This is a genomic window from Devosia sp. A449 (assembly GCF_054489375.1).
Map to the genome: position 1 here is coordinate 1 of NZ_JBTMWU010000009.1, position 56,037 is coordinate 56,037.

The 56,037-nt window shown below is 63.2% G+C and carries 54 protein-coding genes and 2 tRNA genes (1 of these 56 only partly in view); 31 read left to right on the forward strand and 25 right to left on the reverse strand.

From position 1 onward, the window contains the following. Positions 1 to 424: 424 nt before the first annotated feature. Complete coding sequence (uvrA, locus tag ACX3OW_RS19095) at positions 425 to 3,319, reverse strand: excinuclease ABC subunit UvrA (protein WP_459097522.1); 2,895 nt, start codon at positions 3,317 to 3,319, stop codon at positions 425 to 427. 399 nt (positions 3,320 to 3,718) lie between these two features. Here uvrA and ACX3OW_RS19100 point away from each other — a divergent pair, with 399 nt between their 5' ends. Together ACX3OW_RS19100 and ssb are read left to right on the forward strand one after the other, a co-directional pair. Next, the gene (locus tag ACX3OW_RS19100; RefSeq protein ID WP_459097384.1) at positions 3,719 to 4,066 is read left to right on the forward strand and encodes a hypothetical protein; all 348 of its coding nucleotides are present in this window, start codon (positions 3,719 to 3,721) and stop codon (positions 4,064 to 4,066) included. Between the two features lie 241 nt (positions 4,067 to 4,307). Next, a complete protein-coding gene (gene ssb, locus ACX3OW_RS19105; RefSeq protein ID WP_459097385.1) occupies positions 4,308 to 4,823 on the forward strand; it encodes a single-stranded DNA-binding protein in 516 nt (171 codons plus the stop codon). Positions 4,824 to 4,945: 122 nt separating this feature from the next. Here the strand turns inward: ssb and ACX3OW_RS19110 are convergent, their stop codons facing one another. The 4 genes from ACX3OW_RS19110 to ACX3OW_RS19125 all read right to left on the reverse strand — a co-directional run bounded on the left by ACX3OW_RS19110 (position 4,946) and on the right by ACX3OW_RS19125 (position 9,842). Beyond that, a complete protein-coding gene (locus ACX3OW_RS19110) occupies positions 4,946 to 6,283 on the reverse strand; it encodes a diguanylate cyclase domain-containing protein (protein WP_459097386.1) in 1,338 nt (445 codons plus the stop codon). Between the two features lie 113 nt (positions 6,284 to 6,396). Then, complete coding sequence (locus ACX3OW_RS19115) at positions 6,397 to 6,918, reverse strand: hypothetical protein (protein ID WP_459097387.1); 522 nt, start codon at positions 6,916 to 6,918, stop codon at positions 6,397 to 6,399. 126 nt (positions 6,919 to 7,044) lie between these two features. Next, a complete protein-coding gene (locus ACX3OW_RS19120) occupies positions 7,045 to 9,414 on the reverse strand; it encodes an efflux RND transporter permease subunit (RefSeq protein ID WP_459097388.1) in 2,370 nt (789 codons plus the stop codon). 143 nt (positions 9,415 to 9,557) lie between these two features. Beyond that, positions 9,558 to 9,842, reverse strand: coding sequence for a hypothetical protein (locus ACX3OW_RS19125; RefSeq protein ID WP_459097389.1), 285 nt, complete (start codon positions 9,840 to 9,842; stop codon positions 9,558 to 9,560). Positions 9,843 to 10,040: 198 nt separating this feature from the next. On the opposite strand from ACX3OW_RS19125, the gene gyrA reads away from it, so the two are divergent. From gyrA to queA, 8 genes are all read left to right on the forward strand, one after another. Next, on the forward strand, positions 10,041 to 12,839 hold the full coding sequence (gyrA, locus tag ACX3OW_RS19130; protein WP_459097390.1) for a DNA gyrase subunit A: 2,799 nt from the start codon (positions 10,041 to 10,043) through the stop codon (positions 12,837 to 12,839). 120 nt (positions 12,840 to 12,959) lie between these two features. Continuing rightward, positions 12,960 to 13,577, forward strand: coding sequence for a LysE family translocator (locus ACX3OW_RS19135; protein ID WP_459097391.1), 618 nt, complete (start codon positions 12,960 to 12,962; stop codon positions 13,575 to 13,577). A gap of 2 nt (positions 13,578 to 13,579) precedes the next feature. Then, positions 13,580 to 14,803 carry an MFS transporter gene (locus ACX3OW_RS19140; protein WP_459097392.1) on the forward strand — a complete coding sequence of 408 codons (1,224 nt, stop codon included), beginning with the start codon at positions 13,580 to 13,582 and terminating at the stop codon, positions 14,801 to 14,803. Between the two features lie 64 nt (positions 14,804 to 14,867). After that, on the forward strand, positions 14,868 to 15,362 hold the full coding sequence (gene coaD, locus ACX3OW_RS19145; protein WP_459097393.1) for a pantetheine-phosphate adenylyltransferase: 495 nt from the start codon (positions 14,868 to 14,870) through the stop codon (positions 15,360 to 15,362). Beyond that, on the forward strand, positions 15,359 to 15,946 hold the full coding sequence (locus tag ACX3OW_RS19150; RefSeq protein WP_459097394.1) for a peptidylprolyl isomerase: 588 nt from the start codon (positions 15,359 to 15,361) through the stop codon (positions 15,944 to 15,946). Before coaD ends, ACX3OW_RS19150 begins: the two co-directional genes overlap by 4 nt. A gap of 265 nt (positions 15,947 to 16,211) precedes the next feature. Further along, a complete protein-coding gene (locus ACX3OW_RS19155) occupies positions 16,212 to 16,691 on the forward strand; it encodes a peptidylprolyl isomerase (protein WP_459097395.1) in 480 nt (159 codons plus the stop codon). A 60-nt stretch (positions 16,692 to 16,751) separates the two neighbouring features. Beyond that, positions 16,752 to 17,201, forward strand: a complete 450-nt coding sequence (locus tag ACX3OW_RS19160) for a DMT family transporter (RefSeq protein ID WP_459097396.1) — start codon at positions 16,752 to 16,754, stop codon at positions 17,199 to 17,201. Positions 17,202 to 17,248: 47 nt separating this feature from the next. After that, positions 17,249 to 18,322 (forward strand): tRNA preQ1(34) S-adenosylmethionine ribosyltransferase-isomerase QueA, encoded by a 1,074-nt coding sequence (gene queA / locus ACX3OW_RS19165; protein ID WP_459097397.1) that lies wholly within the window; start codon positions 17,249 to 17,251, stop codon positions 18,320 to 18,322. A 43-nt stretch (positions 18,323 to 18,365) separates the two neighbouring features. On the opposite strand, the gene ACX3OW_RS19170 is transcribed toward queA, so the two are convergent. After that, positions 18,366 to 18,812: a hypothetical protein gene (locus ACX3OW_RS19170; protein ID WP_459097398.1), complete on the reverse strand. Its 447-nt coding sequence runs from the start codon at positions 18,810 to 18,812 to the stop codon at positions 18,366 to 18,368. Positions 18,813 to 18,933: 121 nt separating this feature from the next. Between ACX3OW_RS19170 and tgt the strand changes: the two genes are divergently transcribed. Genes tgt through map form a run of 3 tightly spaced genes read left to right on the forward strand, consistent with a single transcriptional unit; the run spans position 18,934 to position 22,482 of the window. Beyond that, on the forward strand, positions 18,934 to 20,061 hold the full coding sequence (gene tgt / locus ACX3OW_RS19175; RefSeq protein WP_459097399.1) for a tRNA guanosine(34) transglycosylase Tgt: 1,128 nt from the start codon (positions 18,934 to 18,936) through the stop codon (positions 20,059 to 20,061). Between the two features lie 21 nt (positions 20,062 to 20,082). Further along, positions 20,083 to 21,723, forward strand: a complete 1,641-nt coding sequence (pgi, locus tag ACX3OW_RS19180; RefSeq protein ID WP_459097400.1) for a glucose-6-phosphate isomerase — start codon at positions 20,083 to 20,085, stop codon at positions 21,721 to 21,723. A 3-nt stretch (positions 21,724 to 21,726) separates the two neighbouring features. After that, positions 21,727 to 22,482, forward strand: a complete 756-nt coding sequence (gene map / locus ACX3OW_RS19185; protein ID WP_459097401.1) for a type I methionyl aminopeptidase — start codon at positions 21,727 to 21,729, stop codon at positions 22,480 to 22,482. A 3-nt stretch (positions 22,483 to 22,485) separates the two neighbouring features. On the opposite strand, the gene ACX3OW_RS19190 is transcribed toward map, so the two are convergent. From ACX3OW_RS19190 to ACX3OW_RS19200, 3 genes are all read right to left on the reverse strand, one after another. After that, a complete protein-coding gene (locus ACX3OW_RS19190) occupies positions 22,486 to 23,013 on the reverse strand; it encodes a hypothetical protein (protein WP_459097402.1) in 528 nt (175 codons plus the stop codon). 27 nt (positions 23,014 to 23,040) lie between these two features. Further along, positions 23,041 to 23,115, reverse strand: a tRNA-Lys gene (locus ACX3OW_RS19195). A 77-nt stretch (positions 23,116 to 23,192) separates the two neighbouring features. Continuing rightward, the gene (locus ACX3OW_RS19200) at positions 23,193 to 23,975 is read right to left on the reverse strand and encodes a hypothetical protein (RefSeq protein ID WP_459097403.1); all 783 of its coding nucleotides are present in this window, start codon (positions 23,973 to 23,975) and stop codon (positions 23,193 to 23,195) included. Positions 23,976 to 24,116: 141 nt separating this feature from the next. On the opposite strand from ACX3OW_RS19200, the gene glmU reads away from it, so the two are divergent. Both glmU and glmS read left to right on the forward strand, forming a co-directional pair. Beyond that, entirely contained in the window at positions 24,117 to 25,472 is a 1,356-nt protein-coding gene (glmU, locus tag ACX3OW_RS19205) for a bifunctional UDP-N-acetylglucosamine diphosphorylase/glucosamine-1-phosphate N-acetyltransferase GlmU (RefSeq protein WP_459097404.1), read from the forward strand. A gap of 1 nt (position 25,473) precedes the next feature. Then, entirely contained in the window at positions 25,474 to 27,300 is a 1,827-nt protein-coding gene (gene glmS, locus ACX3OW_RS19210) for a glutamine--fructose-6-phosphate transaminase (isomerizing) (RefSeq protein WP_459097405.1), read from the forward strand. Positions 27,301 to 27,338: 38 nt separating this feature from the next. Here glmS and recG read toward each other — a convergent pair whose 3' ends face one another. Then, entirely contained in the window at positions 27,339 to 29,447 is a 2,109-nt protein-coding gene (gene recG, locus ACX3OW_RS19215) for an ATP-dependent DNA helicase RecG (RefSeq protein WP_459097523.1), read from the reverse strand. 145 nt (positions 29,448 to 29,592) lie between these two features. Between recG and ACX3OW_RS19220 the strand changes: the two genes are divergently transcribed. The 4 genes from ACX3OW_RS19220 (at position 29,593) to ACX3OW_RS19235 (ending at position 34,461) form a co-directional block, all read left to right on the forward strand. Next, complete coding sequence (locus tag ACX3OW_RS19220; protein WP_459097406.1) at positions 29,593 to 29,751, forward strand: hypothetical protein; 159 nt, start codon at positions 29,593 to 29,595, stop codon at positions 29,749 to 29,751. Between the two features lie 97 nt (positions 29,752 to 29,848). Continuing rightward, positions 29,849 to 30,127 (forward strand): FAD assembly factor SdhE, encoded by a 279-nt coding sequence (locus ACX3OW_RS19225; protein WP_459097407.1) that lies wholly within the window; start codon positions 29,849 to 29,851, stop codon positions 30,125 to 30,127. Continuing rightward, a complete protein-coding gene (mfd, locus tag ACX3OW_RS19230) occupies positions 30,124 to 33,609 on the forward strand; it encodes a transcription-repair coupling factor (RefSeq protein WP_459097408.1) in 3,486 nt (1,161 codons plus the stop codon). The genes ACX3OW_RS19225 and mfd overlap by 4 nt, the downstream gene beginning before the upstream one ends. 144 nt (positions 33,610 to 33,753) lie before the next feature. Further along, the gene (locus tag ACX3OW_RS19235; protein ID WP_459097409.1) at positions 33,754 to 34,461 is read left to right on the forward strand and encodes an invasion associated locus B family protein; all 708 of its coding nucleotides are present in this window, start codon (positions 33,754 to 33,756) and stop codon (positions 34,459 to 34,461) included. Between the two features lie 66 nt (positions 34,462 to 34,527). Here ACX3OW_RS19235 and ACX3OW_RS19240 read toward each other — a convergent pair whose 3' ends face one another. Genes ACX3OW_RS19240 through ACX3OW_RS19250 form a run of 3 tightly spaced genes read right to left on the reverse strand, consistent with a single transcriptional unit; the run spans position 34,528 to position 36,598 of the window. After that, a complete protein-coding gene (locus tag ACX3OW_RS19240) occupies positions 34,528 to 35,679 on the reverse strand; it encodes an FAD-dependent monooxygenase (RefSeq protein WP_459097410.1) in 1,152 nt (383 codons plus the stop codon). After that, complete coding sequence (locus tag ACX3OW_RS19245; protein WP_459097411.1) at positions 35,676 to 36,146, reverse strand: DUF6691 family protein; 471 nt, start codon at positions 36,144 to 36,146, stop codon at positions 35,676 to 35,678. The genes ACX3OW_RS19240 and ACX3OW_RS19245 overlap by 4 nt, the downstream gene beginning before the upstream one ends. Continuing rightward, positions 36,146 to 36,598, reverse strand: coding sequence for a YeeE/YedE family protein (locus tag ACX3OW_RS19250; protein WP_459097412.1), 453 nt, complete (start codon positions 36,596 to 36,598; stop codon positions 36,146 to 36,148). The genes ACX3OW_RS19245 and ACX3OW_RS19250 overlap by 1 nt, the downstream gene beginning before the upstream one ends. Positions 36,599 to 36,776: 178 nt before the next feature. On the opposite strand from ACX3OW_RS19250, the gene ACX3OW_RS19255 reads away from it, so the two are divergent. The 3 genes from ACX3OW_RS19255 (at position 36,777) to ACX3OW_RS19265 (ending at position 38,786) form a co-directional block, all read left to right on the forward strand. After that, the gene (locus tag ACX3OW_RS19255; protein WP_459097413.1) at positions 36,777 to 37,661 is read left to right on the forward strand and encodes a TerC family protein; all 885 of its coding nucleotides are present in this window, start codon (positions 36,777 to 36,779) and stop codon (positions 37,659 to 37,661) included. Beyond that, positions 37,658 to 38,629: a quinone oxidoreductase family protein gene (locus ACX3OW_RS19260; RefSeq protein WP_459097414.1), complete on the forward strand. Its 972-nt coding sequence runs from the start codon at positions 37,658 to 37,660 to the stop codon at positions 38,627 to 38,629. Before ACX3OW_RS19255 ends, ACX3OW_RS19260 begins: the two co-directional genes overlap by 4 nt. 67 nt (positions 38,630 to 38,696) lie before the next feature. Further along, a tRNA-Ser gene (locus tag ACX3OW_RS19265) sits at positions 38,697 to 38,786 on the forward strand. A 94-nt stretch (positions 38,787 to 38,880) separates the two neighbouring features. Here ACX3OW_RS19265 and ACX3OW_RS19270 read toward each other — a convergent pair. The 3 genes from ACX3OW_RS19270 to ACX3OW_RS19280 form a co-directional block, all read right to left on the reverse strand. Beyond that, a complete protein-coding gene (locus ACX3OW_RS19270) occupies positions 38,881 to 39,975 on the reverse strand; it encodes a helix-turn-helix transcriptional regulator (protein WP_459097415.1) in 1,095 nt (364 codons plus the stop codon). A 147-nt stretch (positions 39,976 to 40,122) separates the two neighbouring features. Next, positions 40,123 to 40,347 (reverse strand): hypothetical protein, encoded by a 225-nt coding sequence (locus ACX3OW_RS19275; protein ID WP_459097416.1) that lies wholly within the window; start codon positions 40,345 to 40,347, stop codon positions 40,123 to 40,125. Between the two features lie 32 nt (positions 40,348 to 40,379). After that, positions 40,380 to 41,456 (reverse strand): sensor histidine kinase, encoded by a 1,077-nt coding sequence (locus ACX3OW_RS19280; RefSeq protein WP_459097417.1) that lies wholly within the window; start codon positions 41,454 to 41,456, stop codon positions 40,380 to 40,382. A 243-nt stretch (positions 41,457 to 41,699) separates the two neighbouring features. Between ACX3OW_RS19280 and ACX3OW_RS19285 the strand changes: the two genes are divergently transcribed. Then, the gene (locus tag ACX3OW_RS19285) at positions 41,700 to 42,023 is read left to right on the forward strand and encodes a DUF4287 domain-containing protein (protein WP_459097418.1); all 324 of its coding nucleotides are present in this window, start codon (positions 41,700 to 41,702) and stop codon (positions 42,021 to 42,023) included. 28 nt (positions 42,024 to 42,051) lie between these two features. Here the strand turns inward: ACX3OW_RS19285 and ACX3OW_RS19290 are convergent, their stop codons facing one another. From ACX3OW_RS19290 to ACX3OW_RS19305, 4 genes are all read right to left on the reverse strand, one after another. Continuing rightward, a complete protein-coding gene (locus tag ACX3OW_RS19290) occupies positions 42,052 to 42,384 on the reverse strand; it encodes a GYD domain-containing protein (RefSeq protein ID WP_459097419.1) in 333 nt (110 codons plus the stop codon). Positions 42,385 to 42,464: 80 nt separating this feature from the next. Beyond that, complete coding sequence (locus tag ACX3OW_RS19295; protein ID WP_459097420.1) at positions 42,465 to 42,848, reverse strand: hypothetical protein; 384 nt, start codon at positions 42,846 to 42,848, stop codon at positions 42,465 to 42,467. A 141-nt stretch (positions 42,849 to 42,989) separates the two neighbouring features. After that, positions 42,990 to 43,328, reverse strand: a complete 339-nt coding sequence (locus ACX3OW_RS19300; protein WP_459097421.1) for a YciI family protein — start codon at positions 43,326 to 43,328, stop codon at positions 42,990 to 42,992. 61 nt (positions 43,329 to 43,389) lie between these two features. Next, the gene (locus ACX3OW_RS19305; RefSeq protein WP_459097422.1) at positions 43,390 to 43,881 is read right to left on the reverse strand and encodes a MarR family winged helix-turn-helix transcriptional regulator; all 492 of its coding nucleotides are present in this window, start codon (positions 43,879 to 43,881) and stop codon (positions 43,390 to 43,392) included. Between the two features lie 150 nt (positions 43,882 to 44,031). Here ACX3OW_RS19305 and ACX3OW_RS19310 point away from each other — a divergent pair, with 150 nt between their 5' ends. From ACX3OW_RS19310 to ACX3OW_RS19340, 7 genes are all read left to right on the forward strand, one after another. After that, positions 44,032 to 45,186 carry an HlyD family secretion protein gene (locus tag ACX3OW_RS19310; protein ID WP_459097423.1) on the forward strand — a complete coding sequence of 385 codons (1,155 nt, stop codon included), beginning with the start codon at positions 44,032 to 44,034 and terminating at the stop codon, positions 45,184 to 45,186. Positions 45,187 to 45,193: 7 nt separating this feature from the next. Next, a complete protein-coding gene (locus ACX3OW_RS19315) occupies positions 45,194 to 46,258 on the forward strand; it encodes a hypothetical protein (protein WP_459097424.1) in 1,065 nt (354 codons plus the stop codon). A 123-nt stretch (positions 46,259 to 46,381) separates the two neighbouring features. After that, positions 46,382 to 46,615, forward strand: coding sequence for a hypothetical protein (locus ACX3OW_RS19320; protein WP_459097425.1), 234 nt, complete (start codon positions 46,382 to 46,384; stop codon positions 46,613 to 46,615). Between the two features lie 120 nt (positions 46,616 to 46,735). Then, positions 46,736 to 46,912, forward strand: coding sequence for a hypothetical protein (locus ACX3OW_RS19325; protein WP_459097426.1), 177 nt, complete (start codon positions 46,736 to 46,738; stop codon positions 46,910 to 46,912). Between the two features lie 174 nt (positions 46,913 to 47,086). After that, positions 47,087 to 47,755 carry a 5-oxoprolinase subunit B family protein gene (locus ACX3OW_RS19330; protein ID WP_459097427.1) on the forward strand — a complete coding sequence of 223 codons (669 nt, stop codon included), beginning with the start codon at positions 47,087 to 47,089 and terminating at the stop codon, positions 47,753 to 47,755. After that, complete coding sequence (locus ACX3OW_RS19335; RefSeq protein ID WP_459097428.1) at positions 47,752 to 48,639, forward strand: 5-oxoprolinase subunit C family protein; 888 nt, start codon at positions 47,752 to 47,754, stop codon at positions 48,637 to 48,639. Before ACX3OW_RS19330 ends, ACX3OW_RS19335 begins: the two co-directional genes overlap by 4 nt. Further along, positions 48,636 to 49,397: a LamB/YcsF family protein gene (locus ACX3OW_RS19340; RefSeq protein ID WP_459097429.1), complete on the forward strand. Its 762-nt coding sequence runs from the start codon at positions 48,636 to 48,638 to the stop codon at positions 49,395 to 49,397. Before ACX3OW_RS19335 ends, ACX3OW_RS19340 begins: the two co-directional genes overlap by 4 nt. A gap of 172 nt (positions 49,398 to 49,569) precedes the next feature. On the opposite strand, the gene ACX3OW_RS19345 is transcribed toward ACX3OW_RS19340, so the two are convergent. The 5 genes from ACX3OW_RS19345 to ACX3OW_RS19365 form a co-directional block, all read right to left on the reverse strand. Then, complete coding sequence (locus ACX3OW_RS19345) at positions 49,570 to 50,310, reverse strand: ABC transporter ATP-binding protein (protein ID WP_459097524.1); 741 nt, start codon at positions 50,308 to 50,310, stop codon at positions 49,570 to 49,572. A 26-nt stretch (positions 50,311 to 50,336) separates the two neighbouring features. Continuing rightward, positions 50,337 to 51,104, reverse strand: a complete 768-nt coding sequence (locus ACX3OW_RS19350) for an ABC transporter ATP-binding protein (protein WP_459097430.1) — start codon at positions 51,102 to 51,104, stop codon at positions 50,337 to 50,339. A gap of 12 nt (positions 51,105 to 51,116) precedes the next feature. Next, a complete protein-coding gene (locus tag ACX3OW_RS19355) occupies positions 51,117 to 52,274 on the reverse strand; it encodes a branched-chain amino acid ABC transporter permease (RefSeq protein WP_459097431.1) in 1,158 nt (385 codons plus the stop codon). 6 nt (positions 52,275 to 52,280) lie between these two features. Beyond that, complete coding sequence (locus ACX3OW_RS19360; protein ID WP_459097432.1) at positions 52,281 to 53,309, reverse strand: branched-chain amino acid ABC transporter permease; 1,029 nt, start codon at positions 53,307 to 53,309, stop codon at positions 52,281 to 52,283. A 103-nt stretch (positions 53,310 to 53,412) separates the two neighbouring features. Continuing rightward, complete coding sequence (locus ACX3OW_RS19365) at positions 53,413 to 54,762, reverse strand: substrate-binding protein (protein ID WP_459097433.1); 1,350 nt, start codon at positions 54,760 to 54,762, stop codon at positions 53,413 to 53,415. A gap of 189 nt (positions 54,763 to 54,951) precedes the next feature. Here ACX3OW_RS19365 and ACX3OW_RS19370 point away from each other — a divergent pair, with 189 nt between their 5' ends. Then, positions 54,952 to 56,037: the 5' portion of a helix-turn-helix domain-containing protein gene (locus ACX3OW_RS19370; RefSeq protein WP_459097434.1), read on the forward strand. 537 nt of this gene lie beyond the right edge of the window; only the first 1,086 of its 1,623 coding nucleotides appear in the window; the start codon lies at positions 54,952 to 54,954; its stop codon lies beyond the right edge, outside the window.

Below are 56,037 nucleotides of genomic sequence, written 5' to 3' on the forward strand. Positions count from 1 at the left end.
AAGTTTTCCAAAAACTGGATCGTCACCCTCGGGCTTGACCCGAGGGGATTGAACTTGCTGCGGCCGGGGAAGTGCAGAGCCCTCGGGTCAAGCCCGAGGGTGACGGCCGGGAAGGAGCACAGATGTCGCAGTCGACACCCTCCCCCCTGCGGGGAGGGATCAAGGGTGGGGGGGGGGTGGCCACGCTCATCGGGGCTCTCGCACCCCTCCCGGCTCGACGACGGAGTTAGCAAGGGCTAACTCCTATCTCGCTCTCCCTCCCCGCAAGGGGGAGGGTGAAGCCGGTGGGTGGGCAAAATCTTGCCCCAGCCACGGTGCTCATCGCCAGATCACGCCGGCTGAACCATCTCAGGATGGGTCCCGGCTCAAGGCCGGGATGACATCGAGGCTGTGGGGGGCGCGTTGCGGGCGCCGCAAATGGGGCTTATTCCGCCGCCTTGGTGGCGAAATGCGGGCGGCGGGCCATGACTTCCTTGAGGAAGTGGCCGGTATAGGAGCGGGCGTTGGCGGCCACGTCTTCGGGGGTGCCGATGGCCACGATCTCGCCGCCGCCATCACCGCCCTCGGGGCCGAGGTCGATGACCCAGTCGGCGGTTTTGATGACTTCGAGATTGTGCTCGATGACGATCACTGTATTGCCGCCATCGACCAGCTCATGCAGCACATCGAGCAGCTTGGCCACGTCGTGGAAATGCAGGCCCGTGGTCGGCTCGTCCAGCATATAGAGCGTGCGGCCGGTGGCGCGCTTGGATAGCTCCTTGGAGAGCTTGACGCGCTGCGCCTCGCCGCCCGACAGTGTATTGGCCGGCTGGCCGATTTTGACATAGCCCAGACCCACCCGTTGCAGGGTAGAGAATTTGTCACGGATGACGGGGACGGCCGAGAAGAAGTCGACACCCTCATCAATGGTCATGTCGAGAATGTCGGAAATCGACTTACCCTTGAACTGGACCTCCAGCGTCTCCCGATTGTAGCGCTTGCCCTTGCAGACATCGCAGGTGACGTACACGTCGGGCAGGAAGTGCATTTCGATCTTGAGCACGCCATCGCCCTGGCACTTCTCGCATCGGCCGCCCTTGACGTTGAAGCTGAAGCGGCCGGGGCCATAGCCACGGGTCTTGGCTTCCGGCAGGCCAGCAAACCATTCGCGCAGCGGGGTGAAAGCTCCGGTATAGGTGGCCGGATTGGACCGCGGGGTGCGGCCGATCGGCGACTGGTCGATATCGATGACCTTGTCGAGGAATTCGAGGCCGGTGAGGCTTTCATGCGGGGCCGGAACCACGCGCGCGCCATTCAAACGTCGAGCAATGGCCTGATACATGGTGTCGATCATCAGCGTCGACTTGCCGCCGCCGGAAACGCCGGTGATGGCGACGAACAGGCCGAGCGGAATATCCACCGAGACATTCTTGAGGTTGTTGCCGGTGGCGCCCTTGACGCTGAGCTGCTTGCCCGGCCGGGCTTCGCGGCGCTCGGCCGGCATGGGGATGCCCATGCGGCCGGAGAGATATTTGCCGGTCAGGGAATCGGGATGATTGAGAATGTCCTGCGGCGTGCCTTCGGCGACGATATGGCCGCCATGGACGCCGGCGCCGGGGCCGATATCGACCACATAATCGGCGGTCATGATGGCGTCTTCGTCATGCTCGACGACGATGACGGTATTGCCGATGTCGCGCAGCCGCTGCAGGGTTTCGAGCAGGCGGGCGTTGTCGCGCTGATGCAAGCCGATGGAGGGCTCGTCGAGCACATAGAGCACGCCGGTGAGGCCTGAGCCGATCTGGCTGGCCAGCCGGATGCGCTGGCTTTCGCCGCCCGACAGCGTGCCCGAATTGCGCGCCATGGTCAGATAATCGAGGCCGACATCGATGAGGAAATTCAGCCGCTCGCGGATTTCCTTGAGGATACGCTCGCCGATCAACTGCTGATTGGGGGTGAAGGCCTCGGGCAGCGCAGCGAACCACTCGACGGCATTGCGAATGGATTTCTCGGTGACCTGGCCGATATGCAGGCCGTTGATTTTGACTGCCAGCGTCTCCGGCTTCAGCCGATAGCCGCCGCAGGCAAAGCAGGGCTTGGCCGACATGTATTTTTCGATTTCTTCGCGCATACCGGCGCTTTCGGTTTCCTTGTAGCGACGCTCAAGGTTGCCGATGACGCCTTCGAAGGCCTTGGTGGTCTTGTATTGGCGCAACCCGTCATCATAGACGAAATCGACCTTGTCCTTGCCGGTGCCATAGAGCACGGCATGCTGGACCTCGAAGGGCAGCTCGTTCCAGGCGGTGCCGGTCGAGGCGCCATACATCTTCACCACGGCCTGCAGGGTCTGCAGATAATAGGGCGCACTGGTCTTGGACCAGGGCAGGATGGCGCCGTCCTTGATCGACAGGGTCGGGTCCGGCACGATCTGGTCGGGATCGATCTTCTGTTCCGTGCCGAGGCCATCGCAGGCCGGGCAGGCGCCGAAGGGATTGTTGAACGAAAACAGACGCGGCTCGATTTCGGCAATGGTGAAGCCGGACACCGGGCAGGCGAATTTTTCCGAGAAGGTGGTCTGCTTGAGCGTACCGTCCTCGGTCTTCTCATCGGCGAATTCGATCAGCGCGATGCCATCGGCCAGCTTCAGCGTCGTCTCAAAGCTCTCGGACAGGCGGCCGGAAATGTCGGGGCCGACGACGACGCGGTCGACCACCACTTCGATGTCGTGCTTGAACTTCTTGTCGAGGGCAGGGGCGTCCTCGATCTCGTGATATTCGCCATCGATCTTGACGCGCTGGAAGCCCTTGCGCATCAGATCGGCCAGTTCCTTCTTGTATTCGCCCTTGCGACCACGGGCGATCGGCGCGAGCAGGAACAGGCGGGTGCCCTCGGGCAGCTCCAGCACCTTGTCGACCATCTGGCTGACGGTCTGGCTTTCGATGGGCAGGCCGGTGGCCGGCGAATAGGGCACGCCGACGCGGGCAAACAGCAGGCGCAGATAGTCGTATATCTCGGTGACCGTGCCAACGGTAGAGCGCGGGTTACGCGACGTGGTCTTCTGCTCGATGGAAATTGCGGGCGACAGGCCCTCGATATGTTCCACATCGGGCTTCTGCATCATTTCGAGGAACTGGCGGGCATAGGCCGACAGCGACTCGACATAACGCCGCTGGCCTTCGGCATAGATGGTGTCGAATGCCAGGGAGGATTTTCCGGACCCCGACAGGCCCGTCATCACGATGAGGCTGTCACGCGGCAGCCGGAGGTCGATGCCCTTGAGATTGTGCTCGCGGGCGCCGCGGACGACGATCTCTCGGTTCTGGCTGGGCTTTAGCGTCATCATTTCAGTCCATGGCTCGGTGCGCCGAGATAGCGGCACGGCGGCAGAAGGCTTGGGGTCGGGAAGACCAGACAGATAGGCGCGGCCTGCTCCTGCTGCAAGCGGCTCGCGCGCATGGCCGTCCGGCGGTCCGCTCACCTTAGCGTGTCCCCCAAGCTTGCCAAAGCGTCATTCGCGACAAGAACATAAACAGAACGAACAGGATTCGGTCAAGGGAGAACATGCTGGCCCCCAAAGTGGTTGCGCCCCGATGTCGGCCAAGCCTGCTGACAGGATGTGTCAGCAGCGCCGCGCTGCCGCAGAAATGCCGCAATCGGTTCCCGCAGGCCGGTTTCGCTGTGCTACCATTCCAGTCTGGCCGACAATCCTGCGGCCTGTCCCGACACTGATCGGATTTTCATGAACATTCCCGCATGGACGAAACCCGCGCTGTACGGCGCGGCGACTGGCGCCGTTGCCCTGGCCATCATCGGCTTTACCTGGGGCGGCTGGGTGACCGGCGGTAGCGCCCAGGAGGCAGCAGCGAAGTTGTCGGCCAGCAATCTGGCGACGGCGCTGACGCCGTATTGCGTGGAGCGTTCGAAGTCCGATCCGCAGGCTGGCGTCGTGCTGGCCGAATTCACCGCGGCATCGGCCTTCTCGCGCCGCGGCATCATCGAAAAGTCAGGCTGGGCGACTCCGCTCGGAGCCGAGGCACCCAACAAGGTTCTGGCCGAGGCCTGTGCGCTGGCGCTGACGCCAGCCTGATCTGTCGCCGGTCCCGCCCTGATGGGGAGGGGCCGGCTTGACAGGTCAGTTTGAATTGGAACATAAAGGGAACGAACAGTGTTGTTTAAAACAATCGGTTCCCGCGCGCTTTCCGCTGTCGGAAGCGGTAAAGTCGCGGCCGCACATCTGCTGGACCGCCGTTGAGGCGGCAGGGCTGTGCAACCGGTAAGTAAGCGTCCCAGGCCACGACAGGGCGGGACTGAATAAAAAGGAATTCGCCATGGCAGGCAGCGTGAACAAGGTCATTCTGGTCGGCAATCTCGGCGCCGATCCCGAAGTGCGTAACCTTCCCAGCGGCGGCAAGGTGGTCAATCTGAGCGTTGCCACTTCGGAGTCCTGGAAGGACAAGAATACCGGCGAGCGCCGCGAAAAGACCGAGTGGCACCGCGTGGTGATCTTCTCGGAAGGGCTGGCGCGCGTGGCGGAAAGCTATCTGCGCAAGGGCAGCAAGGTCTATCTCGAAGGCCAGTTGCAGACCCGCAAGTGGCAGGACCAGTCCGGCGCCGACAAATATTCCACCGAAGTGGTGCTGCAGGGCTTCAACTCGAACCTGACGCTGCTCGATGGTCGCGGCGAAGGCGAAGGCGCCGGCGCGCCGCGCGGCAATGAGGGTGGCTATGGCAATGAAGGCGGCGGTTTCCGCGGCGTTCAGGGTGGTGGCGGCGGTGCCCGTCGGCCCCAAGCCAACGCCCCGGCCTTCGAGCCCGGCGGCATGGATGACGACATCCCGTTCTAGGAACGGCAGCAAAGGGGGGCAGCGGCTCCCCTTTTTTGTATGTGGGCAATGACGGTGGGAGGGGGCGGGCCGGCAGCCAGTCAGTCAGTCAGGCAGTCAGGCAGGCAGCCTACCAGCATCGGTCAGGTGGCGAACACGCAAAACGTGTTGCGACCGGCGGCCTTGGCCGCATAAAGCGCGGTGTCGGCCTGGCGGAACAGGTCCTCCGGCGCGCCGCCGCGATATGACGCGACGCCGACCGAGGCGCTGAGCGTGAGGGTCTGGCCCAACCGGGTGAGCGGGCGGCCCATGGTGCCGACAATGCTCGCGGCCTGCGCTTTGACCGCGTCGGGCGCGATGTCGGGGCCGAGCAGCGCGGCAAATTCGTCGCCGCCGATCCGCGCCACCAGATCGGCGCCGACGCAGCTTTCGCTCAGCCGCAGCGCCGCCTCCTTGAGGCATTCGTCGCCCACGGCATGGCCGTAGGTGTCGTTGACCTGCTTGAAGCCGTCGAGGTCGACCAGCAGCAGGGTGCCGACGGTGTGATACCCGGCGTCGAGCTGGATCAGCCGGGCCTGGAACAGGCTGCGATTGGCGAGGCCGGTCATAACGTCGAATTCGGCCAGATAGCGCGTGCGGTCGGCCATCAGCTTTTCGTCGGTGATGTCCTGCTTCATGCCGAAAATGCGTTTGGCCACGCCATCCTGGCTATCCACCGCACCGGTCAGCCGCATCCAGCGATGCTTGCCGGTGGTGGTGATGATTTCCACGTCGAGCCCGAAATCCGTGCAGGTCCGGATCGCCTCGGCGCGCGCCGCTTCCATCTTCAGGCGGGAGGCATCGGTATAGAGGGTGAGCGTCTGCTCCCTGGTAATGGGCGCACCGTGCGGGACCTCGAAAATGTCATAGACGCTGTCGGTCCAGGCGATGGCATTGTCGGCCAGATCGCATTGCCAGACCCCGATCCGCGCCGTGGCCGAGGCCCGGTCGAATAGCTGGCGCCGCAACTGGTCCTCGGCCTCCAGCGCGGCGATACGCCCGGCCTGGGATTGGATGGTGCGGTTTTGTCGGCTGATGGTGGCGCGGGCAAAAATATCCTGCGCCAGCGCCACGATGCGCTCGGCCATCTGGCGACTGCGCGGGCGCGCGTCGAACAGGCTGAGCAGCAGCGGCGGGCGATCAGAGGCGGCGGGCAGCTGCAGGCCGGCATAAAAGCGGGCGCCGACAATGGCGGTATCGGCCATGACCAAGGGGTATTCCGCCGCCAGCGCACGCGCCTCCAGCCCGGCCAGATTCTGCGTGATATTACCCACCGACGCGATGGTCATCACATTGTCAGCGGCAAGGCTGGTCAACCGCGCGCTGCCCACGCCAAGCAGCTTGGCAAGACGGCGCAGGCGGCCGTCAAAGGCATGGTCGTGTGGGAAGTCACCGGCGAAGGCCGGTTCTGCAGAGGGGGCGGTGGCAGCAAGGCTACGCAATTGGGCGATCCTACGAACTACCGAACGCTAGCGTGTCGTGGTTAAGATTTCTTCAGTGCCAAGGCCATGGATTTAAAAAGAAATTGGGCGACCGGCGGGTCGCCCGACCGGGGTCAGCGGGAGAACGGCACTTCGGCGCGCAGGCTATCGCCATTTTCGACATAGACCACCTCAAAGGTCACCTTAATGGCGTCGGCATTGAGGGTGATCTGGGCGCTGATATTGAGCGGCTTGCCGGTTTCGTCCTTCTCGCGCTCGCGCAGGTTGAAGATGAGGCTGCTACCGCGCTTCTGGCCCACGGCCACGCCGGTAAAGGTGGCGTTGGAGCTCATCGCCGCTTCAAAGCGCTTATTGGCTTCGACATAGACCATGGTGCCGGCTACCGACAATTGCGTGCCGGCCAGGGTGCAGCGACCATTATAGTTCACCTTGTCCTGATTGCCCTGCGTCAGGGACATGCGGCAGACCACGGTTTCGGTATTGGCGCCGATCAGCACGCCGCGCCCGCGCCAGTCCCCGATATAGGACTTCAGCAGGGCAGCATCAGCGGGGCCGGCCAGGGCAGGGACGCTGCCAGCAGAAGCCAGCAGACCAGCGAGGGCGACAGCGCGCCACAGGGGTCTGAAATAGGTCATTTAAGCAAAGCCTCCAGTGAAATCGCGCCCCCCGGCAATTCGACACCGAGGCCCGGACCAAACCGTCGCAGAATCAGCGTCACCAGCATTTTGGCGGGCGCTCGATGAGCCCGCAAGCGGCAGTATTCAGGGCGCGCCTTCCGTGCCACCTTCGCCGGTGACGGTGTCCCCCATCGGGTCGTCGGGCGTCGGCTCGTGGTCGGCGGTGCGCACGCGGATCTTGCCCAGCGGGTGAAAGAATTTGCCGCCGGCGGCCAGCAGCGCCGGCAGGATGAACAGGTCGCCCACGAGGGCGAAGGCAAGCGTCGAAACGAACAGCGTGCCGAACAGCGCCACCTGCGGCAGCTCGGAGAAGGTGACAATCACCACGCCCGAACACAGGATGATCGTGGTGGCGACGATGGCACCGCCGATGCGATCCAGCGTGTGCTTGACCGCTTCGAGATGCGGCCGGCCTTCCTCGCGCCGCGCATGCAGATAATGCGACAGGAAATGCACCGTATCGTCGACGGCGATGCCGAAGGCGATGGTCAGGGCAATGACCGTGGTCAGCTGCAACCCCTGACCGGTGAAATATAGCCAGGCAATGGTGCCCAGCACCGGGAACAGATTGGGGATGGCCGAGGCCAGCGCCACCCGGGAGGATTGGAAGGCAAAGCCGATCAGCCCGATATTGACGATGACCGACAGCGTCAGATCCAGTTGCAACCCGGTGACGATATTATCCGTGGCGAAGGTGGTGAGGATGCGGAAGCCGCCGATTTCGGCGCCGGTGACGCCGGCAGCGTCCATCTCCGCATTCACATCGGCGACCAACTGCTTGAGATCGTCGGAATCGATGATGGTCGGCATGAAGCCGGTGACCAGCGCCTGGCTGCCATCATCGGTAACGAAGCGCTTACGCATGAAGGGGCCAACAGCGTCGAACACGTCCTCGCGGGTAAAGCCGTTATCGGTGTAGTTGGTCAGCGCGGCGGCCGAAATGACCTTGTTCTCGCCGAGATGGGCTTCGAGAATATCGTGCACGATGCGGATGGTGTCGAAGTCGCGCGGCGTTACATTGGGGTCATGATCCTGCAGCGGCACGCGGATATAGAGCGGCGCCACGCCACCGACGCCCTCATCGATCTCGGCAGCGGCGGTCAGCGCGCTGGAATCGGTGGCGACGAAATCCTCGAAGGAGAAATGCGGCTTGATCAGCGCGTAGGGGATCAGCAGCACCAGCGTGACCACGATGGCGGCGATGGATAGCGGGCGGCCGAACCGGCTGGCCAGGAACCAGCTCAGCGGCAGCGGCGCGGTCAGCACCAGACTGCTGCGCTTGGGGGCCTTGAAGCCCATGCGGATCGCCGCCTTGAGCATCAGCGGCATGAAGGTCATCAGGCAGACAAACAGCAGGAAGGTGCCGATGGCACCGGCGAAGGAGAATTCGCGAATGCCCTGGCCCGGGGTCAGCGCCAGCGAGGCAAAGCTGATCAGCGTGGTGAGCATGGTCAGCCCGGCGGCCGGGCCGACCAACTTAACCGTGGCATCAACCGCCTTGTTGGGCTCCATGCCGTCGCGCCAATAGGCGAGCCAGTTGAAGATGAAGAACATCGACTCGGCAAAACTGATCACCAGGACCAGCGTGGTGACGATGATGGTGAGAAAGGAGAACGAGCCGAAGAACAGCAGGATCATGCCCATCGACCACATCACCGACAGGAACGGCGTGGCCGCCACCAGCAAGGCGGCGGGCAGCGAGCGCAGCGCCAACAGGGCGATCAGCGCGCCGAGGCCAAAGCCCCAGACGGTGAATTTGACCTGGTCGTCCACCGCGGCATTGAGCATTTCCGAGGTCCAGATTGGCGGACCGGTCAGCTCGATGGTGATGTTTTCGTCCTGATAGGGGGCCACGGTGGCGCGCAGGCTGGCGATCATCGCCCTGGTGCCGTCGCCCTTGGTCATGGATTGGTCGGGGAAGACGATCAGCACCACCCCGTCCAGATCGGGGGTGATGAGGTTGCGCATCATCGGATCGTTCTGCTGCAAATCGCCCAGCGCCCGGGCGACTTCGGCAAAATCGTCCATGCCCTCGGGCACGGCCGGAACCGAACCGCCCCTGCCATCAGGCTTGCGCAGGGAGAAGGGCGACATGGTGCCCACGGCGAATTCATTGAGCTCGAGGTCGAAGGCCAGTTCGCGCACGCGTTCCAGCGTTTCCGGCTCGGTCAGGCGCGGCGTGCTGACCAGCACATAGATGTCGTTTTCGAAGGTACCGAAGGTTTCCGACAGCTGCGCATAGGCGTCGTATTCGGCCCCGGAATGGGCATAGACGCGCAGCAGATCGCCATCGACATTGGCGCGCGGAATCTGGGTGAAGCAGAGGATGGAAAAAGCCAGTACCGCCAGCGCCACGGCGCGGGGATAGCGCAGGGTGGTCAGGCCGATATATTCGAGGCCGAAGCCGATGGAGCGATCATAGGCGAAGCGCGCCCACAGACGTTTGAAAAACAAACCCACTGACACCGGCACCCGACTCCGCCCTGACGCGACGATTTGGCGCAATTGGTACGGCTTTGTCGTGAAGGCGTCCAGCGGGGCGGACAGGGGGCGAATAATTGCCTGTGGGCAGTGTGTTCAGCCGCCGAGCGGTATTGTTATGCCGGTGGGCGGGGCGGGCGGACGCGCTGCTCGGCAGGCCGGCGACGCCGCTCTTCGGCCTTGCAGGTCCGGATGATGCCACGCGTGCGCCGCACCACGCCGACGCCGATGCCATCAAGCTTCAGCAGGGCCGGGCCTTCCATCTCGTCAATCTCGCCCAGCGTCTTCAGCCCAGCCATTTGCAGCCGCTTGCCAACCCCATCGAGGGAGCGCAGGTCGATCACTGCAATATTCTGCCATTTCAGGACGCCGCGAAGCCATGCTCGATAGGTATCTGCCATGATTGCTTCATAGCCTAGGCCGCGCGCCGAGAATAGCGTCGATCCAGCGACGGCTGTCGGACGCGGCCAAAGCGAAGGCCGGTATCTGCCCGGTAAATGGTGTGGGTGGCCTCTCCACAGGCTTGCCAAGGGGAAATTAGCAATTTCGCCCGGAATCGCCTAGATTAATCCCAGTTCGAACAACCAAGAATCACCCCAGTGACCGATACGCCTCAGAACGGAACCGGCGCACCGCCGCCCTCCGACATTTCGCTGATTTCCATCACCGACGAGATGCGCAAGTCGTATCTCGATTATGCGATGAGCGTGATCGTCAGTCGCGCGCTGCCTGACGTGCGTGATGGCCTCAAGCCGGTACACCGGCGCATCCTGTTCTCGATGAGCGAGAACGGCTACGAATACAACAAGCCGTATCGCAAGTCGGCCCGTGTGGTCGGCGACGTGATCGGCAAGTATCACCCGCATGGCGATAGCGCGGTCTATATGGCCTTGGTGCGCATGGCGCAGGACTTCTCCATGGGCGAGCTGCTCGTGGAAGGTCAGGGTAACTTTGGTTCGGTCGACGGCGATATGCCGGCTGCCATGCGTTACACCGAAGTGCGCATGCAGAAGATCACCAATGCCATGCTCGATGACCTCGACAAGGACACGGTGGATTTCCGCCCCAACTATGACGGCTCGGAACACGAGCCCGTCGTGATGCCGGCGCGCTTCCCCAATATGCTGGTCAATGGCGGCAGCGGCATCGCTGTGGGCATGGCCACCAATATCCCGACCCATAATCTGGGCGAAACCATCGACGCGGCGCTGCTGATGCTCGACAATCCCTCGGTGCTCACCGAGGAATTGCTCCAGGTGTTGCCGGGTCCCGATTTCCCTACCGGCGGCATTATCCTTGGCCGTGCCGGCATCCGCTCTGCCTATGAAACCGGACGCGGCTCGGTGATGGTACGCGGTCGCGTCTCCATCGAGGAAGTCCGCAAGGAACGCGAAGCGATCATCATCACCGAATTGCCCTACCAGGTGAACAAGGCGACGCTGGTCGAAAAGATTGCCGAGCTGGTGCGCGAAAAGCGTATCGAAGGCATTGCCGATATGCGCGATGAATCCTCGCGCGAAGGCATGCGCGTCTATATCGAGATCAAGCGCGATGCGCTGGCCGATGTGGTGCTCAACCAGCTCTATCGCTTTACCCAGCTGCAATCCTCGTTCGGCTGCAACTTCGTTGCGCTGAATGGCGGCAAGCCGCAGCTGATGAATCTGCGCGAAATCCTGCAGGCTTTCATCGACTTCCGTCACGACGTGGTGACGCGTCGCGCCCGGTTCCTGCTCAACAAGGCCCGTGACCGCGCCCATATCCTGGTTGGTCTGGCCGTGGCCGTCGCCAATATCGACGAGGTCATCGCCCTGATCCGGACCGCGCCCGATCCGGCGACGGCGCGCGAGCAGCTGATGACCCGCCACTGGCCGGCCCAGGACGTGGCGCCGCTGATCGCGCTGATCGATGATCCGCGCCACCGTATCAACGAGGACGGCACCTTCAATCTCAGCGAGGAACAGGCCCGCGCCATCCTCGAACTGCGTCTGGCCCGTTTGACGGCGCTGGGTCGTGATGAAATTGGCGACGAACTCAATGGGCTGGGCGTGGAAATCGCCGACTATCTGGACATCCTGCGCAGCCGTGAGCGGGTGGTCGAAATCATCCGCAGCGAGCTGACCGAGATCAAGGCCCAGTTCGCTACCCCGCGTCGCACCGAGATTTCCGACGTGGTCGGCGATTTCGATGACGAGGATCTGATTGCCCGCGAGGACATGGTGGTGACCGTGTCGCATGAGGGCTACATCAAGCGCGTGCCGCTCTCGACCTATCGCTCGCAGAACCGCGGCGGCAAGGGCCGCTCGGGCATGGCGACGCGCGACGAGGATTTCGTCACCCGCCTCTTCGTGGCCAATACCCATACGCCGGTGCTGTTCTTCACCGACCGGGGCATTGCCTACAAGCTCAAGGTGTGGCGCCTGCCGCTGGCCGCGCCGAATGCGCGCGGCAAGGCACTGATCAATATCCTGCCGCTGGAGCAGGGCGAACGGCTGACCACCATCATGCCGTTGCCCGAGGACGAAAGCAGCTGGGCCAATCTCGACATCATGTTCGCCACCACGCGCGGCACGGTGCGCCGTAACTCGCTGGCCGACTTCGTCGAAGTGCGCCAGAACGGCAAGATCGCCATGAAGCTGGATGAGGGCGACCAGATCGTCGGCGTCGAGACGGCATCGATCAATAATGACGTGCTGCTGACCACCGCCATGGGCCAGGCCATCCGCTTCCGCATGGACGATGTGCGCCTGTTCAAGGGCCGTGACTCGATGGGCGTGCGCGGCATTCAGCTGGCCAAGGACGACGTGGTCATCTCGATGGCCGTGATCAACCACTCCGACGCTTCGGCCGAAGAGCGGGCCGCTTACCTCAAGATGAGCCGCGCGGTGCGGGGCGAGGGCGAGGCCGAAGAGAATAGTTCGGACGAGGCCGATGTGGTGGCTGGCGATTTGCCGCAGGAGCGCTATGCCCAGCTGGGCGCCACCGAGCAGTTCATCCTGACCATCTCCGAAAACGGCTATGGCAAGCGCACCTCGAGCCACGAATACCGGATCACCGGGCGCGGCGGTAAGGGTATCGTCGCCATGGCGGTCAACAAGCGCAACGGCAATCTGGTGTCGAGCTTCCCGGTGGAAGACGAAGACCAGATCATGCTGATCACCGATGGCGGGCAGACCATTCGCCTGCCGGTGGGCGGCGACAAGCCGATCCGCATGGTGTCGCGCGGTAGCCAGGGCGTCATCGTCTTCGATACCGCCGAGGGCGAGAAGGTGATGTCGGTCGAGCATATCAGCGAGCCGGAAGCCGAGGAGGAGCCGGACGCGCCGGAGACCGGCGGCGAGGGCACGCCGCCCGATGCACCGGACGCTCCCGAAGCGCCTGAGGCGCCGACTGAGGAATAAGAAAAAGGGGCGCTTCGGCGCCCCTTGGTTTTTTGGGGCGGGCCGGCGATCGGCTCTTGCCAAGCGCGGGGCGTGGTGGCCTGTTATCGCACCATCTCCTGCTGCAATGAGCCCCGCGCCATGATCGATCCGGCCATCATCCTGCCCTATGCGCTCGCCTGCCTGCTGTTCTCGATTATTCCCGGTCCCTCCGTTTCGGTGGTGATCGCTAATGCGCTGGCCGGCGGCACAAGGGCAGGGCTGTTCACCATTCTGGGCACCGAACTCAGCATGCTTAGCATGGTGCTCACCGTCGCGGTGGGGCTGGAGGCGGTGATGAATCTGGTGTCCGGCGCCTTCGAGATCATCAAGCTGGCCGGCGCGGCCTATCTGATCTGGATCGGCTGGAAGATGCTCCGCTCCGATGGGCACCTGGCGCTGACCGACGGCGCGCGGCTGCCGATCAGGCGCTATATCTGGCAGGGTGCACTAATCAACTGGTCCAATCCCAAAACCCTGCTGTTTCTCAGCGCTTTCCTGCCGCAGTTTGTCGATCTGTCGCGCCCGGCTTTTGGCCAGATCATGGTGCTGGGCCTGATCGTCATGGCGGTCGCCACCGCCAGCGACTGCGCCTATGCCATTGCCGCCGGCCGGGCTCGGCATCTGCTCACGGCGGCCCGGGTCCGCCTCGTCAATCGCGTGTCCGGCGTCATCCTGATGGCCGGCGGACTGTGGCTGGCGCTGCAGCAGCGGGCCTGAGATTGGCGCAAAAACCAGCCGGATACCGCGCCTTATTGGCCTTGCCGGTGCCGCGCCGGCTGGCACTGGCCTCGATCCCCGCCGATTTTGCCGACTGGCTGGACTATGCCGCTATCATCGCGCTGCTGGTGTTTGCCTGGGGTGAGGGGCCATGGGTGCTGGCGCTGTTCGCCTTCTGCCTGACCTTGCCCTATGTGCTGGTCGGTCCCTTGTTGGCGGTGGTGGTCGATCGCACGCCTTTGCCGCGCATTCTGGTGCTGAGCAATCTGGGCCGTGGGATGGCGACGCTGGCGCTGATGTTTGCCGGTCATACCGCCATCGTGCTGGCACTGGTGTTTGTGCGGGCCTGCATCGATTCTGCTTTTACCCCCGCAAGGCAGGCGGCCATCCAGGCCTCGACGCCACCAGAACTGTTCGGCGCCGCCAATGGCCTGCATCAGGCCATCAACCAGACCTCAAAAATCGCCGGCCCCGCACTGGGCGGATTGCTGCTGGCGGTGATGCCGGCGCAGTCGGTGTTCGGCTTCAATGCGGTGCTGTCGCTGCTGGCCGCGGTGCTGGTTTTGGGCTTGAATCTGCCGATGAAGCCGCCGCGCCAAGCTGCTGATTTTCGTACGGAATTACTGGCCGGCGCTGCCGAGTTTGGGCGCAGCCGCCTGTTGCTGGCGGCGCTGGTGTTTTCGTCGGTCGCCTATTTTTCCTTCTTTCTCTATGACGCGCTGATTGCCCTGCTGACCGAGGATTTCGGGCTAGGCGCGACGGCCTTCGGCATTGGCATTGCCGCCTCGGGCGGCGGCGGGTTGATCGGCGCGCTGGTCGCCGGCCGCGTGGCCGCACGCCATCCATTGCCCACCATGATTTGCGCAGCCCTGTTTTCTGGCCTGGTGACCACCGGCCTCGCGCTGGTTGCGCTGCAGGGCTATGATTTGCCGATACTGCCCTATTTCATCGTGCTGGGGCTGATGGGCGGCTCTACGGCTTTCATGCTGGTGCCCTATCGCACGATCGTGCAGGCAGCGACTCCGCCTGAGCGCATCGCCCGGGTGTTTGCCGCCGGTGAGGCGGTGATCACAGCCGTCATGCTATCGGCACCCTTCATTGGCAGCTTCATCGCCGCCACCTACGGCACCGCCGCCGCTTTTCTGGCCGGCGGCGGGCTGCTGGTGCTGCTCGGGCTCGTCAGTGCGGTCATGAGCAGTGTCGGTGCGCGACGAAAATCGGGGTGAGCCCCGCCTTGCCAGCACTGTCGGCCCATGACAAAACCCTAATAACAACAAAGGGGAGGCCGTGATGAGCAGACTGGTTGGGTTCTATCCCGGCTCATTTGACCCGCTGACCAACGGGCATCTCGACGTCATCGAGCGGGCTTGCAAGCTGGTCGATACGCTGGTGGTCGCCGTCGGCATCAATCCAGGCAAGAAGACGCCGCTATTTGCCCATGAGGACCGATTGGCGATTCTGGAGCAGGCACTGGCCCCGGTGGGCAAGCGCACCGACACAGAATTCAAGATTGTCGATTTCAGCGGCTTGATGGTCAATGCCGCGCGCGAGCACGGCGCCAAGCTGATCATTCGCGGGTTGCGTGACACCACCGACTATAATTATGAAATGCAAATGGTGGGCATGAACGCGCAGATGGCGCCGGACCTGCAGACCGTTTTCCTCCCCTCCAGCCCCCCGGTTCGGCATATCTCGGCCACATTAGTGCGCCAAATCGCTGAGATGGGCGGCGATATTTCCGCCTTCGTCCCGCAAATTGTTCTCAAGGCCCTGCAAACCAAATGACCGATATTACCCGCCGCCTGTTCAGCGCCCTCGTCATCGGCGCCGTGGCGCTGTCCGCTGCCCCCAGCTTCGCCCAGTCCGGTACGCCGCATCTGATGCTCACGCTTGAGGGCGGTGCTGTCGATATCGAGCTGCTGCCGGCGATTGCGCCCAAGCATGTCGAGCGCATCATCGCGCTGGCCGAGCAGGGCGCCTATGACGGCGTGGTGTTCCACCGCGTCATCGAAGGCTTCATGGCCCAGACCGGCGACGTGGAGTTCGGCAAGAGCGGTGCCGAAGGCTTCGACCTGGCCCGCGCCGGCATGGGCGGTTCCGACCAGCCGGACGTGGTCGCCGAATTCAACGCCGAGAGCTTTGTCCGCGGCGCGGTCGGCGCGGCCCGCTCGCAGGACCCCAACTCGTTCAACTCCCAGTTCTTCATCGTCACCGCCGATTCCACCTTCCTCGACGGTCAGTACACCGTGTTCGGCAAGGTGCTGTCGGGCATGGACGTGGTCGACGCGCTGGAAAAGGGCCCGCAATCGGCCAATGGCGCCGTGGCCAATCCGGACAAGATCGTCACCGCCAAGATCGAATATAAGTAAGTCGTTTCGGGCCGGCTAAGGTCGGCTCGTCGCCTGGTGTTTGCTGCCCCACCCCCTCCTAACCTCCCCCATCATGGGGGAGGTATCAGATCGAGTTCGGGGGCATGATCCAGTCGCAAAATCAGAACGGCACCTCCCCCTTGATGGGGGAGGCCGGGAGGGGGGCTGACAGGCACCCTGTCAAAGCCTGCAGCTCCCAAGTCTTGCACCCGTCGCCTAATGGCCTTACATCCGGGCCACGATTTCCCAACCGAAAGTTGAACCCATGGCTGATTACGCCGATCCGGAAAACACCCTCGTCATCGAAACCACCAAGGGCAATGTGGTCATCGCCATGCGCCCCGACCTGGCCCCCAACCACGTCGCTCACATCAAGAAGCTGGCGCGCGAAGGCTTTTATGATGGCGTCGTGTTCCATCGCGTGATCGACGGCTTCATGGCCCAGACCGGTTGCCCCGATGGTCGCGGCACCGGCGGTTCGAAGTATCCGGACCTCAAACAGGAATTCAACGCCGAGCCGCATGTCCGTGGCACGGCCTCGATGGCCCGCGCCCAGAACCCGGACTCGGCCAACTCGCAGTTCTTCATCTGCTTTGGCGACGCGCCCTTCCTCAACAAGCAGTACACCGTTTGGGGCAAGGTCATCGAAGGCATGGAACATGTCGACGAGATCAAGCGCGGCGAGCCGGTGATCAACCCGGACAAGATGATTTCGGTCAAAGTTGCAGCCGATATTGCTGCCTAAGGCACTGCCGATCGGGGCGCTCACTCAGGTGGGCGCCCCGATGGCTTTCCACGGATGAAAATGGACGTAGTTCTCTGGACGTTGATCGGCGTCATCGCCGGCGCCTGCATTGCCACGCAGGCTCCGATCAATGTGCAATTGGGCAAGGCCCTCGGCATGCCTTTCGCGGCCGCCGCCATGTCGTTTTTGGCCGGGGCCATTGCCCTGTGGGGCATCAGCTTCGCGCTGTCGGCCATCAATGGCACCCCGATCCAGTTTGCGGCACCGGCGCCGTGGCTGTTTGTCACCGGCGGTCTGCTGGGCGCTTTTTTTGTTACCTCCACCATTGTGCTGACGCCGATGATCGGCACCGCTGCGGTGATGGCGCTGGCCATTACCGGGCAATTGCTGGCGGGGCTGACGCTCGACAAGATCGGCTTTCTCGGCACGGCGGTGCGTGAAATCTCCATGGGGCGGGTGGCCGGCGCCGTGCTGTTGATCATCGGCGCGCTGATGATCCGCCTGCTGTGATGCGCAAACGGATTTCTCCAATTGGCGGGCTGTGCTAGGCACGAGCCATGCTTGTATCCGATTTCGACTTCGACCTGCCCGAACAGCTCATTGCCCTGCATCCGGCCGAGCCGCGTGATTCCGCGCGGCTGCTGCTGGTCGATCCGGTCAATGGGTTGGCCGATCACCATATTCCCGACCTGCTCTGGTTGCTGAAAGACGGCGACGTGCTGGTGGTCAATGACACCCGCGTCTTGCCCGCCGAGCTGCGCGGCACGCGGATTCGCGGCGAGAACCGCGCCAATGTGTCGTTCAACCTGCATAAGCGGGTGGATGCCCACACCTGGCGCGCCTTTGCTCGTCCGGCCAAGAAACTGGCGCTGCTCGACCGGCTTGAACTCGGTAACGGTCAATCGGATGCGCTGACCGCCTATGTGGCGGGGAAGGGCGAAACCGGCGAGGTGACGCTGGAATTCGACCTCGGCGGCGCGCAGCTCGACGAGGCCATCAAATCACACGGCGCCATGCCGCTGCCGCCCTATATCGGGGCCAAGCGCGGTGTGGAAGAGCGCGATCTGGTGGACTACCAGACCGTCTATGCCGCTGAGGACGGCGCGGTGGCGGCACCGACGGCGGGGCTGCATTTCACCGAAAGCCTGCTGCAGCAATTGACCGACAAGGGCGTGACCATTGAGCGGGTGACGCTGCATGTCGGGGCAGGGACGTTTCTGCCGATGAAGGTGGACAACACCGAAGACCATGTGATGCACGCCGAATGGGGCGAGATCGATCCGGAAACGGTCGACCGCATTCTCGCCAAACGCGCGACGGGTGGGCGTGTGGTTGCGGTGGGCACGACCAGCCTGCGGCTGCTGGAAACCGCGTCGCGGGCCACCGGCACGTTGCAGGCGTTCTCCGGCGACACTGATATTTTCATCACGCCCGGTTTTCGCTTCGCCACCGTCGATGCGCTGATGACCAATTTCCACCTGCCCAAATCGACGCTGTTCATGCTGGTCAGCGCCTTTGCCGGCATGGCGGTCATGAAAGAGGCCTATGCCTACGCGATACGCGAAGGTTACCGATTCTATTCCTATGGGGATTCGTCGCTGCTGCTGCGGGCGGGCCATCCGGAGGACTGATAGGCGACCCTCGGGCCAGGCCCGAGGGGAAGCTATGAGCGCCTTAGCCGGCGGCGTTTTCGCCGATCAACTGGCCGGTGAAGGAGCAGGAGGCGCCGTGATACTGCATGCAGCCGTCACGCTCCTCAAGCACCAGAATACCGTCCTCAAAGTGGATGCCGATTTCGCACACGCGGGCATTGATCGGGTTGTCGGCCAGCTCGGGATCATAGTCCTCGTTTTCGACGAATAGATTGCCGCCCTTCTTGGACATGATCATTTCGCCGCTAATGCCACCGGCACAGCCGCCCATATCGCCGATCGGCACGACGGTTTCCAAGTCCACAGCGTAGATATCACCCTCGATATGGGTGAATTCGGCGGACAGCTCACCTTCGCCGGACCCGACATATTTCCCGTCACGTTCACCCAATGGCCCGGCACTCTCTTGCGCCATAGTCGGCAGGGCGGTTGCGGCCAGCAGCGGCAGCAGAAAAAGCAATTTACGCATCAACAATAGGTCCCTTGGCAAATCAGCACATCAACACCGTTGATTTTGTCAGCAAACATGGCCGAATTCGGTCGCGCCGGGCAGTTGTCCGGGGGCGATTGAGCGGTTACAACCCGGCATCATGAAACAAGTCACCTTCACCCTATCCGCCACCGACGGCATGGCGCGGCGCGGCCGCATCGACACGCCGCGCGGCGATATCCAGACGCCGGCCTTCATGCCGGTTGGCACTGTCGGCACCGTCAAGGCGATGTATCCCGACCAGGTGCGCGAGACCGGCGCCGACATCGTCCTGGGCAACACCTATCATCTGATGCTGCGCCCCGGCGCCGAACGGGTCGACCGGCTGGGTGGCCTGCATAATTTCATGGATTGGCAGCGCCCGATTCTCACCGATAGCGGCGGCTTTCAGGTCATGTCGCTGACCCAATTGCGCAAGCTGACGGAAAAGGGTGTGACCTTCCGCTCCCATATCGACGGGTCGAGCCATGAGCTGACGCCGGAGCGCTCCATCGAGATCCAGACGCTGCTCGACAGTGACATCATCATGCAGCTCGACGAGTGCATCGCCTTGCCGGCGGAGCGCAAGGAGATGGAACGGGCGATGGAGCTGTCGCTGCGCTGGGCCGACCGCTCCAAGACCGCCTTCAACAACCAGCTCAATCGGGCGCTGTTCGGCATCGTGCAGGGCGGCGACGACGCCGATTTGCGCGCCCGCTCGGCGCAGGGACTGAAATCCATCGGCTTTGACGGCTATGCCGTGGGCGGGCTGGCGGTGGGCGAGCCGCAGGAAGTGATGTTCCGGGTGCTCGACAACATCACCCCTGAGCTGCCGACTGACCGGCCGCGCTATCTGATGGGTGTGGGCAAGCCAGACGACATTCTGGGCGCCATCGGGCGCGGCATCGACATGTTCGACTGCGTGCATCCGACGCGCGCTGGCCGGCATGGCCATGTTTACACCCGCTTCGGCGTCATCAATCTGAAAAATGCCCGGCATAAGGAAGATCATCGTCCGATCGACGAGGCGTCGCCCAACCTCAATTGCCGCCGCTGGAGCCGGGCCTATCTGCACCATCTCGTTAAGACAGAAGAGATTTTGGGCGCGATGATCCTTTCCCAGATCAACCTGGCCTATTATCAAGAGCTGGTGCAGGGCTGCCGCGGTGCGATCGAAGGCGGCCGGTTCAACGATTTTGCGGCAGAGACGCGCGCGGCATGGGCCGCTGGCGACCTGCCGGTCATCTGACTTTAGAAAAGGTTTTTCGACATGGCAAAAGCTGGACGCAAGGCGAGTTTCGCCACCCTCGGTAAGCACCGCAAGCGCCTCGAAGAGCAACCGATGCGCATCCAGTTTGCCGTCGATCCCAACCGCTTCAAACGCTACTCGGTGAGCGGCGCTGGCATTCTGCTCGACTATTCCAAGAACCGCATCGATGAAGACGCCATGGCTGCGCTGTTCGATCTGGCCCGCGCGGCCGGCGTCGAGGAACGCCGTGACCAGATGTGCGAAGGCGAACACATCAACATCACCGAAGACCGCGCCGTGATGCACATGGCGCTGCGCTATCAGGGCGACAAGCCGGTGCCGGTCGACGGCAAGGACGTGATGCCCGACGTGCGCGCCGTGCTGGCGGCCATGGAGACCTATACCGACGCCATCCGCAACGGCGAGATTCGCGGCCACGGCGGGGCGCAGTTCACCGATGTCGTCAATATCGGCATTGGCGGCTCGGACCTTGGCCCGGCCATGGTGACGCTGGCGCTGGAGCCCTATACCCGCGCCGATCTGCGCGTGCATTACGTCTCCAATGTCGATGGCGCCCATATCCACGACACGCTGAAGCGTCTCGACCCCAAATCGACGCTGGTCATCGTAGCGTCGAAGACCTTCACCACCGACGAGACCATGACCAACGCGGCGTCGGCCCGCGACTGGATCGCCGATACGCTGGGCGAAGAGGCGGTGCCGAACCATTTCGCCGCGTTGTCGACCAACATCCCGGCCTGCGCCAAGTTCGGCATCCGTGAAGACCGCATTTTCGGCTTCTGGGACTGGGTTGGTGGCCGCTATTCGGTGTGGTCGGCGATCGGCCTGCCGATTGCGCTGGCCGTCGGCTATGACAATTTCGCCAAGTTCCTGGCCGGTGCCGACGCCATGGACCGCCATTTCCTCTCGGCCCCGCTGGAAGACAACCTGCCGGTGATCATGGCCCTGCTGGGCGTGTGGTATCGAAACGTCTGGGGTTTCTCGACCCATGCCGTGCTGCCCTATGACCAGCGCCTGAGCCGCTTTGCCGCTTATCTGCAGCAGCAGGACATGGAATCGAACGGCAAATCGGTGACTTTGGCCGGCAAGCCGGTCGGCTGGTCCACCGGTCCCATCGTCTGGGGCGAGCCGGGCACCAATGGCCAGCACGCCTTCTATCAGCTGATCCATCAGGGCACGGACGTCATTCCGGCCGATTTTCTGATCGCCGCAAGGCCACATGAGAGCCTGCCGCCGCATCACGACAAGCTGGTCGCCAACGTGCTGGCCCAGTCCGAAGCGCTGATGCTGGGCAAGAGCCCGGAAGAGGTTGTCGAAGAGCTCAAGGCGCAGGGCCTGGGCAAGGCCGAGATCAAGGCACTGACCCCGCATAAGGTGTTCCCCGGCAATCGTCCGTCCAACACGCTGTTCTATGAGCAGCTCACCCCCGAGACGCTCGGGTCGCTGGTGGCGCTGTATGAGCACAAGGTGTTCACCCAGGGCGTGATCTGGAACGTCAATTCCTATGACCAGTGGGGCGTTGAGCTGGGCAAGCAGCTGGCCAAGGCGCTGCTGCCCAAGGTTGAGGGCAAGGAGAGCGGCGAGGGGCATGACAGCTCTACCCAGGGCCTGCTGGCCTATTACCTCGCCAATAAGGGGTAACAGGTGACCATCACCACCGAAGAAGAGCTGGAACGGCTCAAGGAAATCGGCCGTATCTGTGCCCTCACGCGTGACGCGATGGCAGAGGCAATGCAGCCGGGCATGACCACGGCCGAACTCGATGAGATCGGCCGTAAGCTGCTGGAGCAGCATGGCGCCCGCTCGGCGCCGGTGCTGACCTATAATTTCCCCGGCGCCACCTGCATTTCAGTGAATGAAGAGATCGCCCATGGCATCCCGGGCGACCGGGTGCTCAACGCCGGCGATCTGGTCAATATTGACGTGTCGGCGGCAAAGGACGGCGTGTTCGCCGACACCGGCGCGTCCTATGTGCTGCCGCCGAGTACCGACAGGCTGGATGCGCTGTGCCGCGATGGCAAGAAGGCGATGTGGGCGGGGATTCGCGCGGTCAAGGCTGGCGCGCCGCTGGCCGATATCGGCAACGCCATCGGCAAATTCGCCAAGAAGGGCGGCTATACGCTGATCCGCAACCTCGCCAGCCATGGCGTCGGCGATAGCCTCCATGACGAGCCCAGCGAGATTTCGACCTGGCCGGATCGCTCGGAACGCCGTCGCATGAATAACGGGCTGGTGTTCACCATCGAGCCCTTCCTGTCGCTGGGCGGCAATCTGGCGGATCAGAAGTCGCCGGATGACGAATGGACGCTGGTGAGTCGTCCGCCGGCGCTGTGCGTGCAGTATGAGCATACGGTGGTCGCGACCACCCGCGGGGCCATTGTGGTGACGCTGGCGGCTTAAGGGCTAAAGCCAGACCAGCAGCAGCGGGCCGATAAGCACCATGGCGATGGCGACGACGAAGCGCAGATGGCCCAGCCGGCGCAGATTGTAGACGCTGAGTACCGATGACAGCACCAGGAACGCGGCGAGCGCGATAAACACTGGCGTCAGCGGCGCCAGTGAGAGCGCGGCGTTTTCCGTCAGCTGCAGATAGATCATGTGCCCGCCGACAAAGCCGAGCAGGGCGGTGATGACCACGGTGACGGCCTTGGAGGCAATCAGCAGGGCCATATCGATGGTATGGCTGGTGATCAGCAGTGCCAGGCCGGCGGCGGTGACATGGGCGGCGGCCAGCGCCGAAAACAGGCGATTGTCAGCAAGCAGCGGCACCATTTCGGGCGGCGCATTCAGCGGAAGCGAGCCCACCATTGGCAGGTTGGCGCCATACTGGGCCAGCAGGTAGATGACATAGAGCATCACCAGCGTGCCGGCGGCAAAGACCAGGAGGGTCGTCGTCAAAACCTTGAGCAGATCGATAATATCGTGTGACACTGCCGCAGCCCGTTCAGAAATGAGGAATGGTATGCCGGGAGGGGTTCGAACCCTCGACCATTCGATTAAAAGTCGAATGCTCTACCACTGAGCTACCGGCACACACCATGTCTGACGCTGCTGGCGTCGCGGCGGAACATAGCTACGCTTCGTCGCCTGTCAACCGCAATCGCGCGACTTTACTGGGCTAACGGCATGCCAATGAACGGCGTGGGCAGGCAGGCGACGGAAATTTGTTCAAGCCGGGTGCAGAGTGCCGTGGCCTCGGAGAGCTGCGGGATCGGCCCGACAACGATGCGTTTGCCGCCGCCATCGGGCGCATCAGCCAGCAGTGGTGCCAGCCCGAACAGCAGGGGACCCAGCTTCATATTCAGGTCGCGCCAGGCCTCGGGCGCTTGTTCCAATCCGGTCGCAGTGCCCAGGGCGACCCCATAGGCCGCTGCATTGGGCACAGCAGCGAGCTGGACCAGCGGCGCGGGCAGGGGCTGGCTGCCGGGGGCGGCCGGCTGCGCTGCGGCCATTGGCTGCTGGCGGATCACCACCGAGCCGCCATCGGTCTGATAGACCACAGCCGGATCATTGCCGATCGCGGCCGTCAGGTTGCTGCGGTCGATCTGGGTGCCATCGGGCAAAGCCTCGAGCAGCAGCGGCAGGCTGACCTCAAGCGCGCCGACGCGGCGGGTGACTTCATTGCTTTGCTGCTCCTTGAGCGCAAAGCGCGCCGTCAGCACGCTATTGTCACGCTTGAGCCGCACGGTTTCCTCGCGCAATTCGGCCACCTGCAGCCGCAACTGCTCGAGCGAGGCGCCTTCGAGGCGGGTCTTGTGCAGTCCCGCCAATACCATCTGGGGGACGAGGGCCGAAATATTAGCACCCATCACGGCAATACCACCCAGCACCAGCGCAATTATGCCCCAGGTGGTGACATCCGATTGCCGGAATTGCTCCGATGCTTTAGCCAAAGCGCTACCCCAGAGGTGCAATCGAATCATATACTGCACCGAACCTAATCATGCGGCTGACGTTATGGGTTCGCCAACGGCTGCATGCCATAAATTTGTGCAAATGCGCGGCCAAACGACTGTATTGCGGAGAAACCTGTCATGACCGAACTGCTGACGATCATTCTGGCGGCGGGCGAGGGGACGCGCATGCGGTCAGCACTGCCCAAAGTGCTGCATCCAGTCGGCGGCATGCCGATCATCGGCCACGTGGCGCAGGCAGCGCGCGAAGCCGGGTCGACCCAGATTGCACTGGTCACCGGGCCACAACACGACTCGATCCGCAAGACGGTGACGGCGCTGCATCCCGGGGTCGCGCATTTCGAGCAAAGCGTAGCCAAGGGCACAGCCCACGCCGCTTCGATGGCGCGCGAGCTGTTTGAGCAGGCCGAGGGCTATGTGGCGGTGGTTTACGGCGATCACCCTCTGCTGCGTGGCTCCAATTTCCGCGCGGTGCTCGACCGGCTGGATGATGGGCTGGATGTGGCGATTCTCGGTTTTGAACCCAAAGACCCGACCGGCTATGGCCGCTTCATCACCGATGGCGACACGCTGCTGGCGATCCGCGAGCACAAGGATGCCAGCGAGGCCGAGCGCCGAATCGGGCTGTGCAATGCCTGCATTCTGGCGTTTCGCGCCGAGGTGTTCCGCGACCTGATCGACAAGGTCGAAGCCAATAATTCTCAGAATGAATATTACCTGGGCGACCTGGTGGAGCTGGCCAATGCTGCCGGCAAGAAGGTCGGCTATGGGCTGGCGCCGGAAAATGATGTGATGGGCGTCAATGACAGGAGCCAGCTGGCGCGCGCAGAGTGCCTGTTCCAGGATGTGCGGCGCGAGGATTTCATGAAGGCCGGTGTGACGCTCAAGGACCCAGGCAGCGTCTGGTTCTCCTACGACACGGAAATTGCCCGCGACGTCACCATCGAACCCAATGTGGTGTTCGGGCCGGGGGTGAAGGTCGAGGAAGGCGCGGTGATTCACGCGTTCAGCCACCTTGAGGGCGCCCATGTCGGGCCGCGCGCCAATGTCGGACCCTTTGCCCGGCTGCGGCCGGGGGCGAACCTTGCCGAGGATGCCAAGGTGGGCAATTTCGTCGAGGTCAAGAAATCCGAGATCGGCAAGGGCAGCAAGGTTAGCCACCTCACCTATATCGGCGACGCCACGATTGGCGCCGGGGTGAATATCGGGGCCGGCGTCATCACCGTGAATTATGACGGCTACAACAAGCATCAGACCATTGTCGGCGATGGCGCCTTTATCGGCTCCAATGCGTCGCTGGTGGCGCCGGTGACGGTGGGCGCCGGCGCGCTGGTGGCCAGCGGCAGTGTCATCACCGAAGACGTCGAGGCCGATGCGCTGGCACTGGGCCGCGCGCGGCAAGTGGTCAAGCCGGGCCGGGCGAAAAGCATTTTCGCCGCCTCGGCGGCCAAGAAACAGGCAAAGAAGGGCAACTGACATGTGCGGCATCGTCGGCATCGTAGGCAGCGAACCAGTTGCCAACCGTCTAGTGGACGCGCTCAAGCGCCTCGAATATCGTGGCTATGACAGCGCCGGGGTGGCGACGCTGGACGGCGGTGCCATCGCCCGCCGCCGCGCCGAGGGCAAGCTGGGCAATCTAGCGCAGAAGCTGAATTTTGAGCCGCTGGGCGGCCGCATCGGCATCGGCCACACCCGCTGGGCCACGCATGGCGCGCCGACCGAGCAGAATGCTCATCCCCATGCCACCGACCGCGTGGCCGTGGTGCATAACGGCATCATCGAGAATTATCGCGAAATGCTGGCCGATCTGGCCAAGGACGGCTATCTGCCCAAGACGCAGACCGATACGGAATCGGTGGCGCTGTGGGTGACGCGCGAACTGGTCAACGGCGCCGATCCCGAACTGGCGGTGGCGCGGACACTCAAGCATCTGCGCGGCGCTTTCGCCCTAGCCTTCCTGTTCAAGGGCGAAGAGGGGCTGCTGATTGCCGCCCGCCACGGCGCGCCGCTGGCCATCGGCTATGGCACCACCGAAATGTATCTGGGCTCCGACGCCATGGCGCTGGCCCCGTTCACCTCGCGGCTGACTTATCTCGAAGATGGCGATTGGGCGGTAATTACCCCGCAGGGCGTCACCATCCGTGACGGGTCTGACGCCATCGTGCAGCGCGAGCAACTGGTGTCGCAGGCTTCGGCCCTGCTGGTCGACAAGGGCAATTACCGCCATTTCATGGCCAAGGAAATCTACGAGCAGCCCCAGACCATCTCGCAAACGCTGAGCCACTATGTGGATATGGCCACCGAGAAAGTTGCCATCCGCGAGAATCTGCCCTTCGACTTTGCCGCATTGAGCCGGCTGACCATCAGCGCCTGCGGCACCGCCTATCTGGCTGGCGCCGTGGCGAAATACTGGTTCGAGCGCTATGCGCGCCTGCCGGTCGATATCGACGTGGCCTCCGAGTTCCGCTATCGCGAGCCGCCGCTGGAGCGGGGCGGGCTGTCGCTGTTCATTTCGCAATCGGGCGAGACCGCCGACACGCTGGCCGCTCTGCGCTACTGCGCCGGGCAGGGTCAGCATGTGGCGAGCTTGGTCAACACGCTGGAATCCACCATTGCGCGCGAATCGAGCGTGGTGTTCCCCATTCTGTGCGGGCCGGAAATCGGCGTTGCCTCCACCAAGGCGCTGACGGCGCAGCTGACCGCATTGGCCAGCCTCGCAATCGCTGCCGGCCGGGCGCGGGGCGTGCTGAGCGCCGAGCAGGAAGCCGAGCATGTGCGTGCGCTGGTCGGCCTGCCGACCGCGGTGTCAGCGGCGCTGGGCACGGAGAGTCAGATCGTGGAGATCGCCAAGCGTCTCTCCAAGGCGAAGGACGTGCTCTATCTGGGGCGCGGGCCGATGTTCCCAATCGCCATGGAGGGCGCGCTAAAGCTCAAGGAAATCAGCTATATCCACGCCGAAGGTTATGCGGCAGGTGAACTCAAACACGGCCCCATCGCGCTGGTTGACGAGGACATGCCGGTGATCGTCGTCGCCCCATCGGACGAGCTGGTGGAAAAGACCCTCTCCAACATGCAGGAAGTGGCGGCGCGCGGCGGCAAGATCATTCTGATCACCGATGCCGAGGGCGCGGAGACCGTGGGCCATGGCGTGGCGGATATTATCGTCATCCCGGGTGTGTCCAGCTTCGTCGCGCCGATCCTGGCCTGTATCCCGGTGCAGTTGCTGGCCTATCACACGGCAGTGTTCATGGGCACCGACGTGGACCAGCCGCGCAATCTGGCGAAGTCAGTGACGGTGGAATAGGCGCCCTTCACCTCTCCCCCAAATGGAGAGGTGAAGAACTACCCCGCCCTGATCAGCGGAATCGCCAGGTCTTTTCTGAATAGATACAATGCCGTGCGGGCGGCTTCGCCTTCGTCGCCGAGGAGCGCCGGGTTGCACGCCAGCAGGGCCTTTGCCTCGTCATGGGCGAAATCGAGCAGATGGCGATGCACGTCGGGGACGGCGAGGCGGTAGCCGGGCATGCCGGACTGGCGGGTGCCGAGCACGTCGCCCTGACCGCGCAGTTCGAGGTCGCGCTCGGCGATCTCAAAGCCGTCCTCGGTGGATTTTATCGTTTCGAGCCGGGCCTTGGCAGTTTCGCTCAGCGGATCCTTGTAGAGCAAGAGGCAGGCGGAGCGGGCCGTGCCGCGCCCGACACGGCCACGCAACTGATGCAGCTGGGCGAGGCCGAAGCGCTCGGCATGCTCGATGATCATGATCGAAGCGTTGGGCACGTCGACGCCGACTTCGATGACGGTGGTGGCGACCAAGAGCTTGAGTTCATTGGCGGAAAAGCGCTGCATCACCTCCTGCTTGGCGGCGGCGCTCATGCGGCCATGCACCAGCGCAACCTGGTCACCAAACACTTTGTGCAGCTCGGCAAAGCGATCCTCGGCAGCGACAACGTCGAGATGTTCGCTTTCCTCGACCAGCGGACAGACCCAGAAGGCCTGCGCGCCTTCGGCCAGACGGGCCTGCAGGCGGGCGATGACCCGGTCATAGTCGCCGATAGAGAGCACGGCGGTGTCAATCGGTTGACGCCCGCGCGGCTTTTCGCGCAGCACGCTGACCTCCATGTCGCCAAAATGGGTCAGCACCAGCGTACGCGGGATCGGCGTGGCGGTCATCACCAGCAAATCGGTGTGCTTGCCCTTGTCGGACAAAGCGAGACGCTGATGGACGCCGAAGCGGTGCTGCTCATCTACTACGGTAAGGCCGAGATTGTGGAATTCGACGCCGGACTGGAACAGGGCATGGGTGCCGACGACGATGGTGGTGGTGCCGCTGGCAATGCCGGCCAGCTTGGCCCGGCGCTCGGCGGCGGGCATCTTGCCGGTAAGCAGTTCGCAACCGAGCCCGGCCAGATCGCATAGGGGTTTCAAGGTCTTGAAATGCTGGGTGGCGAGCAGTTCGGTCGGCGCCATCATGGCGGATTGGGCGCCGCTTTCGGCCATGGCGGCCATTGCCATCAGCGCGACGACAGTCTTGCCGGCGCCCACATCGCCCTGCAACAGCCGCGACATGCGGTTGGGCGAGGCCAGATCGGCGCGAATTTCCTCGACCGCCTGCAATTGCCCTTCGGTGAGCGAGAAGGGCAACACGCTGCTGACCTTCGCCGTTACCACGCCGGTGAATTTGCGACTGATGCCCCGGTCGGCGACCATGGTCGACCGGATCACCTGCAGGGTGAGTTGGCCGGCAAAATACTCGTCATAGGCAAGGCGCATGCGGGCGGGCGCCCATAGCTCCGCCTCGCCGGGGTTGGTCGGCATGTGAACCATGCGCATCGCGTCGGCAAAACTCGGCCAGCGGCGCTCCGCCATGGTCGCAGGGGCGATCCACTCGGGAATCTCCGGCACATCGTCGACCACCTGCCGCACCAGCTTGGCCAGCGCCTTGGAGCTGAGACCCTGGGTGAGCGGATAAACCGGCTCCACCAGCGGCAGGGTGGCGAATTTATCGGGCTCGACGATGTAGTCTGGATGGGTGATCTGCTTCTCGCCATTGAAAAAGCCGACAGTCCCGGACACGAATCGTTCTTCGCCAACGGGCAGGGCCTTCTCGACCCAGCCGCCCTGAGCGCGGAAGAATACCAGCTGCATGTCGCCGGTGTCGTCATGGGCGAAGACGCGATGGGGAACGTGCTCCCGGCCGCGCGGCGGCGGCTGGTGGCGGTCGATATGCAGGCGCAGCGTCACGATCTGGTTGAGATAGGCCTCGGCGACGCCGACCTGTCGACGCCGATCGACCACGCCGGAGGGCATATGCATCAGAATATCGAGGGCGATGGCTTCCTGCCCGTCGGGCGCGCCGAAATAACGGGTCAGCAGCGCAGCCAGCTTGTCGCCGACGCCCTTGATGGAGCGCAGCGAGCGAAACAGCGGCGAAAGAGTTTCGGGGCGAGACAGCGAATCGGCTCCTTCACCTGATATTGCGGAGTGCCAGCGCGCGAGGGCTGGGGGCGAACAAGCTATGGAAGCTCGAATTGTAACCAAACCGGCAAAGGGGCGTTAGCACGAATCCTGGAGTTGGTGGAGCTGTATGGAGGCCAAGATGGAGCGGATTATCGACTGGCTGGCCGCCATGGGCTATCCGGAGGACAAATTGGGCTGGCTGCAGCGACGGCGATTGCCCCTTATCATCGTGTTGGCATTGCTCAGTTGGGCGCTGGTCGCCGGGCTCATCTGGCTGGTGTTCGGCCTGCTATTCTAGGTCACGCCATCACGAGGCGCGGGCGAGGGCTGACACACACCGCGAATGGCGTTACACAGAACGCTCTATCAACCACTTCGGGATCATGGCGCGTCAAATGACTGCCGGTGAAGATATTGCTGTGCGCCGCAAGAAGCTGCGCTATCGGGCGTGGCATCGTGGCACCAAGGAAATGGACCTGGTGCTCGGCCCCTATGCGGACGCCCATGTTGAGCGGCTGGATCATGCCGGGCTCGATCAGCTCGAAGCGCTGATGAGCGAGGAAGATCCGCCACTTCTGACCTGGGTGATGGGGCAGGCGGTGCCACCCGAGCATGTGGATGCGGAATTTCTCGCCGAAGTGATCGCCGACCATCAGGCACGGCTGGGTCGATGAACGATCTGATCGCGCCGCGTCCCAGCCGCACCCTCGCCAATGTTCCCGACGGCATGCAGCCGATGGTATTGGCGCGCCTGGTGCAGCAGCGCATTGAGGCGGCGCCGGACGATGCGGCGAGCATCGTGTTCGTGGCGCGCGACGGGCGGCGGCTGCAGCGCATGGCCGATATTCTGACCGCCATGCTGCCGGGCCACACGATTCTGACGCTGCCAGCCTGGGACTGCCTGCCCTATGATCGGGTGTCGCCCAATAATGTGACCATTGCGGCGCGGATGAACACGCTCGCAGCGCTGACCAGCGGGGCCAAGGGCGCCGTGGTGCTGACGGCGGTCAATGGCCTGATCCAGAAGCTGCCGCCGCGCGATGTGGTGGAAACCATGTCGTTTTCGGCAATTGCCGGGCGGATTGTCGAGAGCGACAAGCTGATCGGCTGGGCCGCCAATAATGGCTATCTGCGCGTGCCGACGGTGCGCGAGAGCGGCGAATATGCGGTGCGCGGCGGGCTGGTGGATTTGTTCCCGGCCAGCGCTGAAGCCCCGTTGCGCTTCGATTTTTTCGGTAGCCAGCTCGAATCCATCCGGACCTTTGATCCCGACAGCCAGCGCACCACCGGCACGCTGAAGCGCGTGGACCTGACGCCGATGAGCGAATTGGTGCTGACCGACGCCACCATCAAGCGCTTCCGGCAGAACTACACCGCCACGTTTGGCGGCAATACCGTTGATGACACGCTCTATGCCTCGGTCAGCGGCGGCTCGCGTTATTCCGGCACCGAGCATTGGCTGCCGTTCTTCTACGACCATCTCGATACGTTGGCCGATTATGTCGGCGACGCGCCCTTCGTCTTCGATGAGCAGGCGGCGGAAGCCTATGCCGATCGCGTCGAGCAGATCCGCGACTATTACGACGCGCGCGAGGCAGCGCGACTGCTGCCGGTCGTAGCCGGGGCAGGGGCGCCCTATAAGCCGATCCGGCCCGAACTGCTCTATGCCGTCGACCAGCATCCTTATGCGCTGGCTGGGGCCTCAGTGATCCAGCTCAGCCAGTTCGTGGCGCCGGGCACGCGGGCCGTCGACGATGAAGGCGGGCATATTGCCCCCAGCTTTGCCGCCGAACGGCAGGCAACCGATACCAATCTGTTCCAGTCGGTGGTCGACCGGCTGCTGGACGAGCGCCGCAAGGGCCGCCGCGCCGTGGTGGCGTGCTGGAGCACCGGCACCCGCGACCGCATGGTGCAGGTGCTCAAGGACCACGGGCTGACCAATCCGCGTATGGCGGAAAACTGGCGTGATGCTGAAACCACCAGCGCGGCGACGACCTCGCTCGTGGTGCTGCCGCTGGAAACCGGCTTCGAGACCAAGGACCTGCTGGTCCTCTCCGAGCAGGATATTCTGGGCGAACGCATTCTGCGCCCGCAGCGCAAGAAAAAGGCATCCGATGCGCTGACCGAGGCGGCGAGCCTCGCGGCCGGCGATCTGGTGGTGCATGTCGATCATGGTATCGGACGCTTCCTCGGGCTCAAGGTGATCCATGCCGGCGGCGCGCCGCATGAATGCGTCGAGCTGGAATATGGCGGCGACACCAAGCTCTATCTGCCGGTCGAAAATATCGAGCTGCTGACCCGCTATGGCTCCGATGACGGCAATGTCACGCTGGACCGGCTCGGCGGCGTCGCCTGGCAGGCCAAGAAGAGCAAGCTCAAGAAGCGCATCCGCGACATGGCGGAGCAGCTGATCAAGATCGCCGCCGCGCGCCTGCTGACCAAGGCCGACGTGGTCGAGATCAACCCCGGCGCCTATGACGAATTTGCCGCGCGTTTCCCCTATGAGGAAACCGAGGATCAGATGGCCGCCATCGAGGCGGTGTTCGATGACGTGACCTCCGGCCGGGTCATGGACCGGCTGGTGTGTGGCGACGTGGGCTTTGGCAAGACCGAAGTGGCGCTGCGCGCCGCCTTTGCCGTGGCGCTGAGCGGCAAGCAGGTCGCGGTGGTGGTGCCGACGACGCTGCTGGCCCGCCAGCACTTCAAGACCTTCTCCGAGCGCTTCCAGGGACTGCCGGTGCGGGTGCGCCATGCCTCGCGCATGGTCAGCGCCGCTGAACTCAAGGCCACCAAGGAAGGGCTGGCCGATGGCCAGGTCGATATCGTCATCGGCACCCACGCGCTGCTGAGCAAGACCATCAAGTTCCGCGACCTGGGCCTGCTGATCATCGACGAAGAGCAGCATTTCGGCGTGGGTCACAAGGAGCGCCTCAAGGAGCTCAAGGACAACGTCCACGTGCTGACGCTGACGGCAACGCCGATTCCGCGCACGCTGCAACTGGCGCTGACCGGGGTGCGTGATCTGAGCCTGCTGGCAACGCCACCAGTGGACCGGCTGGCCATCCGCACCTTTATCGCCCCCTTCGACGCGCTATCGGTGCGGGAAGCGTTGTTGCGCGAGAAATATCGCGGCGGCCAGAGCTTCTACGTGGTGCCGCGCATCACGGATCAGCACGAAATCGCCGAGTTCCTCAAGGCGCAGGTGCCAGAGGTCAGCTATGTCGTGGCCAATGGCCAGATGCCGCCGGGCCAGCTCGACGATATCATGAACGCCTTTTACGACAATAAATTCGACGTGCTGGTGGCCACCACCATCGTCGAATCGGGGCTCGATATTCCGAACGCCAACACGCTGGTGGTGCATCGCGCCGATCATTTCGGGCTGGCGCAGCTGTATCAGATCCGCGGCCGCATCGGCCGGGCCAAGGCGCGCGCCTATGCGTTGTTCACGGTGCCGGCCGACCGCAAGCTCACCGACACTGCCGAACGGCGGCTGGGCGTGCTGCAATCGCTGGAAAGCCTCGGCGCCGGCTTCCAGCTCGCCAGCCACGACCTCGATATCCGTGGCGCCGGCAATCTGCTGGGCGACGAACAATCGGGCCATATCCGCGAAGTCGGCTTCGAGCTGTATCAGGCCATGCTGGAGGAGGCGGTCGCCAATCTCAGGAACGGCGAAGCCGATTACGAGGATCGCAACGAGTGGAGCCCGCAGATTTCGCTGGGCATGCCGGTGATGATCCCCGAGCATTATATTCCAGATCTGCAATTGCGCATGCAGCTCTATCGCCGCTTGGGCGATTTGACCGATATTCGCGATATTGATGCTGCTGGCGCAGAATTGATCGACCGTTTCGGGCCGCTGCCCGAAGAGGTGGAGGCGCTGCTCAAGGTCATTCTGGTCAAGGCGCTGTGCCGCCAGGCCAATGTGGAAAAGGTCGATGCCGGCCCCAAGGGCGCGGTTATCTCCCTGCGTAACAACGAATATCCCAACCCGGTGGCGCTGGTGAAGCTGGTCAGCGATCCGGCCAACCAGGTGCGCATCAAGCCCGATCAGAAACTCGTGTTCGCCCGTAACTGGCCGACACCGAATGATCGCCTGAAAGGCGCAGCGACCATCTTGTCACGGCTGGCTAAACTGGCAGAAAATGTTGCCTGACCAAATAGCATCAACCCTCAATCGCCATAATCCTTTGGCAAGGGATAGCCGTCATGTTATTGCCCGAATTCAGCACTTGAAGGGCAGTTCAATTCTCAAGGTGGCAAAGGTCACCGGGACCGCCAAAGAAGCCAAGGAAATTCTATGAACATCAGGAAACCTCTAGTCGCCGGTTTTACGGTGGCCGCGCTCATGCTGTCCTCCCTGCCGGCCTTTGCACAGGACGCCGCGCCCGCTGTTGAAGCGCCGGCCGTCGAGGCGCCTGCCGCTGTCGATGCCGCTGCTGCGGCTCCCGCCGCTGCCGGTGCCACTCAGAACTGGCTCAAAGTCTGCGATCCGCTGGCTGATGGCCAGAAAGCCTGCATTATGCGCCAGGTGGTGCTGGCCAATGGCCAGTTCCTCGGCTCGTTCCTGCTGCGCGACGATCCGGGTCAGGAAAGCCGCCTGCTCGCCGTAGCCGCCGTGCCGCTCGGCGTGCTGCTGCCGTTCGGCCTGACCTGGCAGATCGATAGCGCCAAGCCGATCCGCGTGCCTTACATGCTCTGCGACCCCACCTCCTGCGCGACCCAGTTGGTGATCAACGAGCAGTATGTGAACTCGCTCAAGAAGGGCGGCACGCTCAAACTGACCGCCAAGAACCGCCAGAATCAGGACCTGACCATCGAAATCACCCTGGCCGGCTTCACCGCCGCCTATGATGGCGATGCCGCACTGACCTTCGAAGAATTCCGTCAGGAAACTTCGGGTGAGAACGCGCTGGAACAGGTGCTGCAGGATCGCGCTGAAGAACTGCGCAAGCAGCTTGACGGCAGCGCTGCAGCGCCGGCCGAAGCTGCTCCCGCCGCGCAGTAAAGCGAGCGGACTGGAATTGAAAGGGCGCCGGTGACGGCGCCCTTTTTTATGTGGTAGGTGGTGTGGCTAGCGGTTGCCCATGCCGACGGCAAAAGCCTGCTTGCGCAGGGCGGGGGCCAGCTTGAGCGCCCAGAGGCCGCCGGCCCGCAAGGCTTGGGCGGGGATCATGTCGGCCAGCAGCGAGCGGAACAGCGTGTCCACCATGCCCCCGGTGCGGGCTAGATCGCTGGCGCGGCGGCTGGCGTAATCGGTGCTGACGCGTATCGCCCAGTCTTGCGTGCTGCGGTCGATGGCCGCGAGGGAGGCGGCGAGGTCGGCAACGTCACGCAGGCCCAGATTGAGCCCCTGCGCGCCGATGGGCGGGAAGGCATGCGCCGCTTCGCCAACCAACACCACGCCATTTGCGCCGGCGCTGTCGACGCTGAGCGTGCTGAGCGGGAACACGAAGGCCGGGCTGGCCAGGGTGATAGAACCGAACAGGCGCTGCGATTTTTCGCGGAACTGGGCGATCAGCGCGTCATTGCCTCCGGCCTGGGCGGCCTCCAGCACGGCGCGATCATCGATCCACACCAGATTGGCGCGGTTGTCGCCAGCCGGCACCAGGGTGAACGGGCCTTGTTTGTAGTGGAACTCGATGGAGGCACCGCCGATGGGGCGGCCGAGATCGAGGTCGCAGACCAAAGCCGCCTGGGCAAATTCATGTTCGCGCGAGCGCAGGCCAGCGGCGCCACGCACCAGCGATTTCTTGCCATCGGCTCCGACGATCAGCGGTGCCGTGAGGCGGCTGCCATCGGTGAGGGTGACGGTGGAGTCGGTGAGATCGGTAACGCCGACATTGCGGGTTTCGAGGTTGGCGAGGCCAGTGGCGACGCGGTGAAAGCGCTCCAGCAGGCGGGCATTGGCAAAATTCCAGCCAAAAGCTGTCATGCCGGCCTCTTTGGCGTCGAACAGGGTTTCGGGGGCGCGGATCAACCGCCCGGTGGCGTCGATGATGCGGATCTGGGTTAGCGCATGGCCCAGCTCTGCCGGATCGTCGACGAGGCCGGCCCCGCGCAAATAATCGACGCTGGGCATCATCAGCGCCGAGGTGCGGCGGTCTGGCGGGCCAACAGGCGCTAGATGAATGGTTTTCAGCCCCGCGGCGGCGACGGCAATGGCGGCGGCGACACCGGCCAGTCCGCCACCCACCACGATGGCATCGGCGTCATGGGCGCTCATTGGGCGTCCGCCAGGCGTCGGGCATGGCCGCTGGGGATCAGCACGCTGCCGGCGAGTGAGCCGACCAGCATGGCGACGAGGAAAATCCACAAGCCATCAGGGATAAAGGCAATCAGCGAGATGGCTGGGCCGGGGCAGATGCCGGCCATGCCCCAGCCGATGCCGAACAGCGCCGCGCCGCCAACCAGCCGGCGGTCGATCTTCTTGTATTCCGGTTCGTGGAAGGCGGTGTCGAACAGCGGCGCGTCCCGGCGCTTGCCGAGGCGCACCGCGATGAACATGACGATGAGCGCCGAGCCCATGACAAAGGCGAGGCTGGGGTCCCAGCCGCCCGAAGGGATGGCGCCGAAATCAAGGAAGTGCAGCACTTTGAACGGGTCGACCATCTGCGACACGTAGAGCCCGGAGCCAAACAGCGCGCCGCTCAATGCGGCGGTGGCAAGATAAGGGAGCTTGAGACTAGCCATCACACCACCCCGGTCGCGGCGACGGTGACGATCGCCACCCCGAAAAACACCAGCACTGCCACCAGCGAGCGCCGCGACAGGCGGGCCAGCCCGCAGATGCCATGGCCAGAAGTGCAGCCATTGCCGATCTTGGTGCCCAGGCCCGTCAGCAGGCCCGCGATGGCCAGCCAGACCGGCGTCGGCACACCCCAACCGGCGGGGGCGTCGACCAGCCGAGCGGGCTCAATGCCGCCGACGCCGAGTTCGGGGAACAGTTTTGCCGCGCCAAAGGCAGCGACCACGAGCGCCACCAGGAACACCACGCGCCAGACCACGGTCTGCGCCGGCGGCAGCAACTGGCCGAATATTCCGGAGATACCGGCAATGCGACCATTGCCCAACCATAGGACAGCAGTGGCCAAGCCTATCAGGGCGCCGCCAAGGGCGGCGGTCAGTGGGGTGAACGATTCCATGAGAATACTCGCGCTCTTTGCCGGCAAGGCTATCACCCGCCGAGGTCCCGAAGCCAGCATTGCGGCAGCGACTTTGTGCCGCCAAAGGCAGGCCGCAAGAAATTCTCTGCTGCCGGGCCTTTCCGGCGCGCCAAGCTCTGCTTAGATAAGCGAACCGAGACTCGAAATGGAGCCGACAATGCTTGAGCTACTGGCCGATCCCAATGCCTGGATCGCCTTCGGCACCCTTACGGTGATGGAAATCGTCCTGGGTATCGACAATATCGTCTTCATTTCGGTGCTGGTTTCGCGCCTGCCCAAGGAGCAGGCCGACCGCGCCCGCAAGATCGGCCTAGCGCTGGCGCTGATTTTCCGCATCCTGCTGCTGCTGGTCATCAGTTGGATCATCAGCCTGACCCAGCCGGCCATTTCGGCCTTTGGCCTCGACCTGTCGTGGAAGGATTTGATCCTGATCGCTGGTGGCGCCTTCCTCATCTACAAGGCCACGCATGAAATGCACGCGGCCATCGAGGAGCCGCATGAGTCGGGTGTGGGCCAGAAGGCGAGCGCCGTCTTCGCCGCCATTATCGGCCAGATTATCGTCATCGACATGGTGTTTTCCATCGACTCCATCGTCACCGCCGTCGGCATGGCCGACGATGTGGAAGTGATGATTGCGGCGGTGATCGTCGCCGTCGGCGTGATGTTCGTCGCCTCCGGCCCGGTGGCCAAATTCGTCGCCGACCACCCCACCACCAAGATGCTGGCGCTGGCCTTCCTGCTGCTGATCGGCGTGTCGCTGGTGGCCGATGGTCTGGGCTTCCACATTCCCAAGGGCTATATCTACGCCGCCATGGCCTTCTCCGTGCTAGTTGAGGCCATCAACATCATTGCTTCGGGCCGCAAGAAGGCCAAGGTGGGCGGTGGGCACGCTGCCGTCGCTCCGTTCACCGCCGTGACCGGTTCGGTGACCGGCGGAGCGGGCGTTGCCGCAACCCAAAAGCCGAGTGCCAAGTCGACGCCGACGGCTCGCGCTCAGGCGCGGCCAAAATCGGCGCCGCGCAAGCCCAAGGCTCCCAAATGACCCGGGCAGTCGTGGTCCATCAGACCGGTGGAGCCGAAGTTCTGAGCGTCGAGGACTGGCCGCTGGCCAGCCCTGGGCCGGGGCAGGTGGCGCTGCGACAGACGGCCATCGGGCTGAATTTTATCGACACCTATCAGCGCTCCGGGCTCTATCCGGTGCAAACGCCCTTCGTTGCCGGCAATGAGGGCGCGGGCGTCGTCACGGCGCTGGGGCCGGATGTGACCGGGCTCAAGGTCGGCGACCGGGTCGCCTATCAGGGCCTGATCGGCGCTTACGCTGCCGAGCGGCTGGCACCGGCAGAGCGGGTGGTGCCGATTCCCGATGGCATCGACGACCGCACCGCAGCGGCGATTCTGCTCAAGGGGCTGACGGCCTATTACCTGCTGTTCAAGACCTGGCCGGTGGCCAAGGGCGAAACCATTCTCTGGCACGCCGCCGCCGGCGGCACCGGGCTCATCGCCACGCAATGGGCGAAGTCGCTCGGCGCCACGGTGATCGCCACGGCCGGCAGCGCTGAGAAACTGGCGCTGGCCGAAGCGTATGGCTGCGACTATCTCATCAACTACACCACCGAGGATTTTGCCGCCCGCGTGCGCGACATCACCGGGGGCAAGGGCGTCGACGTGGTCTATGACGGCGTCGGCAAGGCGACGTTCGAGAAATCGCTCGATTGCCTGCGGCCGCGCGGGCTGATGGTGAGTTTCGGCAATGCCTCGGGCGTGGTGTCGATTCCCGACATCACCCTGCTGTCGCGCAAGGGCTCGCTCTATGTGACGCGGCCGACCGGCGTGCATTATCTGGCCCAGCGTGAGGACATGCTGAAAGGCGCGGCGCTGCTATTCGGGGCGGTGCAGAGCGGGGCCATCAAGGTCGAGATCGGCCAGACCTTTCCGCTGGAGCAGGCCGCCGACGCGCATCGGGCGCTGGAGGGGCGCGAGACGACGGGATCGGTGGTGTTGCTGCCCTGAGGCAATAGCCTGGCGGCACGCTCGGCTCTGGACAGGATGCGACTCTGTCGATAAACGCACATCCCACGGGTAGATGGCAGAGCGGTTGATTGCTCCGGTCTTGAAAACCGGCGAACGTGAAAGCGTTCCGGGGGTTCGAATCCCTCTCTACCCGCCAGCCTTCTCATCGATATTTCAATGACCTATAGGCAGCTCTTATAGCTGATTGTTTGGTCTGACCGCTGTTCTGTTGGCGGCTCCGACGCCTGAGACTACAGCTTCTCAATGATGAGCATCAGTTCGACCTGCCGGTTGATCGACAGTTTCTGGAAAATCCGGGCGAGGTGGGTCCGCGCGGTTTCGTAGCTCAGGCCAAGGGTGGTGGCGGTGTCGCGCAGCGACATCCCCGAGCCGACAGCGGCGGCAACACTCGCTTCGCGGTTGGTCAGGCCGAGCAGACGCACCAGTTTTTCAACCGGCGCCGGGCGGCGATGCACCAGATCCTTGACGAACATCAGGGCGGCGGCTTGTGAAAACACATCCGTACCGCTGCGCGGCAGGGCGATGATTTCGACCAGCACTGCGGGGATGCCCTCGTTGGTGAGCAATACCACGCCGTTTTCCGGCTGCAGGGCCGGCGTTGTGGCGGTGATCGCGGCGCGAATGACGCTTTGCAACTGGGCATTGGCGCCGCTGTCCCGCGCGTGCAGCCTGCCATTCCTGAAGGACACCACCGATTCCAGCGTGCTGACCGCTGGAGGCGAGGCCCATTCCACCCGTCCGTGAAAATCCAGCGCCAGCAGCGCCTCGCTGGAATGCTCGAGTAGGGACAAGGTCGAGCGCTGGACCGAGGCCGAGAACTCATTGGCAATGGTGACGATCCGGCGCAGATGGGGCGAGAGGGCGCCGAGCGGGCGGGTATCATGGCCGTCATAGGGCTGTTGGCTAGTGCCGCGCAGGAAACACAGCGCCCAGCGACGGCCCTTGATGGCGCAGCCCACGCCCGCAAACCACGGTAGCCCCAGCTTCCAGAAGAAGTCCTGGTAGTAGGGCTGGGTCAGGCGCTCCGTCTCGGTCGACAAATCATGTTCGAGAAACACTCGCTTGCCCGTGGAAATAAGCGGCCAGGCCCGGGCGGCGCGCAAATCATTCTGGTGCCAGCCGCCGGCGACAAAGGCCTCGAACAAACCATCCAGCTTGCTGCCGAGCGGAATGCCGCGCTCCACCCCGACAGGGTCATCCGTGATGATGAAAGAGCCCGCGGCATTGAAAGCGGAAGCAAGTAGATCAAGACCCACGCTCCAAGGAGCAGCCTGAACTGCGGCGTCAAACAGGAAATCTACGGCCTTCTCTGTTGAACTGGGCACGGTGTTCCTTGTTCGCGCGCGGACAAAGTCGAGGACAGGACCTCTGTAGTTGTCTGGAAGACTAGCACTAAACGCGGACTTTGCAGAGAATTTTGCGGCATCACCCATAGGGGGGGGCGGATGGGCCGGATGGGTCGGGACGCTAAGCTACCGAGGCGATCTGCGCTTTCTGAGCGCGTAGAATATCGCCGCCACCCCGGCTGCGGCGACGACCAGGCCAGACAGCGCCCAGCCTGGCGCGGGACCTTCGATGGTCTCGCACTCGGCAACGCACAGGATTGGTGGAATGGTGACTAGGCCAAGCCCCTGAACCAGCCAGAGACTGCCCAAGAACACACAGACGACGCCGACGATGAGGAGAAGCAGTTTCATGTTGTTCTCTCCTGGGCGCCAGACATTCGGTTTCAGGCGACGTCGAGCAGTACGCGTGGCGTGAACGAGGTTTTGGTGATCGAAACGTTCAGTCCACTCGCCCCGCTTGTGGTTTTGATCTGGGCGTCCAACTGGGCGACGAGCGCCTTGACGATAGCGGTTCCCAGGCCGCCACCCGCCGAGGTGATATCCTCGCTTTTTCCAATGCCATTGTCGGAAACGCTGAGCCGCCAATTGTCGCCATCGACCTCGTAGGTGACCAGCACCGTGGCGTCGGTCGAGGCGGCCGGGAAGGCGTATTTGATGGCATTCAGCAGCAGTTCGGTGACGATCAGGCCGATACTCACTGCCCTGGCAGATTCGATCAAAGCCTCGTCGCTCAACACCTTCACAGAGATCGGCTGGCCTTCGCCAACCATGGAGTGGGCTAGGCTGCCGCATAGCTTCGACAGATAGGAGCTGACCTCGATGTGGTCGATTCCCTCCGAGGTGTGCAGATGGGCCTGGACGGCCGCGACCGACATCACGCGTTGGTGGGCATCCTGCAAATGGCCGCGCGCCTCTTCGGAGGTCACCGCCTTGGCTTTCAGCATCAGAATGCTGGCGATGATCTGCAGGCTGTTGGCCACACGATGCTGCATTTCATCGAGCAGCACCTGCTTCTGGCGCAACAGCTCATCGGTTTGGCTTTGCAGGGCCTCTTTGTCGCGCTCGATGCCACGGCGCACCGTCACGTCCATGAAGGCGAGCAGGATATTCGAACTGGCCCTGGTCTCGTAGATCACCTTGCGCGCGTTCAGCAGCATGATCCGGCGGCCGACATTGGGGAAATCATAGTCGACTTCGAACCCGTCCATCGCGGTCCGCTCTGGAATGATCGTCTCCAGCAGCACCCGTAGGGCCGGGATGTCCCACTGCCCATCGCCGAGGGAGTAGAGCAGGCGCCCGCGCGTATTCTCGGGATCGACCTTGAAGGTTTCATAGAATGCCCGGCTCGCAGCCAGCACTCGAAAATCCTGATCGAGCACCAGAAACGGCTCGGGCAGGGTGTTGACGATGGCCTGCGCGAGCGTCTGCGCATCGGTAATTGTTTCGAGAGAGTCCAACATCGTGGGCATGCCGATCCGGGCCGGCCGCGAAACCCGCGAATGTTCGCCCTGCTGCGAACTTATACGCTTGTTGCCCGATTGTCGCGCCGGGACTGACTTGGGGCGAATTGATCGCGTTTAGGGGCCGTACGCCCCGCCCGAATTTCTGTCCAAAGTGTCGAAATCGGGGTCTTCCATTCGACGGGGAGGCAGGCGAGGCGCTATCGAGTGTCTCGGTGGCTATTGCAATGCAGGAGAACGAGCGTGTCATTCCAAGCTTACCTCGACGCCGTGGAGACAAAAACGGGCCTCACGCCCAGACAGATCGTCGACCTCGCGGCAGCGAAAGGACTGAATGCACCGGGCGTCAAGGCCGGGCAAATCCTGGATTGGCTGAAGTCCGAGTACGACCTCGGGCGAGGCCACGGCATGGCCATGGTTCATATTATCCAGAAGGGGCCCGAAATCGACGCAAAGCATGTTGGATCGACGGGCACGCACCGGGACGAGACAATCTGCTGTGGCTCGATGGCGTGGCGACGAAACCGGCATAATCATGCGCGGTTGGTGCTGTCCCGCAATAGATGAGGGGAGCGGACAATGTCCGCTCCCAGGCTCAGGCCCGTTCGCCCGGCTGTCGATAACCGACTGCTTGCGCCCGGCTTAGCGCCGTCATGGTTTCCTCGACCGTGAGCAAGGGTGTTGTCTCGAATTTCGACAGGGCACCACCGCCCCCGATCGCGATGGCGACGGAGGCCATGGAGACATTGTCCGGGGCCTCCCATAGATTGTAACCGTCATGCGCGCCAAAGGCGTACCAAAAGCCGTGCAGTCTGCCGCCGACGGACTCGATATATTTGCGCGCGGCGTCGCGGCGATCTTCCGGGTTCTGTATCAGTCGAGCCCAGGTTTCCGGCGTGTAGCTGAAGCGTGTCAGATAGAGTGGCATAATCAGACCTCCTCCGGCCGTTGCCGAGGCATCCTACACCAACTGGCGCGCGGCCGACATCCGAAGACTCCTGGCCGCGCCTATCGGGAAGGCAGCGCCTGCTGCAGCAGGGCGACGAAATCAAACGAGCGCACCGACATCAGTTTGATGCTGCCGCGGGCGTGCTGGATTTCAATCTTCTCCGACGCCAAGCCCTTCTCCAGACTGACTTTTGCAATATTGGCCAGCGGAACGACCCATTGCACGGGCGGCGTGCGGGTGGATTTGGTCAGCCGCGTTTGCGTGAAGCTGAGGTCATTGGCCAAAAGCGCCAGCGTGCCGTTCATCCAGACGCCGCCGTTGCGCTTGAGCAGAATGGTGGTGGCGGGCAGCACGATCCAGCGCCAGACCGGTATCTTATAGCCATCAGGAAGCGGCTTGAGCCAGGCGACGGGGATGGTGGCAACAGCTGTGGAGTCGTTCAAATCGGGTCCTCTGAAAAATCGTCAAAGGATATCAAATGGCTCGCAGCAAACATAGGCGCTCCGCCGGCCAGCATTTTTGCTGATTCCCTCAGCCCGTTTTACCCCAAGGCTCCAACGCGGCCAACTTTGGCTGAGCGCTGCCTAGCCGGGCATCTCCAGGCATTCGATGATTTCCACGCTATCGCCGGGAAACACATTGAAATGCGGATGGGTCTTGAACAGCGCTGCGGCCTCGTCGAGTGAGCCGGCTTCAACGATCACATAGCCGGTGAGCTGGTTTTTCGTATCCGAAATGCCGGCCTTGTTCACCTTCTTGGTCCGACCGAGCGGGGCGCCTTGATCGACAATGACACCGGCGTTCTGGGTGGCCCACTGACCCCAGGCTGCCATGCCCGCTTGCTCGGTGGCGGGATCGATCGGCTGTTCCGCCTTCGTAGTTGCCGAAGCCGTACCGATGTAAACCGCCAGGTATTTTGCCATTTTGCTGCTCCTGACTGGAGCCTGACATGTCCATGGCGAAAGGCAAGCTCGGCATTGCCTTCTATTGGTCGGCGGGTGTCGCCTTGGTCTGCGGCGGGGCGCTTGCGCTCAAATCATCGGTCAGACGAACCATGCGCTCAAGGAATTCCGAAATCATCGATAGTTCCTCGGGGCTGAATCCGGCGGTGGCGTCGCGGTAGCTTTGCTCGATCCTCTGGTAGCTTTTCATCGGCTCGCTGGCCGCATTGGTATCGAGCACCACGAGCAGGCTGCGTCGGTCATCGGGATTGGCCATCCGGGTGATGTAGCCGCCGCGCTCCAGCCGATCGAGCAGGGCGGTGACCGACCCCGAACTGAGATCGAGCTGATTGATAATGTCCTTGGGACTGAGGGGCTCGCTGCTGCGCGCCAGCAGGCCAAGGCAGGCGAAGTCGGTGGGATGCAGATGCTGCGTTCGGGCAGCATGCAGGCGCGCATTCTCGACGCTGTGCAGCATGCGCCGCATCGCCGTGCCCACTCGGACCAATTGGGCGTGGCGTTTCGTATCAGTCATTGACTCCACTCCATTGGGTAATTATCTCTACCATCAAGATTGTTTACGGACTAGATAATTATGAATGCTGCGTCCCAGATGCGTGTAGCAGACGCCGAGAATAATTCTAACTCATCCGAGGCGGCCGCGACGGGTCCGGAAACGCCGGCCATGCGTGCGGTTGCCGCGAACATTTCGGTGCCATCGTCACAATCCCTGACGGCTGAGTTGGAGAGCGAGGCTGACACGCCTGCGGCCCCGGCCAAGGATGCGCGCGGTGCCGCCAAGAAGGCTGCCGGGCTGATCCTGTTCGTGACGATTGCTTGCCTGGGCTATCACGTCGCCAGCGACCGCATGGCGCCATCCAGCTCGACGGGGCAGGTGGCTGCGGCCACGGCGCAAATCGCGCCGCGCGTGTCGGGCCAGGTCGAAACCATCTTTGCCACCGACAACCAGTTCGTCAGCGCCGGCGCGCCGCTCTTCGCGCTCGATCCGCGCCCCTATGATCTGGCGGTGCGCACCGCCGAGGTCAATCTGGAGCAGGCGCGCCAGGCGGTTGCCGCTTCCGACAGCTCCTTGGCGGCAACGCTGGCCCAGGTGGAGCAGGCCCGCACCAGTCTGTCAGCGAGCCAGGTCAGCTTCAACCGCACCACCGAACTGCACAGTCGCGGCCTGATCTCCCAGGCCAATCTCGATACGGCGCGGGCACAACTGGAATCGGCCGGCTCCAGCCTCGCCGCTGCCGAAGCCGGCTATCGCAGCGCCGAGCAGGGCGCCGGCGGCATCGGCGACGCCAACGTCAAGGTTCTGGCCGCCCAGGTGCAGCTGGAGCAGTCCCTGCTCAACCGCGAGTTTGCCGTGGTGACCGCGCCGAGTGATGGCTATGTGACCAATCTCAAGCTGTCGGCCGGGCAATATCTGAATGTGGGCTCGCCGGCGCTGACCTTTATCTCCAGCGAGCGCCCTTGGGTGATGGCTGATTTCCGCGAGAACCAATTGGCCCATGTCGAGGCCGGCAAGGATGTCGCCCTGGTGTTTGACGGGCAGCCGGGCCAAGTCCTCAAGGGGCGCGTGCAGGGCGTGGCCTGGGGCATCGATGCGGGCCGCACCACCGCCAATGGCCTGCCGCAAAACCAGTCATCGACCCGCTGGTTTGAGCCAGCGCGCAGCATTCCGGTGCGGATCGAGATCGTCGACGACGTGCCGGCCAATATGCGCGTCGGCTCCAAGGTCAATGCCATGATCTATGCCACCGGCGAAAACCCGGTGGCCTGGCTGGCCTCGGGGATGCAGCGCATCGGGGCGCTATTCTCCTACCTGTACTGAGCCAGCCATGTATATCGCACCCCGTCCGACCTTCGAAGATGACCCGCTATTTGCGGTGCGGCTGGCGATTGTCCCGATCGTCAGCTTCGCCATCGGCATGATGGTGCAGTCGCCCATGGCCATGCTGTATCCGACTTTGGCGGTGTCGCTGGTGGCCGGGCATCGCAAGGCGCTCAGCATTGGCCGGGCCCTGGCAGCGCCGATCATGCTGGGCGGCATGATGTGGGTGATGAGCTTTTTCGTGGAAATGTTCATGGGCCTGCCCGGCCTGCTGTTCGGCTTCACGGCGCTGATCTGCTTCCTCGGCTTTTTCGTCATTCAAAAGACCGGCAACAGTTTTGGCATGCTGCTGATCGTCTCCGTCCTGATGATGACGATCATGGGCGCCAATTCCTATGTCACCATGACCTATCTGCGCGGCGAAATGTTCAAGGCGGCGCTGACGGTGGGCCTGCTGACGCCGATCGCCTATATGCTGCTGCGGCCGCGGGCGACCGAAGAATTCGTTGAAATCCATACGCCGGTCCGCGATGACCTGATCGCCAAGCGCGCCCTGATCCGTACGGTGGTGCTGATGACCTTCACCGGCTTGCTGGTTACCGTGCTGGATTCGTCCAATCTGATCCTGGCCATCGGCGCCATGTTTGCTATCATCTATCCATATACCGATCAGGTCTGGCGCGAGGCGCGTGAGCGTTCGATCTCCACGCTGGGCGGCGGCATCCTGGGATTGATCCTGCTCGGGCTGCTCGGCATCTCGGCCCATGTCACCGTGTTGTTCGGCGTTACCGCGCTGTTCCTGCTGTGGCTGGGCCACAAGATGATGGTGGGGCGGCTGTCGCCAATGACCTATCAATACGCCGGCTCGGTCATGGTTTCGCTGGCGGGCAGTGCGCTGATGACCTCCGAACCCTCCTTCGCCTTTCTCCAGCGCGTGGTGCTGACCGTGGTGGGTGGGGTCGGCGCGGCTATGGCCATTGCCGTCCTCGAAACCTGGCTGCTCAAACCGGAAAATCCGGCCGTAGCCAGCGCCGAAAGCCAAGGTGAGCTGCGGGCAGTTGCGCCGTCGTAAGGTGGGCCCGCGGAAGACGTTTTGATTCCGCGCGAGCTTTAGGGTAGGTAGCCCATTGTAGGGCGCTGACGGACTGACTGGTGTCATTCCCTCTCTGCCGCCAATCGCTGCAAAGGAAGAGACGTGAGCCGAAAGGAATTGGATGTGTCGCGGATGCGCCGGATGAAGCGGATCGCTGCCCGGCATGGTCTGACCATTCTCACCGCAGAGAAGATCAAGGTCCTCGGCGGTACGGGAGGCCACGCATTGCGCGAGGATGAAAGCTACAAGGTGGTTTACGGCAATGAGCCGCAGCCATTCTCGGCGTCGCTCGACGATATCGAGGCCTATCTCGATAAGCTCGAAGCGGGGGAATAGTAAGGCCGCCCGACCGAACTGGCAATCGGCCTCCCTTTGGGGATCGCCACATTCCATTATTTGTTCCGTAACGGGAATCGCCCACACTCTCCCCATTGGCTAACTTGGAGGCGCGTTATTGTGTTTACTCTGATCAACGCCGACGCCGAAGACGACGACACCGAAATCACCGACCCCCAGGAAATCGCGGAGCTGTTTGCTGCCATCGCCGCGGTCGCTATCGAAGCGATTGGGGCGGGACAGGCCAAGGAACTGTTCGACGCCGTAGTCGAACAGGAGGGCAGGGAGCCGAACTGACCGGACGCTACCGTCCCGGCAGGTCAAATCCGGCCGCAGCCTGACACAGGTGATTGCGGCACATCACGAACGGTCTTCCGAGCGCGGCAGAGTTCTTGCGCTTATGGACCGGGTTGACTGATCCGGGCGGGTCCGACAGGACTTGCCACATGTTCCGGCCGAGGAGGCTGCGTCGTGGCTGGCTCGTCCGCCCCCGAAAATTTTCCTGTGCCGACGCTTATCCCGCTCGGCGATAGTGGGCTGCTGGTGCGCTTTGGCACCAGCCTCACTGATGACGCCAACCGGGCGGCTATCGCGCTGGCCCTGGCGCTGGATCGCGCGCCAATCCCCGGCGTGGTCGAAATCGCCCCCAATCTGGTCTCTGTGCTGCTGCGCTACGATCCGCTGGAATCAGCCCCATCGGTGATTGTCGGCGAACTGCGCTTGCTGCTGTTCAATCTGGGCCACGAGCGTCGAGCGACGAAGCACTGGACCATTCCGGTGTCGTTTGACGGTCCCGATCTCGACGCGGTCGCCGCGGTGCTGGGCATGACCGCCCCGGACTTCATCGCGGCGCATAACGCCAATCCCCTACGCGTGCTCGCCACCGGATTTGCCCCGGGCTTCGTCTATTGCGGGCTGCACGCACCCGAATTGGTGCTGCCGCGTCAGACCAGTGTGCGCCCCTCGGTGCCAACAGGGAGTGTGTTGTTTGCGGCGGGGCAGACGGCGATTGCCGCGACTGAAATGCCCACCGGCTGGGCGGTGATCGGCCACACCAGTTTTATCAATTTTGACCCGACCAGCGAGAGGCCGACGCGGCTGGGCGCGGGGGATGTCGTGACCTTTGTGGTAGCGCCATGAGCGCCGTGCTGACCATTTTGCGCGCGGGGCCGCTGGCCAGCATTCAGGATGCGGGACGGTTTGGCATGCTGCGCCACGGCATCAGTGCCTCGGGGCCGATGGACCGGGCGGCCTATGCCGCGGCCGGCGGTGGGCTGGGGGGCATCGAGTTCACCATGGCCAGCATTGAGCTGAAGCTGACCGAGGGGCGCTGCCGCATCGGCTTTGCCGGTGGGCAGTTTGTTGCTCGGCACAACGGCCAGCCATTGGCGTGGCCGGGCGCGGTGGCGCTGGAAGCCGGCGATGTTCTGGCGGTGACGCCGGGCGAGTGGGGCAATTATGGCTATCTGCGCTTTGATGCCGATATCGCCGTCGCGCCAGTGATGGGCAGCATTGCCACCAGCAGTCGTGCCCGGCTGGGCGGGCTGGACGGGCGAGTGCTGCGGGCCGGCGATGTGATCGAGCTGGCGAAAGCAGAACGCCTTGAAGCGCCTGCACCGGTCGAAGACCGTATCGAGGGACCGATCCGGGTGATCTGGGGGCTGCATGCCGAGCTGTTTGCGCCGGCGGCGCGGCAGCGCTTCGTGGCCGAGACCTTCGTGGTGTCGACGCGGCTGGATCGCATGGGGGTGCGGCTGGAGGATAAGGGCGCTGTCTTTGCTGACGCGACGATCCTGTCGCTGGCCTCCGACGCCATCGTGCCGGGCGATATTCAGATTCTGGGCGATGGCACGCCCATCGTGCTGATGCGCGACCACCAGCCCACCGGCGGCTATCCGCGCATCGCCACTGTCATCACCGCCGACCTGGATCGGTTCGCCCAATTGCGCCCCGGATCGCCAATTGCCTTCCAGCCGGTCACGGTGGAACATGCGCAGGCGCTGTTGCGGAGCCGCCGAAGATGATTTCGATCGACCTCAATGCCGATCTTGGCGAGGGCATGGGCACCGATGAGGACCTGCTCGGTATCGTGTCTAGCGCCTCGATCGCTTGCGGCGGCCATGCGGGAGACGCGCCGACGATCCGGCATATACTCAAGCTGTGCAAGGCGCGCGGCGTCCGGGCCGGCGCCCATCCCGGCTACGCCGATCCAAAACGGTTCGGCCGGTTTCGGCTGGTGATGCCGCTCGATGAATTGCTGCGGCAGATCCGCAGCCAGCTGTTTCTGGTGCGTTTCATCGCCGATGAGGTGGGCGTGAGACTGGCCTATGTGAAGCTGCACGGTGCGCTGGCCAACCAGACGGCGGAAGAGCTCGCTTTTGCCGTGGGCATTTTTGCTAATATCCAGGCGATGGACCCCAAAATGGCAGTGCTGGCGCTCGACAATAGCCAGCAGGTGCGGGCGGCCAAGGCGGTTGGCATGCAACTGATCCGCGAGGCCTATGCCGACCGGGCCTATACGGCGGACGGGTTGCTGGTGCCGCGCAGCCAGGATGGGGCGGTAATCCATGATGTGGATACGGTGATCGAGCGCTGTTTGCGGCTGGCCAACACGGGCGAAATCGTCGCCATCGACGGCACGGTGCTACAATCGGCGGCGCGCTCGATTTGCCTGCATGGCGACACGCCCGGGGCGGTCGATCTGGCCCGCGAGGTGCGCGATGCGCTGGAGGGCGAGGGAATCGTGATTGCGGCGGGGGAGCCTGAGGCGGCGGCGGATTGAGGCAGCTTGCGCCCTTGCTGGTGCCCCACCCACGATGTCACCCCGGCCTTGGGCCGGGGCCATCTTGAGATCGTGCTGCAATCTGCACGCAAGTGAGAACCTTACCCTGGGCCTCTCGATGGGGAGAGGGTGAGATCGGCGGAATGCCTTTGGTCGACAGGCCCAGGGTAGCTCAGATCGCCAGATATTCCTGGCGAAGTTCGGCGTTGTCGAGAACCTCCTTGGCGGTGCCGGTGAAGGCAACTTCGCCGGTATCGAGGATGACCGCGCGGTCGGCGAGCTTGAGCGCTGCCACGGCGTTCTGTTCGACAATGATGGTGGTGATGCCCAGCGGTTTGATCGATACCAGGATGCGCTCGATCTCGTGGACGATGACCGGGGCCAGCCCTTCATAAGGCTCGTCCAGCAGTAGCAGCTTGAGGTCTCGGGCCAAAGCGCGGGCGATGGCCACCATCTGCTGCTCGCCGCCGGAGAGGGTCACCCCCTCCTGCTTGCGGCGCTCGGCCAGGCGCGGAAAGCTCTCATAGATCTGCTCGAGGCTCCAGCCATGGCCGGGGGCGACCTGGGCCAGGGTGATGTTTTCTTCCACAGTCAGTCCCTGGATGATGCGGCGATCCTCAGGCACCAGCTGGATGCCGGCGCGTGCCGCCTGATAGGACTTCATCTGGTGGATCGGGTTGCCGTCGAGCCAGATTTCACCCTGCCGCATTTGCGGATCATCGGTGCGGGCGATGGTGCGCAGGGTGGAGGTCTTGCCAGCGCCATTGCGGCCCAGCAGCGCCAAAATCTCGCCCTTGCGCACGTCGAAGGACACGCCCTGCACGATATAGCTTTCGCCATAATAGGCGTGCATGTCGCGGATCGAGAAGAACGGCCGCGTGGTTTCGACGCTGGCGGCGTGGCTGTTGGTCATGGTCTGGCTGTCCATGGTTATCGCGTTCATGACTGGGCCCCTCCGAGATAGGCTTCCTGGACCTTGGGGTTGCCACGCACCTGGTCGGGCGTGCCGTCGGCGATGATCCGGCCCTGGGCCAGCACCGAGATTTTATCGGCCAGCGAGAACACCACATGCATGTCGTGTTCGATGATGACCTTGGTCATGCCGCGCTTTTTGATCTTCTGCAGCAATTCGATGGTGGTGTTGGTGTCGTGGCGGCTCATGCCGGCCGTCGGCTCATCCAGCAGCAGCAGGCGCGGATGCTGGATCAGGCACATGGCCAGCTCCATACGGCGCTTGTCGCCGCGGCTGAGACTGCCCGCCGCCATGTCCTGGCTCGCCAGCATGCCAACATCTTCGAGCATTCCCTCGGCTTCCTGGCGGATGGCGGTTTCGCTATCGAGCGCGCGTAGCATGTTGAGCTTGAACGCGCCGTCGCGCCTTGCGAGGGCAGGGATCATCACATTCTGCAGCACCGACAGGTCGGCGAAGATTTCCGGCGTCTGGAACACCCGGGCAATGCCCAGCTGGTTGATCTGGTGCGGCTTGCGCCCGGTGAGAATGGCACCGTCAAAGATCACCTGGCCGCTGGTCGGCGCCAGCTTGCCAATGATGACGTTGAGTAGAGTAGACTTGCCGGCGCCATTGGGGCCGATGATGGCATGGGTCTGGCCTTCCTCGACCTGCAGGTCGATATCGGCCAGGGCATGTAGGCCCCCGAAGCGCTTGTGGACGTCAGCAACATGCAGGACGACATTGGGTGTGGTCATTATTGTCGTTCCCTATTCTGCTGGTTGCGTGGACGGACTAGGCGGCACATCGGGCACTGGAGGCCGCTGTCGTCGGCTCTGCACCCAGGCTTGCAGCCTTCTGACCCCTTCCATGACGCCACCCGGCAGGAACACCACGACCACCACGAACAGTAGGCCCAGCGTCAGGTGCCAGCCTTCGCCGACGAATTTGCCGGCCACGGCAACGGCGAAGTCGGTGGCGCCATCGGGCAGGAAGGCGAACACGTTGCGCAGGATGGTTTCGTTGATCGCAGAGAAGATGTTCTCGAAATATTTGATCAACCAGGCGCCAATCACCGGCCCGACCAGGGTCCCGGCGCCGCCGAGAATGGTCATCAGCACGATATTGCCGGACTCGGTCCACTTCATGCGTTCCGCTCCGGCCAGCGGATCGGTAACCGAGAGCAGCGCGCCCGCCAGGCCCGCGAACAGGCCGGAGATGACGAAGGCGGCCAGCGTATAGGGCTTGGGATTGAAGCCGGTATAGTTCATCCGTGTCTGGTTGGACTTGATGCCGCGCAGTGCCAGCCCGAAGGGGGACGCGAAGATTTTCTGCGACACATAGAAGGCCACGATCAGCATCGCCGCGCAGAAATAGAAGCCGGAATAGCCATTCATGGCGATGCCGAAGAAGGAAGGCGTTGGCAGGCCGGCGCTGGTGGACTGGGTGCCCAGCAGCATATCGAGCATGCGCGGATCGTCACGCGCCAGCAGCAGGCCGGTCTCGCCATTGGTGATCGGGGTGAGCACGGAATAGGCGAGGCTGTAGCACATCTGGGCGAAAGCCAGCGTGAGGATGGAGAAGTAGATGCCGGTGCGCTTGAGGCTGAAATAGCCGATGATCAGGGCAAACACGCCCGAGACGATGACGGCCAGGATGACGGCCGGCACCACATTCATCGATAGCAGCTTGAACGACCACACCGTGGTGTAGGAGCCGATGCCGACAAAGGCGGCATGGCCGAAGCTGAGATAGCCGGTGAGGCCGAACAGGATGTTGAAGCCGATGGCAATGATGGCGTAGATGACGAATTTCTGCATCAGCCCGGGATAGGCGGCGCCGAACGGCGACAGCCACAGCGGCATGGCCAGAACGACGGCGCCGAACAGCACCAGGGTAATGAGGTCTTTGCGGGATAGGGACAGCATGGCTGCTTAACTCTCCATGACGCCGCGGCGTCCCAACAGGCCGCGGGGGCGTACCAGCAGGATGATGACGGCCACGAGATAGATGATGACCTGGTCGATGCCGGGGATGAGCGACTTGATTTCGGTCATGGCGGCGAAGGACTGCAGGATGCCAAGCAGGAACCCGGCAGCGACTGCACCGGGCAACGAGCCCATGCCGCCAACGACCACCACCACGAAGCTAAGCACCAGGAAGTCCATGCCCAACTGATAGTTGGGCGGCAGCAACGGCGTGTACATGGCGCCAGCCAGTCCGGCGACCACGGCGGCCAGGCCAAACATGATGGTGAAGCGCCGGTCGATATTGATGCCAAGAATGGCGACGGTTTCACGGTCGGCCATGCCGGCCCGCACCACCAGCCCGAAGGTGGTGAACTGCAGGAAGGCGAAGACGGCGCCGATGATGGAAACCGAGAACAGGAAATAGATCAGCCGCCACCATGGATAGGTGAGCGCGTGAGGTGCCATACCGAACCACATGCCGATATCGGCCGCGCCGCGGATGTCGCTGGGGATGGGCTGGGGGATCGGATTGGCGCCGAAAATGCTCTTAACGATCTCCTGCAGCACGATGGCCAGTCCGAAGGTCACCAGGATCTGCTCGGCATGGGTGCGCTTGTAGAAATGCTTGATCAGGCCGCGTTCCATGGCGATGCCGATGATCAGCATCACCGGAATGACCAGCAGGATCGAAAGCGGCACCGAATAATCGACGAGGAAATAGCCGAAGTCACCGAACCAGTTCTGCACGATCGGGGTCCGCACCTCCATGGGAGCGCCCCATGGTGACAATTGGGTCGGATCGAGCGTGACGGTTTCCATGGTGAGGAAATATCTGAGGGTTACGGCGCAGAAGCAGCCGAGCATGAACAGGGCACCGTGGGCGAAGTTCACCACGCCCAGCGTGCCAAAAACCAGCGTCAGGCCCAGGGCGATCAGCGCATAGGCGCCGCCCTTGTCGAGGCCATTGAGCAATTGTGCGAGTATCGTATTCATCAGCGCTCTCTCGCGGGATGAGGTTCCCGGCGTATCTCCACCTTGGGCAAAGGCTCCGGCGCCCTGAGGTGCCGGAGCTGATTGTGCGAATGGATGGTGCTACTCAGCACATATTGGGTTCGTACGGGCCCAGTTCGCCGCCGAAGATCGAGGCGTCGTACATGACGTCTTCACGCGGCGTCTGGCCGATGACGTTGAGCACGTCATACTGGCTGCTCGGGTTGTCATTGCCCTGCACCACAAGCACTTCCTTGAAGCACTGGTGATCTTCGGCGCGGTAGAGCGTCGGGCCATTGCCGGCGCCGTCGAATTCGAAGCCTTCCAGCGACTTGATGACTTCGGTGGGGTGGAACGTACCGGCCCGCTCGCAGGCGTCGGCATAGAGGATGGCCTGCACATAGCCGGTATGAGCCGACTGCGACGGCGGGGAGCCATAGGCTTCGCCATAGGATTTGGTGAAAGCCTTGGTGCCGGCGTCCTGCAGGTTCCAGTGCCAATTGGAGGTGCCGATAATGCCCTTCACTGCTTCACCGGCGCCCACGGCCATCAGCTCGGAGAACATCGGCACGATGATCTCGAACTGCTTGCCATTGGCCTGACGGTCGCGCAGGCCGAACTGCACGGCCTGCGGCAGCGAGTTGACCATGTCGTGGCCGTAGTGGTTGAGGATCAGCACGTCGGCGCCGGAGTTCATCACCGGGGTGAGGTACTGCGAGTAGTCGCCCAGACCCAGCGGGGTACGGACGGTGGCGACGGTTTCCCAACCGAGCGCTTCGGTAGCGTTCTTGATCGATTCTTCCTGGGTCCAGCCCCAAGTGTAGTCGGCGGTCAGGTGATAGGCGCGGCGTTCCTTGCCATATTGCTGGGCCAGATAGGGCGCGATAGCCACGCCGGACTGGTAGGCGTTGAAGAAGTGGCGGAAGCCGAAGCGGCGCTTGTCCTTGCCGGTGGTGTCGTTGGAGTGGGTGAGGCCGGACATGTAGATCACGCCCATTTCCTGGCACAGCGACTGCTGGGCAATGGCTTCGCCCGAGGTCACCGAGCCGGTCACCATTATGGCATGGTCGCGCTCGATCATGCGGCGGGCGCCGTCGCGCGCCGCGTCGGTATTGGTCTGGGTGTCGCCGGTGACGAAGCTCACCTTCTTGCCGAGAATACCATTGCCCTTAAGGGCAAGTGGCTTCAGCGTATTCATGATGCCGCCGTCGCCTTCGCCGTTGATGTGCTTGACCGCGAGCTCATAACCCTTGAGCTGATCAAGCCCTTCCTCGGCGTAGGAACCGGTCTGCGGCACGTTGAAGCCGAACACGACGGTGTCGCCGGGGGGATTGCAATATTCCTGGGCAAAGGCGCCGCGGCTCAGAATAGTCGGCATGACGCCCGCGCCCAAGATACCGGCCATGCCAGTCTGAAGCACCCGGCGTCGTGAGACGCCGCGAGTAAATACAGTCATTGATTTCCTCCTTTGGCACGGGGTCGGAGGTGCATAGCCGCCAACTCACCGTGCGCAGGAGATTTGCCCCGAATGCAAACAGAGGCAATATGCTATTGTTATAAAAGGGATTTTCTGTAAATTGTTGATCGTGCTGGCGCGGATAACTGTCAATTCATTGACAGGGCGCCGGGCGAGGGGGAGATCAACATGCGGGCGCCAATAGGGTTTCGCATCAGCAACCGGCGGAAATCACTCAAGATTTCGCAGGCCGCGCTGGCCAGAATGATTGGTATTTCGCCCAGCTATCTCAATCTGATCGAGAACAATAAACGCGATATTGCCGGCGCTTTGCTGAACCGGGTCGCCGCCAAGCTGAATATTGATATCGATGAGCTGGCCGGCCGGTCCGAGCAAAAGCTGCTGCAGGACCTCGAAGAGGCCTTTGCCGACCCCATGCTAGAGTCGCTGCCATTCCGCCCGGATGAGCGCCGCGAGCTGGTGGCGCAATACCCAGCCAGCGCCACAGCCTTGGCGCGGCTGCACCGGGCCTATGGCGATGCCATTGCCAGCGCCGACGCCTATGCCGACCGGTTGCGCTCGGACCCGCTGCTGAGCCAGTTGCTGCATCAGATCCTGTCGGGCATCACCGCGGTGCGCTCCAGCGCCGAAATTCTCGAGGATGTGGGCGATCTGGACGAGGCCGAGCGGCGGCAGTTTCTCGCGGCCATCGGCCGTGAAACGCGGACGCTGGCTGATGTGGCGCGCAATTTGATCGGCCAGTTCGAAACCTCAAGCCGCAGCCGCAGCAGCGTTTCGCCGGCGCGCGAGATCGATGATCTGATCATCGAGCAGGAGAACCATTTCCCTGAACTCGAACGGGTAGCCGATGGCTTACGCGTTGAAATCGAGCGGGCAGGGCCATTCGGCATTGCCACGCTGGCCAGTCTGCTGGGCGAAAAATTCGGCGTGACCGTGGTGATGGGCGGCCCGCCTACCGAGCCGGACTATCCCGGGCAATACCGGTTTGATCCATCGCGCCGGGTGATGTGGTTCCATGGGGCGTCGACGCTGGCGACACGACAATTCCAGCTGGCGCGGCTCTATGGCGAGCTGGCGGCCGCCGACGCCATCGCGCAGGTGCTGGAAAGCGCCACCCTATCGACCCCGACCGCGCGGCGGCTCGCCTCGCGGGCCGTTGGCTCCTATCTGGCCGGGGCCATGGTGTTTCCCTATGGGCGCATGCTGGAGGAGGTCGAGGCCTCGGCCTATGACATCGACCATTTGCGCCAGGTG

Bases quoted from the DNA above. Each gene is read 5' to 3' on its own strand.
- ACX3OW_RS19275 (WP_459097416.1), bottom strand. From the start codon at position 40,347: ATGAAACTGCTTCTCCTCATCGTCGGCGTCGTCTGTGTGTTCTTGGGC.
- ACX3OW_RS19135 (WP_459097391.1), top strand. From the start codon at position 12,960: ATGATCGATCCGGCCATCATCCTGCCCTATGCGCTCGCCTGCCTGCTG.
- ACX3OW_RS19255 (WP_459097413.1), top strand. From the start codon at position 36,777: ATGCTTGAGCTACTGGCCGATCCCAATGCCTGGATCGCCTTCGGCACC.
- ACX3OW_RS19100 (WP_459097384.1), top strand. From the start codon at position 3,719: ATGAACATTCCCGCATGGACGAAACCCGCGCTGTACGGCGCGGCGACT.
- ACX3OW_RS19280 (WP_459097417.1), bottom strand. From the start codon at position 41,456: ATGTTGGACTCTCTCGAAACAATTACCGATGCGCAGACGCTCGCGCAG.
- ACX3OW_RS19245 (WP_459097411.1), bottom strand. From the start codon at position 36,146: ATGGCTAGTCTCAAGCTCCCTTATCTTGCCACCGCCGCATTGAGCGGC.
- ACX3OW_RS19260 (WP_459097414.1), top strand. From the start codon at position 37,658: ATGACCCGGGCAGTCGTGGTCCATCAGACCGGTGGAGCCGAAGTTCTG.
- ACX3OW_RS19340 (WP_459097429.1), top strand. From the start codon at position 48,636: ATGATTTCGATCGACCTCAATGCCGATCTTGGCGAGGGCATGGGCACC.
- ACX3OW_RS19235 (WP_459097409.1), top strand. From the start codon at position 33,754: ATGAACATCAGGAAACCTCTAGTCGCCGGTTTTACGGTGGCCGCGCTC.
- ACX3OW_RS19170 (WP_459097398.1), bottom strand. From the start codon at position 18,812: ATGCGTAAATTGCTTTTTCTGCTGCCGCTGCTGGCCGCAACCGCCCTG.
- glmU (WP_459097404.1), top strand. From the start codon at position 24,117: ATGACCGAACTGCTGACGATCATTCTGGCGGCGGGCGAGGGGACGCGC.
- ACX3OW_RS19365 (WP_459097433.1), bottom strand. From the start codon at position 54,762: ATGACTGTATTTACTCGCGGCGTCTCACGACGCCGGGTGCTTCAGACT.
- queA (WP_459097397.1), top strand. From the start codon at position 17,249: ATGCTTGTATCCGATTTCGACTTCGACCTGCCCGAACAGCTCATTGCC.
- ACX3OW_RS19360 (WP_459097432.1), bottom strand. From the start codon at position 53,309: ATGAATACGATACTCGCACAATTGCTCAATGGCCTCGACAAGGGCGGC.
- ACX3OW_RS19240 (WP_459097410.1), bottom strand. From the start codon at position 35,679: ATGAGCGCCCATGACGCCGATGCCATCGTGGTGGGTGGCGGACTGGCC.
- coaD (WP_459097393.1), top strand. From the start codon at position 14,868: ATGAGCAGACTGGTTGGGTTCTATCCCGGCTCATTTGACCCGCTGACC.
- ACX3OW_RS19290 (WP_459097419.1), bottom strand. From the start codon at position 42,384: ATGCCACTCTATCTGACACGCTTCAGCTACACGCCGGAAACCTGGGCT.
- glmS (WP_459097405.1), top strand. From the start codon at position 25,474: ATGTGCGGCATCGTCGGCATCGTAGGCAGCGAACCAGTTGCCAACCGT.
- uvrA (WP_459097522.1), bottom strand. From the start codon at position 3,319: ATGACGCTAAAGCCCAGCCAGAACCGAGAGATCGTCGTCCGCGGCGCC.
- ACX3OW_RS19155 (WP_459097395.1), top strand. From the start codon at position 16,212: ATGGCTGATTACGCCGATCCGGAAAACACCCTCGTCATCGAAACCACC.
- ACX3OW_RS19355 (WP_459097431.1), bottom strand. From the start codon at position 52,274: ATGCTGTCCCTATCCCGCAAAGACCTCATTACCCTGGTGCTGTTCGGC.
- ACX3OW_RS19220 (WP_459097406.1), top strand. From the start codon at position 29,593: ATGGAGCGGATTATCGACTGGCTGGCCGCCATGGGCTATCCGGAGGAC.
- mfd (WP_459097408.1), top strand. From the start codon at position 30,124: ATGAACGATCTGATCGCGCCGCGTCCCAGCCGCACCCTCGCCAATGTT.
- pgi (WP_459097400.1), top strand. From the start codon at position 20,083: ATGGCAAAAGCTGGACGCAAGGCGAGTTTCGCCACCCTCGGTAAGCAC.
- ACX3OW_RS19345 (WP_459097524.1), bottom strand. From the start codon at position 50,310: ATGACCAACAGCCACGCCGCCAGCGTCGAAACCACGCGGCCGTTCTTC.
- ACX3OW_RS19305 (WP_459097422.1), bottom strand. From the start codon at position 43,881: ATGACTGATACGAAACGCCACGCCCAATTGGTCCGAGTGGGCACGGCG.
- ACX3OW_RS19350 (WP_459097430.1), bottom strand. From the start codon at position 51,104: ATGACCACACCCAATGTCGTCCTGCATGTTGCTGACGTCCACAAGCGC.
- tgt (WP_459097399.1), top strand. From the start codon at position 18,934: ATGAAACAAGTCACCTTCACCCTATCCGCCACCGACGGCATGGCGCGG.
- ACX3OW_RS19225 (WP_459097407.1), top strand. From the start codon at position 29,849: ATGACTGCCGGTGAAGATATTGCTGTGCGCCGCAAGAAGCTGCGCTAT.
- ACX3OW_RS19160 (WP_459097396.1), top strand. From the start codon at position 16,752: ATGGACGTAGTTCTCTGGACGTTGATCGGCGTCATCGCCGGCGCCTGC.
- ACX3OW_RS19250 (WP_459097412.1), bottom strand. From the start codon at position 36,598: ATGGAATCGTTCACCCCACTGACCGCCGCCCTTGGCGGCGCCCTGATA.
- ACX3OW_RS19300 (WP_459097421.1), bottom strand. From the start codon at position 43,328: ATGGCAAAATACCTGGCGGTTTACATCGGTACGGCTTCGGCAACTACG.
- ssb (WP_459097385.1), top strand. From the start codon at position 4,308: ATGGCAGGCAGCGTGAACAAGGTCATTCTGGTCGGCAATCTCGGCGCC.
- ACX3OW_RS19310 (WP_459097423.1), top strand. From the start codon at position 44,032: ATGCGTGCGGTTGCCGCGAACATTTCGGTGCCATCGTCACAATCCCTG.
- ACX3OW_RS19335 (WP_459097428.1), top strand. From the start codon at position 47,752: ATGAGCGCCGTGCTGACCATTTTGCGCGCGGGGCCGCTGGCCAGCATT.
- ACX3OW_RS19315 (WP_459097424.1), top strand. From the start codon at position 45,194: ATGTATATCGCACCCCGTCCGACCTTCGAAGATGACCCGCTATTTGCG.
- ACX3OW_RS19115 (WP_459097387.1), bottom strand. From the start codon at position 6,918: ATGACCTATTTCAGACCCCTGTGGCGCGCTGTCGCCCTCGCTGGTCTG.
- ACX3OW_RS19125 (WP_459097389.1), bottom strand. From the start codon at position 9,842: ATGGCAGATACCTATCGAGCATGGCTTCGCGGCGTCCTGAAATGGCAG.
- ACX3OW_RS19150 (WP_459097394.1), top strand. From the start codon at position 15,359: ATGACCGATATTACCCGCCGCCTGTTCAGCGCCCTCGTCATCGGCGCC.